We start from the raw sequence: 57,671 nt of genomic DNA, 5'->3' as shown, positions 1-57,671 counted from the left end.
CTAAATCTTGGTGCTCAAAAAGGGGTTATTCTCGTTGGGAATACCAGCTTGAGTATTGCCAATCAAGCTGCGACGCTGGCTCAATCATTAGGGTGGCCTATTGTCTTTGATCCTCAATCGGGGCAGGGCGGTGATTGGCAACACTATGATCTTTGGCTGCAAAACCAAAAGGCAAATCATCAGCTTTCACACGCCGATTTTGTTTTGCAAGTTGGTGCTAGGTTTGTATCTAAAAGACTTAACCAATGGTTAAGTGAACAAGTTACCCGCGGTACCCGCTGTGTTTTGCTCACCGAGCACTTGGATCGTCTTAACCCTGACCATATACCAATGACGCACTTGCTGGTGGACATTGAGCAATGGTTAAGGGAGGCGCTAGCGCTGTCAACGCCTTCTCAACATGCCCATTGGGGAGATGAGCTGAAGCGGTTTGCCATCGCGACTAAAGCGTTATCTGTTCCTGCAGAGACAATAAGCGAATTCGATGTGGCAAAGAGTATGCAAGTGTTGCCTAAAGGAATACCGGTATTCTTAGGCAATAGTCTTATAGTTCGGCTTGTTGATATGCTGTCCTCAATCAACGGGCATCGCACGTATAGTAATCGGGGCGCATCAGGAATAGATGGCTTAGTGGCAACGGCCAGTGGCGTTGCTCGCGCTGAAGACTTACCAATCGTGATGTACCTAGGCGATACCTCGCTGCTGTATGATTTGAACTCGTTAGCTTTGTTTAGCCGCGCGACAAAACCACATGTTATTGTCGTGACGAACAACGATGGCGGCGCTATTTTTGATTTGCTGCCAGTGCCTCTTGAACAAAAAGTGGCCTGTTATCAAATGCCTCACGGGTTCACTTTCCAGCATGCCGCGGCGCAGTTTGGTTTGGACTATTGCCAGCCTCAATCGAACGCGGAACTTGAGTCAATATTGCTCAGTCACTTAGCGAACGGTACAAAGACGCTTTTGGTGGAAGTCAATACGCCTAGCGAAGAAGTCGGCGGTCATATTCGCTCACTTGCTCAGCAAGTTAACGCGTTGGAACTCTGACATACGCATCATGCTAAATAATGCGAATTTACCAAACTCGAGCCTACTGAGCACTCGGTTTCTACCGGGATGCCAACCTCACATACGTCGACCTATATTGGTCTTTGTGCATGGCTTTCTTGGCTCGACTGACGATTGGTGTCATGTCACCGATGAGCTAACGGATTACCCACGTTTATTCTTAGACTTGCCGGGACATGGCCTAAGCGATCATGTCACTTGCTCGGGATTTGAAGAGGCAAGTGTGTTACTCGGTGCTGCGATTCAACATGCTTTTGATGCACACCACATTGACCCAATGACACCGGTGTGCCTAATTGGCTATTCATTGGGTGCACGATTACTGATGTATTGCTTAACGATGCATCCGACAAAGAGATGGTGCTCAAACCCAATTTTAGGGCTGGTCATTGAAGGCGGTAATTTTGGTCTGAAAAACCATGACGAGCGCCAGCAACGCCTAGTAGCGGATCAAGCTTGGGCAAGACGCTTTCAAATCGAAAAAATTGAAGATGTTTTAGCCGACTGGTACCGACAGCCTGTGTTTTCTTCATTAAATCATGAGCAAAGACAACTTTTGATTGCAAAGCGAAGTGTTAACCTAGGTCATAAATTAAGTACGATGCTGGATAGCACCTCATTGGGACGTCAGCCGTACTTACTAGAAGAAGTGCAACAATTGAGTTTTGACTCCGGTCATACGCCGTTATTCATCAGTGGTGAAAACGATACAAAGTTCACTGCATTGGCAAGGCTTAGCGGTTTAAATCATTACGTAGTTCCGCATGCGGGACATAACGTTCACAAAGAGCACCCTAAGGCGTTTACGTCTGCTCTGCTCAAGTATATAAACACACCGAACTAAACGGTGGCTAACATTGGAACATACCATGGCAAAAACAGTTGGATTAACCGAAGAAGAACTTTATGCACCCGTAAACTGGGCTGACGTCACGTGTGACTTTGAAGATATTCAATATCACAAATCTGAAGATGGAATTGCTAAAATTACCATTGCGCGACCACAAGTTCACAATGCATTCACGCCTCGTACCGTTCAAGAAATGATCCGTGCGTTGGCGGATGCACGCTATGACGAAAATGTTGGTGTGATTATCTTAACGGGTTTAGGAGAAAAGGCATTTTGTTCCGGTGGCGACCAATCAGTTCGTGGCGATTACGGCGGTTACCAAGATGATACGGGTACTCACCACTTAAACGTATTAGACTTTCAACGTCAGATCCGTACCTGCCCTAAACCAGTGATTGCGGCTGTAGCAGGCTGGGCTGTAGGTGGCGGTCACGTATTACATATGATGTGTGATTTAACTATCGCTGCAGACAACGCTCAGTTTGGCCAAACTGGCCCGAAAGTAGGTTCGTTCGATGGCGGTTGGGGTGCTTCTTACATGGCTCGCATTGTCGGTCAGAAAAAAGCGCGTGAAATTTGGTTCTTGTGCCGTTTTTATGATGCTCAAGAGGCGGTAGATATGGGGCTTGTGAACACCGTGGTTCCGGTTGCCGATCTAGAGAAGGAGTCTATCCGTTGGTCTCGTGAAGTGCTGCAACACAGCCCTATGGCTCTGCGTTGCCTTAAAGCGGCATTAAATGCCGATTGTGATGGCCAAGCTGGTCTACAAGAGCTTGCAGGTAATGCCACTATGATGTTCTACATGACAGAAGAAGGCCAAGAAGGACGTAATGCGTTTAACGAGAAACGTCGTCCTGATTTCAATAAATTCCCTCGCAATCCTTAAGCGACGACGGTCGTTATGCCGCTCTTCTTAACTGGAAGAGCGGCTAATAATATCTATCTTCATACGTCTAACCTCATACAAAAAAAATTTAAACGCGGAATGTCGACCATGAGACAAGCAAAGCTTTATCGTTACACGTTACCTATGGACAGTGGCGTGATCTTACGAGATACCAAACTCACTGCTCGTGAAGGGTGGGTTGTTGAACTGATTGAAAACGGTAAACATGCGTTGGGTGAGATCGCACCGCTACCGGGTTTTAGTCAAGAATCGTTACAAGAAGCGGGCAATCAAGCGCAGCATTATCTTGAATCATGGGTAAAAAAAGGCCAACTCGGCTCTGACCTTGACGAGTATTGTCCTTCCGTAGCGTTCGGCTTATCTTGCGCGGTGATGGAACTGGCCAGTCGCTTACCGAACCGTGGTAATTACCAGGCGGCGCCGTTGTGTTCCGGTGATCCAGATGACCTTCTTCCCATCCTCAACACTATGTCTGGTCGTAAAGTCGCAAAGATTAAAGTCGGTATGTACGAAGCAATTCGTGATGGCATGATCGTTAGCCTGTTCTTGGAGTCCATACCAGATCTGACCTTGAGATTGGATGCTAATCGATCATGGAGCCTTGAAAAAGCCAATAAGTTTGCTTCCTACATCGCGCCATCCCTACGCGAACGTATCGCTTTTATAGAAGAACCGTGCAAAACATCGCGCGATAGTCTTTCTTTTGCGGGTGATACGGGGATAGCGATAGCCTGGGATGAAACGTTACAAGAAGCGGTACGCGCATCCGATTTTGCCTTCGACTCGTTGACCGGAGTAAAAACGCTGATTATTAAACCGACATTAGTCGGCAGTCTAGAGAAGTGCATAACGCTGATTGAAGCGGCGCACCAGCAAGGCATTCAAGTGGTTATTAGCTCCAGTTTAGAAAGCAGCATTGGTCTTAATCACCTTGCTCGTTTTTCTCAATGGCAAGTTCCAAATGTAACGCCGGGGCTTGATACAATGCAGTTATTCGCCGCCCAACTTGAAGTGGCGTGGCCAAACTGTCGACTTCCGATCTCAACATTGGATGAGCAGACGCTGTACTGGCAGTCGTGACAAAGCAGGTGATAATGGAGGCCATGATCGCGTGAATTTATGGACAACATGGGCGCAGCATAAGCCCAATGATGCGGCGGTAGTGACGACAGACCGCACCTATACGTGGCAACAGATCCAGAAGACGGTACAGCAATATCAACAAGCCTTGATTGACGAAGGCGTGCAATCTCACAGCGTGGTGTGCTTGGTCGGGCGAGCTGAGATTGACCTTGTGTTCGCTTATTTAGCGTGTGTCGCACAGGGTGCGATACCAGCGATGGTATCGGCATCATCAGATATAAATGACCGATTAGAGACGCTATACAAAGCGAACGAGAAAGCCTACCTATGGGATTGTTCAGGCACTGGTATCGATTTCACTGCGCAGACTCGGACAAGAGAGATAGGTATCATCTGTCTGGATTTTCCAGAAGATAAATCACACAATAAGAAAATGACGTCGCTTGAGGAGAAAAACAGTGCTGATTTACACCAGTGCGCCTCGATTATTTTTACCTCAGGTTCGACAGGTAAACCAAAAGCGGTTGTGCATACGGTGGAGCAGCATCTGGCTTCCGCCAAAGGGTTGTTGGAACGGTTTTCGTATAGCGACAGCGACCGTTGGCTGCTCAGTTTGCCTATGTTTCATGTCTCTGGCTTGGCGATTATTTGGCGCTGGCTATCCGCTGGTGCACAGTTAAAAATTGCGGACGGTGTATTTAGCCAAGATATTGCGGATGTCAGTCATGCGTCTTTGGTTGTTACTCAGCTTAAGCGAATTATCGAACAACGTATTCCTAATCAGCTTCGGCGCGTGTTACTGGGCGGAAGTCATATCCCTAACGAACTGATTCAACAAGCCCAAGCCTCGGGCATTGCGATGTGGATGGGTTATGGCATGACAGAAACGGCGTCAACCGTAACCGCTAAGCTTGTTGACCAACATAGCTCTTCAGGTACCGCTTTACCTAATCGACAAGTTAGGTTGCAAGGTCAGCGCATACAAGTCAAAGGAGCGGTATTGTCACAAGGCTACTTCTATCAAGGACATCTTCGATCACTGGCATTAACAGATGGGTGGTTTGATACCGGCGACCTGGGGTGTTGGAGTGATAATCATGAGTTGATGGTCACTGGGCGAGCCGATAATCTGTTTATATCCGGGGGCGAAAATATCCACTGTGAAGAGGTAGAAGCGGTATTAAACCGACTTCCTAATGTGAGTCAGTCTATTATTATTCCCGTTGTTTGTGATGAATTTGGAGCGCGTCCCGTTGCCGTGATACAAAGCGTAGATAACAGCAGTGATGATTCAGAAATGCGTTCATGTGAATTGAGCTCGGATGAAAAGTTAATGATTAACCAACTGCTTAAAGGCTCGGGGTTAGAAAAGTTTAAGTATCCAATCGCGTATTTTCGTCTACCAGACTCACTGGCATCGTCGGGTATTAAAGTATCAAGAGCGCAAGTTAAGCGCTGGCTTTCAAGTGCGCAGTCCGATTATGTGGTTATTTCATAGTCCAAAACGGAATTTTCTCTTTCGTGAATGCTCACCATAATGTCCCTAGGATAATGACGTGAGTAAACGGAATGAATATAACGCTTGGAATCGCAATAGTGCTGCAGATTTTACTGGCACTCACTACAGAAGGGCTTCCACGAGCAATGGCGGAGCTCACCGCGTTCATACTCACCGTTGCATTGTTCGTTAGTGTGAGACGCCGTACAACATCGTCGACGAAATCCCCCCAATCAGTACTCAGCAGTAAATGATGAGGCAAAGTGTACTATCGTGCACATCTACATAAGTCGGTTATTTGGTTTCTATTCGCTGTTCGCCGTTCAAACGGCTTATGCATGCAGTATTTTCCCACCAGTCATTAGATACTTTTAACGCTGATGATCGCGTTTATCAAACCAAAGGTGAGACAAATTCATCAGACCGAGCGAATCGGTACTTTGTCCTCGCAGTGACTCATGGGTTGTGAATGAAACGGTTTTTCCCCATAGAGGAACAATGAAGTGCTTCTGCTTACATATTTCTTCAATGCCTAAAAATAGCTGGGGTAAGTCGCTAGCATTTGCAATGGCATCTTTCCATTGCTTATGAAGCACCGGAGGAAGTAAATGGTCTGTCATTTTATGCGCCAGTAACCAATAAAACTGATCAAGTAATATATCATGGCCAAACAAATAGTCGTTTAGCCAGACATCCGCGTTGCTTAATTCATTGCTAGGTTTTAGAACCACGCCAGTCGTTATAAGACTCTCTAGCACTGCAGGTAGGGCACTATTTCCGTTATTCCAGTAGGTTATTGTTTCCCCCTCTAACGCGGGGTGCTCATCTAAGTATTGATCACATGTTGCCAAATACGCTGATTTATCTAAGTCGTCGCCAAACAGAGTCTGACATGACCGTTGGGTTGATTGAGAGGTAGAACCGTGCTGATGTGAGGGACGCTTGAGCCTTGACGCCAATTGTTCTCGGACATCGTCTGGTACATGGTGAGCAATGCATACCGCTTGACACCCTTTTAGCCGGTAATGGGTGATGCGCTGTGAATGGGCTTGTAGTCCCTTTTTATTAGATGTGTTATTAGATGTGTTATTGGATGTGGCAACTTCGGTTTGAACGCTAATATTACTTTGTTCAAGCTGGTCGTTAATATCTGAATCCGTCACCCAGAAATCGGCTCGTTTTAGTATCCCGTGCACGCCAAAGTATTGCTCGTTCTTTATTAACGACCAGTGTTCAGGCAGTCGAGTATCCCAGCGATAGCATCCTGTGCCAAATGGAAACTCTGGGTCACGCTCATTATCCAAATATACCCCGCAATGAATATCAGCTAACGCATGCAAAAATATCGGGTCATCATGATGCAAGGTGACTTCAAGCCAACGTTTGTTAACGGATACCGATTTTACACTGGCAAATAAAGGCGTATGTTTGGTGAGCTTAATCATGTGGCTTTTCACATGTTCCGGTGTCAGTAACTCGCCATTATGGAAATAGACATCCGGACGAATTCGGAAAAAGTACGTGTTATTCGATTGGTAGAACTGGTGTGCTAAGTGAGGAGTGAAGGTATCGGTTACAGAGTCAAAGCGGATTAATGTATCAAAAAGAGCATTGACGTATATCCCAGACTGAAGCTCTGTCATCGTCATAGGGTGACAAGGAGGTAAGGCATAACCCACTAATCCAATGAGTTCATCAGAGCGCTCAAGGTCGTCAGAATAGATGGTCAACCACTCTGGCAGTTTTTGTTTGAAAATATGTTGATAATGAAAAATATTAGCGTAATTAAAGGCTTCGTTTAGCCCGCCATTTTGTATCATTATTTTTAATTGCTCAGTAAGTAAATCCTGAAATGAGCGCAGAATTAACAGCGTAGATTTATTGCCACGACCTTTTCCTGGGCTCCACGCTATCCAACCTAAAGACGTTAGGTTATTCATTATCTTAGTTACATTCCGCGTTGAACATACGAACACGTCTGAGAGCTCATTTTTATCTACAGTGGCGCGGGTGAGGTTAAACCGTTGCTCTAATTGCTTAAGGCGTTGTAATTGAATGAGGTTGCCAGACTTGTCCACAGAATACCTCGAATAATCCGGAATATTGGCAACAGTGTAGAGCAAAATATAAAAGGTGAATAGTCAGAAAGTAGATGGTCCTCTTTTAATCGTTCGCCCTGCGAAATACTAGCGGCAGCTAATCATATGAGGTAGGTAACATGATTAAAGCAACCGTTGCTTTTATATCACTCTCCGTTGTATCAACGCTTAGCCAGGCTGGCACGATACAAGATTTCTTTTCAGGCGTCACAGTAGGCGCTGGGTATGCAACCGACAGCAGCGATGGAAACACGCTACAAGGCTACTCGGTTTACTCTCAAGGGTATCTCGTCCCTTCACTAAAAGAGAGCCTATTTACTGACTTTCGTGTCACAACAACATCAGGAAATTTGGGCTCCACCTCCGACGATGAGAAAAAGTATGGTCACTCGGTTGATGTAGACCGATATCAAGCTGCTATCGGTTATGGGGTGCCGTATCACGTCTCAAGTTCCGTCGTGGTTAAGCCTTATGTTACAGCAGGATGGTCTTGGGATAAGGTAAAAGGAAGCAGACAAAATGGGAGTAATAATAGTTTTGTTGCTTCAGTCGGAGTGAAAGGGGAGTTCAACGATCACATTATGACTGGGGTTGGTTACTCTAAAGAAACGAGTGGATTCAAGTCTGGACAATGGTTGGTCGATGTTGGTTATCAATTTTAGAGATTTAGATAATGAGAGTGTAGAGATCTAGATAATGAAAGATAGGTAGCCGACGGCAATTGAAGAAAGACAAGTAGTACGAAAGAAAAGTAGTACGAAAGAAAATGTGGCGACTCTCAGTAATGGGAGTCGTTCAGATTTCAGTGATACCAATTGACTACAATTGTAATAAATGAATAGGTAACAAGAATGTACTTTAGAACCATTTTTACCCTAGCTGTGACCGTGATGATGATGACAGGCTGCGCAACCGCACCTCAGTTATCTCGTTCGGAGTGGCACCAAGTCACGACGCGTCATTATGACGGAGTGACAAAAAACCAAGCGCTTGATGCCGCCCGTTCTGTTTTAGAAAAGTCTGATCATGATTTTGTCTTTACGTACCCTGATGACCAATTGTCTGCGAGCCGAGAGTGGTGGAGGTATGTTATTTTGTCGACTCAAAAAGGGGCTGATAATTGGACCGTGAAGGCGTATGAATCCAATGGCGGAGTGGATGTAAAAGTGAGCATTGGACGTCAAGAAGGGGCCACCATGCCTACTATTACGTCGCAGGGCGATTTTGTTTCGACAGATTCAATGGTATTGGGTAAACCGGTCACTAATCCTCAAGTATATGCATTCTTTTTTAAGCGTTTAGACTCAGAATTGGATCACACGACACCTTGGTTATCGTGTGATGATTTCGATATAGATAACAAAGACGCGGGTTATCTTTGTGGTGTGACGTCTAATTAACCTCAGCTAATTCGGTCATTTTCACATTAAAGAAGCCATCGAAATCAACAGCCACAGAGTAATAGTGAAGATTACGGGTTTACTTCCGGAACACTAGAGTTTGTCGATAGAGATACTGCAGCCAATCAAAAACAAACAGACAACCAGTAAAGGTTTTGAAAGCGCAAAGATATTTGCATAGGCAGTGTCAAATAGTGGGGCGTAACAACTAACTAAAATTGCCGAGCGACAGGCCAATCCATTGGCAAGAATGACAAAGCCCTTTAATTAAAGGGCTTTGTTGTTTTATCAATAAAGTGACTATTTTTCTGTTAGTGAGAACTCATCGATACGGACTTCAGTTTGCTTGCCAATGTCTCCGTTCATATCGATTTTTGATGGGTCAGTAATGGCCATTTTCGTATAAATTACGGCAGTCGTATTACTACCACTATTGAATTCGACTGACGCTTGACGGAACGATGTTTTAACGGCGCCTTTAGGGCTATCATTGAGGTCATTGACGTGGATCGCTTTTTCCCCAAGGGTCTTTCCATCAGCCCCTTTCGCTCCCGCGATCAACTCGCTTACTGAGTATGCGCCTTTTTTATCGTTGTAATAGAACGATAAAATATAATCCGTATCGGTTTTTAGTCCGCTGACTTGTTGGCTTAAACCTGGCTGATAAGAAAAATCATCTGAGGCACTGATAAAACGAATTCGTGCAGAACCTTCGTCATCAAAAGCGGTATCTTTTGAGCTGCCTACATCGCCTTTACCATTTTTTTTGTCCGCATCTTTTCGCCAAAAATCGCTTTGGCCACTGTCGCTTCTAAACTGAGTAAGTTGAGGATCAGAAATGAGATCGTTAGCACCGGAAGTCATGACAACGATGGCCGCAGCTGGTGCTGCCGTTGTTGTTTCAGAAGCCGCAGGAGCCGTGTCATCTGTTGATGCGCAACCGGCCAGCAAACTTGCAATGGCTAAGCCTAGAAATACCTTTTTCATTACATTCGTCCTCACGTATTGGTCAAATTATCGTTATATGCTCACTTAAAATCATACAATCTTATTGTATGATTTTAAGTGACTGGTTAGACATATTTGCCATGAACAAGCGTGCGAACCAATGTTGAGCTGTAATTTTGTGAGCTGGAGTTTATTACCAACCCTTAGACTATACCGCTCATTAACCAAGCCAGAGAAATGGTTGAGATCAACAACCACAGCGTGACGCCAAATATCATCGGGCGACTGCCTGCTTTTTTGAGTTTGTCGACAGAGATGCTACAACCAATCAAAAATAAACAAACAACGAGTAGTTGCTTCGAGATGGAGAAAATACTGTGATAGACAAACTCAAATTGTGGTAAGTAGTCACTCACCACGATTGCTACACAGTAGAAAACGATGAAATATGGGATGGTGATTTTGTTTTGTTTGTTGCTAAAGATAACGGCGCTGATTAAGGCAACCGGTATTATCCATAGAGCTCGTGCCAGTTTTAGTGTTGTGGCTGTTGTGAGTGCTTCCTCACCATAGGCTGAAGCTGCACCGACGACTGACGATGTATCATGTATAGCAATGGCGGCCCAGGTGCCAAAGGTGTGCTGATCAAGTTGCAGTGCGTGGCCAATGACGGGAAACACAAATAATGCAACAGAATTGAGAACGAAAACGGTGGCTAAGGCGATAGCAATTTTTTCATCATCGGCATTGATCGCGGGCGCTACCGCAGCGATGGCGCTCCCTCCGCAAATCGCGGTGCCAGACGCAATCAAATAACCGGTTTGTTTCTCCACGCCCATACGTTTCGCAAGAAACCAACCGATAATCAATGTGCCAAATATTGTGGTAACAATGATACCGATTCCATTGCTAGTCGCGGCAATCGCTTGGTCTAATTGAATACCAAACCCCAGCCCGACGATAGAATAGGCAAGCAATTTCTTGGTGAACTTGGCGAGTGGCAATGACTGTGGCACTAAGCTGAACGTGGTGAGCAAAAAACCAAGAATTAATGCGATTGGCGATGATACCCAAGGGGTTAGGCAAACAAGTAAAGCTAGAAAAAACAGCGGAGACGATCGAAGCAAGGTCTGCATGGGTAACCGTAAATAAATAGGATGGCGATAATAAGTATCGCCATCCTATCCTTATTCATTGGATAGAAAAATCTAATATTAATGAACTAGCGTTCAATAATATTGAACAGGTGATGCGTTGATCAGCGATACTGACCGCGCAGCGTAGATACTTTTTCAAACATCACTTGACTGCTTGCTTCTTTAGCCTCAACCGGTTCGCCAGTTTCAACTTCCAGTTTAGCTCGGAATCGATTTGGTAGACCTTTGCAAGCACGACCTTTGTGACGACTGAAATAGCTCCCCCACAGCCCTTTAAGTGCCATTGGAATAACGGGCGCCGAAGAACGTTTCAAAATCAAACCAACGCCCCGCATAAATTCGTTCATTTCACCATCTGGTGTTAGGCGTCCTTCTGGGAAAATACACACGACTTCCCCTTGGCGTAATGCTTCTTCAATCTCACCGAAGGCTCGGCGGATTGAACCCTGTTTCGTCGCTGAAATAGGGATTACCTTCAACCCTTTAAAGAACCAACGGGCGGGCTTAAAATTGGCGTACTCTTCTTCCATAACAAAGCGCATAGGGCGTGGACAGGCCGCCGTCGCGACAACGGCATCCATATAGCTGACGTGGTTGCAAACGATCAACGCGCCGCCTTCTTTTGGTATGTGATGAAGGTTTTTAAGCGTCACTCGGTAAAGCAATGCCGTTAAGCCTCGTACGATAGAGCAAACGACAAAAATAGGCGCTTGGCGAAACAAGTAAACCGCCATCGCGAAGTTTAATAATGCGAGAACGAGAAACAGTTGTACGATGGTTAATTCGAGCACTGACAAGGTGACAATACCCAAAACAGCGCTGCCTACCATAAACAGTGAATTGTAGATATTAAGCGCAGCAATCACTCGAGCACGTTCTGTTTCTTTTGCTTGTTGTTGCATCAGAGCGTACAGCGGCACAATGAACAGGCCGCCAGAAATGCCCAGCAGCAGTAAGAAGCCAAAAACTGGCCACAATGCTGAATGTGAGACAAACATAGAAAAGCTATCAAACTGCGGTAAATCACTCGGGACAGCGTAAGCCATTAACGCCCCAAAAATGCTGATACCAAGGCTTCCAATTGGCACGATACCAATATCAATGCGGTTTCTAGACATCTTGTCACACAGCATTGAGCCCAGCGCGATGCCAACAGAAAATAGCGCCAGTAAAAAAGAGACCGCTGCTTCGTTGCCCATGAGGTGGTTTTTAGTGAAATTTGGGAATTGGGTTAGATAGGTTGCGCCCAAAAACCAGAACCAGCTGATTGCCATGATGCACTGAAATACCACGCGATCTTGATGAGCAATTTTCAGCGTTTCTTTGGTGTGTTTAATTGGCTGCCAACGAAATTTCAAGTTAGGGGCACTGGCTGCCGCTTTTGGAATGTAGCGACTTGAGAGGTAACCTGCGACAGCAAAAATGACCACACTCGCCGCAGCGACGTAGTTGGCATGCTCAGCCGAAGCAATCAGTCCGGCACCCAGTGTCCCCACAAGAATAGCGATAAACGTTCCCGTTTCAACGAGCGCATTGCCAGAAAGGAGTTCGTTAGGCTTTAACTGCTGGGGCAATAAGGCGTACTTTACGGGGCCAAAAAACGCAGATTGTGTCCCCATGAGGAACAGTAAAAAGAGCAAAATACCGTAGCTTTGTGTGATAAAGCCAATCGCACCTAAGCACATGATGGCGATTTCGATGAGCTTCACCTTGCGAATAAACCATGATTTTTCATATTTGTCAGCAAGGACACCAGCAGACGCAGAGAATAGGAAAAAGGGCAGGATAAATAGTCCCGCTGCTAGGTTAATAAATAAGTTACTCGAAACCGGCAGTACTTGTGGTCCGGCGAACGCAACAAACAACAACAATACATTTTTAAAAATGTTGTCATTGAAAGCGCCAAAAAATTGAGTAATAAAATAGGGTAAAAAGCGCCTTTGCGAGAGCAAAGAGCCTGATTTCGAGTGTGGCATTGCCGTTCCTTGTGGTGTTACCAACTTTGTAGGTATTTCGAGATCAGGTCTCGAATAAGCTCGTTGCCGTCGATTGGTTCGGCAGAGAAAAATTTATCATCCACACTCAGTAAGGTAATACCGTGTACGCCTGCCCATAGCACGCGACTGGCTTTCAGTACTTCAGAGTGAGATTTATCAGGTCTATGAACAGAGAGTAAACCTTCAAGCATAGCGGTCATTCCATCGATACGTTGTGCTTGCCATTCAGGTAGGCGGTCACCATTCATGTTGTGTTCAAAAATCAATTGCCAACGATAAGGCCATTGCTTTGCGAAATCGTGATAACACGCCGCTAACGCATAAAGCGAATCTTCCGGGTTTTGAGCATTTGCCACCACACCTTTTGCTTCGCTTGATAAGTCATCGATGGTCTCGGCAACGGCTCGCAAAAGGAGTAAGTTGTAGCTACCAAAAACATTGACCAAGGTGCTTGGAACATAGCCGATCAGCGTGGCGATTTTTCGCAGGCTAAGCGTATGATGTGAGTTTTCGCTAAGGTAGGCTTTAACCGTGCTAAGTGTTAGCTGGACAAGCTCTTCCCTTGTATGATCGTTTCTACGGGCCATGAGAGTGATAATCGAATTGAACACAGTTCACTATTTTAAAGTGAGGCATTAGCAGCGTCAACTGATGAAGCCTTGTATGAGGGCCGAGAACAGCGATTTCACTAGATGAAAGTCACGTTGTTTGCAACAAGCGTGCAATATCCTGAAACAAGTCGGAGCATATGATGCTTTCCTTTAGTGCTAAGCTCAGTATATGATTCATCAACCATCGTATTCACTACCGCAGAGTTTACGATATTACGTAACAATAAAAAAAGGTACAGAATGAAACGTTTATTCTCTTTCATCGCGTTACTCGTACTTGCAGTAACGGTGAACCCTGTTGCTGAAGCTAAGAAATTCGGTGGCGGTAAATCGTTTGGTAAAAGCTTTAAGACGGCGCCAGCGCCAAAGCAACAAAAGCAAAACACCAACACGGTAAGACAAGATCAAAATAAAGCGGGAAGTAAGAAAGGCCTGATGGGAGGACTATTAGGTGGTCTTCTTGCTGGTGGATTACTCGCAGCATTCTTTGGCGGCGCATTTGAAGGTATTCAGTTTATGGATATTTTGATTATGGGTCTGATTGCGTTCGTTATCTTTAAATTAATGAGGCATCTACTTGGCGCAAAGCAGGGCAGTATGAACCAGCAGCGTCAGCAGCCTGCCTTTGGCGGAAATGGCACGCGTAACCCGTTTGAGCAAAAGCAGCAAACTCAACAAAACTTCCAAAGCTTTGAGCAACCTCAGGGTGCAGCAGCAGGAAGTGGTTTCGGTGCGGCAGGTCATAGCGATATTCCTCACAATTACCCACCAGGCTTTGATTCTGCAGCGTTCTTAAATGGTGCTCGTGAGCATTACCGAATTTTGCAAGGTGCGTGGAACCACAATGAACTGCATACTATTGAAGAGTATGTATCGCCAAGTTTGCTACAAGACTTAATGGCAGAGCGCGCTAAGCTTGAAGGCGAACAACATACAGACGTTATGTACGTGGACGTAGAAATTGTACGTGGTGATTATGACGCGGATAAAGCGCAGCTAAGTCTGCAGTTCTCAGGTCGTTACCGTGATGCCGCTGAAGGCGTCGAGGAAGATATCGAAGATATCTGGCACCTAGAACGTGACCTAACGGTGCCGAATGCACCATGGTTGATCGTAGGTATTCAAGGCTAAAGTAAGAACGGCAATGATGAACAAGGCTTGGCTTACGAGCGCTGCGTTTTAGTTGTTGCTTTGCCAACTTACTCTTGCCAACCATTGCTCTTAGCAGCATAAAAACACCGTGGCTTTTGCTACGGTGTTTTTTTATGCCTCGTACCAATCGTTATATTATCGTTGCCGCAATTAACTGGATATTTGCACGCCGTGACACTTTTTCCAGTATAATTCGCCCCATCGTTTTGTCTCTATCCGTGATGAATTTAAGAACTCAATCTATGCGTAACCTATTTTCTACTTTTCTTTTTGGCTTCTCCTTTATCGGCATCAGTCAGGTCATCGCAGCGCCTAAAGAAGTCGTGCCGCTTTTTGAAGCGAAACCAAACGAGACGACAGATGCCCTCGATAAGGTATTGGATGTGTTTGGTGCCGAATCGGAATACGATTCATCGAAAGGCTTAAACTCAAGCTATATTCCAGCGGTATTTTATAAGCCAGAACAAGGGCTGGGGCTGGGGTTGTTGTATGTTGGGTTATATGGTGACGAAACCGATGGTACTGGTCAGCCGTCATCTTTAGTTGTGAATCCGTACGCCTCTTCTAATGGTTCAGCGGGGATTACATTAAGCAATAAGCACTTTTATAATGGCGGCGACAATCGCCTCTATACAGATTTGAAAATCTTTGATGATGCGGCCACCTATTACGGCCAAGGCTACGACAATGGGCAGCAAGACGGTAATTTGGTTAACTTCAAAGAGCAGGTGATAGACATTAAGCCGACTTGGCTTAATCGTGTCTCCGGTGACTACTTTATTGGCTTTGGCGGTAACATCAAATCGGTCAAACCACATGAAATTGAGTCTGATACCCCCACCCAAGAGGGCATTGCAGCTGATCTCACAGACAACACCAGTTATGGCGTGTTTGTGTCGAATGTGTATGACTCACGAGATAACGTCACCAATGCATCTAGCGGAACATTACTACAAGCTGATATTGGCTTATATCATGACACGACTAACTCAGAAAATTTTGGGAAATATTCATTAAAAGCATCGCAATACATGGCATTAGCCCCGATGCCCGGTTTGCTTGCATGGCAAGTTCAGGCCAACCTAACATCGGGTGATGTACCATGGAACCACCTCCCTGACTTGGGCGGATCAGATGCGATGCGAGGGTATATTCTAGGGCGCTATCGCGATAACCAAATGATGATGGGACAAGTGGAATATCGACTGCCCGTCTATTGGCGTGTTGGCGTCGTATTTTGGGGTGCAGCAGGCACCGTTTCCAATGATGTGTCAGGGTTGTGGGACAATACTCTCGCCAGTGCAGGTACCGGATTTCGTCTGAAAATTAAAGATACCGTGAACGTCCGTGCTGATATTGGGTACGGTGAGCATGGTGGTACGTTCTATTTTCACGTCAATGAAGTCTTTTAGTTCTTTTAGTTAGTCAGTTAGTCAGTTAGTCAGTTAGCTTAGTGCATTAGAGTAGTGTCGTGTTTAGCTATAGCTATTTGTTTACCCAAGCTATGTGTTTACCCAAAGCTATCCGCTTGCTTAAAAGGGTCATGTTTTTTAAGGCGGTACTGTAATGGCGAAATGGCATAGTAGGACTTGAAGCTGCGGACAAATGCGCTTGACTCACTATAATTTAGCGTCTCAGCGATGGTGCCTATATCTAATTCGGTATCAACCAATAGACGTGAGGCGACAGACATTCTTGCTCGCAACACCGTGTCACGTAAGCTGGCATGTGACTGGTGTAAATAGTAACGTAATTGCCGAGTAGTAATCGAAAACTCGTGGGCTATATCAGGTAAAGTCGTTTTGGTAAAATGAGAGCTAATCACCATTTTATAGATGCTTTGTTCAAGGTCGCTGAGCGTTTTATTATTGTTTTCTAGTTCAATAATAAGCGGTTTAGATAACAATAAATCTATTTTAGAGTGCTCAAGAGAAATGGGTTCGTTTAGCCAGCTAACAGGGAGTTTGATTCGAGTGATTGCTTGATTAAATCTCAGTGTACACCCCGCAAAGAAAGACTCGTAAAGAGCGTAGTAAGGTGGCGCTGGGTAGGTAAATTCTAATATTAGCCCATTCATATCTTCACGATGACCAATAATAATTTGTTTAAGTAACACCCAGTACCCAGCGGTAAAGTCTTCACTGAGTATTTGTGCGGATGGATGTTGGCTATCTATATTGGGCACTATGGTTAAGTGGTTTGCGTCTTCAACTAAAGACTCTTCATAATAGGTCGTTGTCATTGAAAGGAACTGCTGAGACAGAGCTAATCCAGCGCGCACGGTTGCTGTGGAAGCGATCGCATAGCCATATAGGCCAAAATCGGCCAAGTTGATTCTGTCATATATTTTTAAATATAAGCCATTGATATATTTGTTGTAATGGTTAACGAGTTGTTCCGCGCTTTCCAAATTTAATTGCGATTCATCAAAGGATATTTCAGTGAGTTGCCGTTTTAATATTGTCACTAATGAAGGTCGTTCGCTCTCTAGTACCGCCTGTAAACGCTTCACAAGAGTGACGGCAAAGTGGTGTTTTTCATCTGTTAAAATCATAGAAAGTTCTAATTTATCGACTCTGTCACGCAACCATTTGGCTAAAATGTCAATTATGGTTTTTATTGTCAATTATTAATCAATGTGAGCTGCCAATATTGAGACATTAACTCAACTAGGCATCAACATGAAAATCAATAAAGTACTCGACATCAAGAAAGGTAGTGCAAAAGTTATTGAACAACAGGTATCTGATCCTGTTGGTGGTTTTGTGCGAGTAAAACAAACTATTGCTCCCAACTGTATTGAACATAGAGCTTATAAAACAGGCTTTTATGAGTGGTATGAAACACCAACGACACTTGGCCATGAAGGTGTTGGCGTTATTGATGCGATAGGTCCAGGGGAAAATCGTTGGAAGGTCGGTGATCGCGTCGTGATCTTCCAAGGTTGGGCCTGTGGCGAGTGTTGGGTCTGTGATAACGGGATGGGCGCAACGCACTGCATCAATATTAAAGGTCCGATTCAGGTTCAAGAGTTTAATAATAACAGCGAATCTGGTGGTTCAGGCTTTTGTGAATATCGACTCGTTCCATCCAACATGATGTCGAAAATTCCTGATGAGCTATCCGATAAACATGCATCGGCGGCAAATTGCTTAATTGGCTGTACCTATACGCCAGTGCGAGAGCATCACATTACGCAAGAGCATGTCTGCGTGGTGGGAGGGGTTGGCTTTATTGGTCTCGCCACGATTGTAAACCTGAAATATCGCGGTGCAAAAGTCATTGCTATTGGTCGCGATACGAAGCGTATGGCACGCGCGGCAGAACTTGGCGCAGACGTCATTATTAACTCTGAAGATGAACACTGGTTAGAGCAAGTGAAAGAGCACACGATCGATGGGCGTGGTGCAGATTTCTCCTTCGAGTGTTCTGGCTACCCTTATTATCAGCAGAAGTGTCTAGACTCGTTACGTCATTACGGGACTATGATTCAACTTGGCTACGCGGCAGACCAAGGTCCGGAGCTGAAATGGGATCTTAATACCGAGTATGGTATTTGTTGGCCGAAGAAAACCATCACCGCATCCTTTGATGTCGATTTCCGTCACCGCCGTGAGATCCTAGAAACGCTTTGCGACCCGTGGATGCAAGACAAAATAGATAGGCTGGTTACTCATACGTTCCCAATGTCACGTGCGTCGGAAGCCTTCGAACTCCTAAATGACCGTAACGGCGTAGAAGAGTTTGTAGGCAAGATACACCTGATCCCAGGAGAATAGCCATGACGTTGCCAGCAACATCAAAAGCCATCCCTGTCACTCTTGTCATTGGGACTCTGGGCGCCGGAAAAACCACGTTGTTACAGCAACTGCTTTATAACAAGCCTACAAATCAATCTTGGGCGGTACTGGTCAATGATATTGGTGAAGGCAGGGTTGATGGTCGCGTCCTATCTCCTTTCTCTGATGGATTTCAAGCCATAGAGGGCAACTGTTTATGTTGCTCTGGCAAAGTGGAATCAGTGTCGGCGATTGATAGCTTATTAGATGATGTCGCGGGTCCATTTGAACGTTTGGTGATTGAGGCATCTGGGGTGTCGGATCCATTAAATTTAATCACACTGCTTGGCGATAATCATTTTGCTGAGCGATTAATCCTCGAACGAATTGTCGCCGTGGTCAATGTTCAGACTTCGGTTGTTCAAGCATTGAGAAACAGTGCGACCACTCGTGCGATTGCCTGCGCTGATATTATTGCTCTTTCACATACTGATATTGCAAAGCCTGAAGAGACTGCCCATTGGTTTGAAGCATTGCAGCATTTATCACCTCAGAAAGGCTTAGTGTGTACGAACTCTGAGCTCACTGTGGACAACCTCGCAACGCGAACTGCCCAGCTTTGGAAGCAACGAATGTTGGTAGGAGGGGACATAGGGTTGTCGGTTTCTCCACCAACACTGAATAAAGCACACTTAAAGCGAACGGACCGCATGGCGCTGTTTAACCCCAATTGGTCTCGTATTGATCAGTTTTATCAAAATATGTCCACAGCCTTATGGCGCTTTCATCCAGATAGCCAATTTAACTATGAGACCTTGAGTCTGATATTAAATGACAATGACTACCAGCGTATTAAGGGCATTCTGAAAACCGATCAAGGATGGTGTTTTGTTAACAGCACTCCTAAGAGTCAGACCTGCAACCTTATTCCCAAGCAACAAAGCGAAAATTGGACTGAAAGCCGCTTAGAGGGCATCGCAGAAGGCGATGTCGATTGGACGGAAATCGAGACGTTACTCATGAAAAGTCTCCTAATGAAACGTAACGACGGTTCTTTTCAAACGACGGCAGCTTAATAAGCGCGGCGGCTGCACACGACACGACTAAAATCGACACTATTACAGGTATGACTATGTCAGAGATGATTCCAAATTTTTACGCGCCACCACGTACTTTTATGGGGGCAGAGCGCATTAGTGACTTATCTGCTCAATCACTTGACTACGCAATGTTGGGTGTCCCTTATGCCGAAGGTACGTTTGCCCCCTACATTCAAGCGGGCCAATCAGAGATGCCCAATGCACTGCGTGACAATCCGGTGACCATTTTTTTTGATATTGGTGAAGTTGGCTTATTTGATGTCGACAAAGATCTGACCTTGCTCGAAGGGATTAAAATTGGTGATATCGGTGATGTGGTGATTAGCCCCGGAGAAGGCGAACTTAATCGCGCCCGTATGACCAACAGCGTTAAGGCGATCCTAAACGCTGGGGCAGTGCCTATCACTGTTGGTGGCGACCATTCAATCACTTATCCCTTAGTTCGAGGCTTTGAAGATAGTCACAATAAAATCGATTTTATCTATTTTGATGCGCACCTTGATTTTGCCGATATGCCTCTCGCATCCGAGTTTAATCACGGCACCCAAACCACTCATATCCACACTCTTCCTTTTGTGAGAAATATTACTGTTATTGGGGCAAGAAACTCGACGGCAGAAGAATTTAAGCGAGCCAAAGCCGCGGGTATTCGAATTGTCCCTGTCACGGAATTAGATGCGCGTGGTGAGGCCGCAATCATGCAAGAGGTGATTGATCCAACGGTCCCAACGTATGTGTCACTCGATATTGACGGTATGGACGCGATCTATGTGCCGGGCACGACGCATCCTGAGTCTGGCGGTATGACTTTCAAGCAGCAGAAGGAATTGCTTTTTCAACTCAACAAAGTCGCGCAAGGGAATATCTGTGGTTTCGATATCGTCGAGCTATGTCCAGCAAACGATGTTAACCATATTACCGCACTTACCGCGTCTAAACTGACCGCCCTGATGATGGGGTATCGCAGTCACTTTTTGAATCAATAGGTCTGAATTATGCCAATTATGAACGAAAATAATACGTACTTCCCAAAAAGTGGATACAGTAAAAATGAGGTATTAAATAAGCTAGATGAACTAAAAAAAGAAATGGTACCCGTTGATGGGGGGCGCTTTGGTATGTATTCCCTCAAAGGCAGCGAAGAGATCCAAGACGTTGTAGAGCAAGCGGCACTGAAGTTCTTCTCGTTTAATGCTTTATTCACTTTTATGAACAAGCCGGCAGGGCAAATAGAAGATGAGCTGATTGAAATGATTCGCGAGATCTTCCACGGCAGCGATGACATGCGTGCGAATTTCACGACCGGTGGTTCTGAATCTATCTATTGCGCGATGAAAGCAATGCGAGATTGGGCACGCGAAACGATGCCGCATATTAAAGAGCCAGAAATCATCATGCCTTATTCTGCTCATATTGCCTTTTCTCGCGGTGGTAAGTACTTTGGGATGAAAATTATTCGAACGCCAGTGGGTAAAGATAATCGTGTTGATCTTGCAGCAACGAGATCGGCGATAAACGAAAATACCATCGGATTGATTGGGTCGGCACCTTGTTGGCCATTTGGTGTCTATGATCGTATCGAAGAGTTGTCTGAACTTGCGATTGAAAAAAGCTTATGGCTTCACGTTGATGCGTGTGTCGGTGGCTACCTGGCACCATTTGTCAAAAAAGCGGGCTATGACTTGCCAAATTGGGACTTCACTGTGCCTGGGGTGCGTTCTATTTCAGCTGATATGCACAAATACGGTTATGCCCCTAAGCCGATGTCGACAGTACTGTATCGTGGTGGTGATGAGCAGTTCCATCATTACACCGTGGTAGATGATTGGCCATGTGGCCCTTATTTCACCCAATCTCTAGGTGGAAGCCGTACGTTTGCCTCCACGGCTGGCGCATGGGCGGTAATGAATTATATGGGCGAAGAGGGCTATGTGAAAAATGCGCAACGCATTATGACCATTAAGCAAATGCTTATTGATGGCCTAGCTGAATCACAAGATTTGCGCACCGCGAAAACAGACTTATCACTTGTTATTATTGACTCGCCGACTCTGGACATTACCAAGGTCGTTGGCGGCATGTCACAACGTGGCTGGAGCCTACTTGGCAATGCGCAGCCACCGGCAATACATTTGGCTATCGATCCCATTAGTGACGAGCAAGTGGAGTTTATGATCCGAGACTTTTACGACGTTGTTGAAGAAGTGAAGGCGGGTGAATCTGATGAGCAAGGTTCTTTAGCGTACTCGGGAGGCCAAGGTTCAGGGTATACACCTAAATGGGTTAGCCAGGTTTTAGCCATGCTGCCTAAGAAATTATCGAAATAGGAAATGGACGGTGTTGAGCATGGGCGCTCGTGGGTAAACGAGTGCCTTTTCAAGTAGCGCAGGTCGTGCACGGGACGTTGCAGTTTGATACGGTTAGAATAGTATCGTGATTTTACGGTGCTAATTCTAAGGAGAGTATTTATGACGGCTGTGCAGATTGCGTTAGTCCACCTTGATGACAGCGCCGCGCTCCTGCAATTTGAATCTGACAATCAGGCTTGGTTTGAGCAGCACGTTCCCCCTCGTGGTGATGACTTTTACAGCCTACAGGGCGTACGTGAACAAACGCAAGAGTTTCTCCTTTATCATCGTGCTGGCTTAATGTTCCCGATGTTAATTAAGACCACTACGGGGGAAATCTGCGGTCGCATGAATGTCAACGTGAAGGAGTGCACACCCACCGTCGCCGAGATTGGATACCGTGTTGGCCATCACTATACCCAAAAAGGCATCGCCTCATCAGCCTTAAAGCAGTTGCTGAGATGGTTACGAGAATCTAGCTCATTGGTGGAAGTGCGTGCGCATGCCGTCATCTCTAATCTTGGTTCTCGGAAAGTACTAGAGAGCAATGGGTTTTTGCCGATCAGACAAATTGATGCCTTTGCTAAGATCAATCACATTGATGTGGATGTGATTGAATACCGTCGATATTTATTTGATGACGGGAGAGAGGAATAATGTCGTTGTCCCTTTGCTGATAAATTACTTAATGTAATGGTATTTCCTTATTGAATGAAAGTCACCACTAGATATTACCTTAGTGCATTTCTTGTATCCGTTCATATCATTTGTGTATTCATCGTTGCTTGCTAATATTGTTTACAAGTTAAGCAATATTAGAGCTAACGAATTGAAATTATTTAGATGGACGGTGTTTTGGTTGATTAGCGTTATTGATTTTATTAGAGGCCAACGATGAAAAAATTAGCATTAGTAGTATTAGGGTTAAGCGCGGTTTCACTGTCTTGTTATGCTGAAGATGTGTCGACTTTAACGGCGTTTTTCAGTGACGACGGCAAAGTCACGACGGTTGATAATTACGCGGTCTATGAAACATCCCGTCAGTATCTTAAAAACCAAGAGTTAGTAGGCGTGAACAAATTTCTGCATAAGCGAGAACTCACACCAACGGATAAACAGTCCGTCGTGCGAATGAATCGCGATACCTTTTATTCAATGGCAGTGATTGATGTATCAAAAGGCGCAACGATTACATTACCCGAAATCCCAGAAGGCAAGTACATGTCGATGGAAGTGATTACGGAGGATCACCGAATTCAACCCATGAAGTATGGTTCGGGCACCTTCGACCTCTCTACGCATAGTGGTGATCATGTTTATGTCATTGTTCGTACCGATGCCACTTTTAGTAAAGAAGAGGTTCATAAAATCCAAGACAAGATGAGGATTGATGCAAATTCTGATCGTGAATTTACTGCGCCGCAAGTGGATGAGAAGTCATTTGCACAGGTTGAAGAAAATCTGAAAATGGAAATGCCGAAGTTACTGAAACGCGATGGCGCACAAGCAACGTTTGGGATGTTTACAAGCCCTGAAGATGATTCAAAAGAACTGTTTACTAAAGAGAAGTATGCGGTTGGTGCCGCAATTGGTTGGGGTGGTGCACAACTGGAAGATAACATCTATGAGGTTTCAGGCAATTTCCCTGCGGATACCTGCCATCAAGCCACATTTGAAGACCCACAAAATCAGGCATTCTGGTCGGTGACCGTATATAACAAGCAGGGTTTTATGTTTGGCGAAGTCGCAAATGTCAGTTCCAATACGGCTGAAAGAAATGCAGATGGTAGTTACACCGTCAGCTTTGGCTGTGGTGAGGATGCTGTGAACAACATTGAAACTGCTAATGACTCTGATGTCTTTAACTTAGCATTCCGTCATTATATTCCTAGCCAAAAGGTTCGAGATGGATTCCGCGTTCTTCCGTATGTGAAAGCGGTGAACTAGCTGACTCGGTGTTAAAGCCACAGTGACAACTCACAGCGAGAGCTAGTTAAAATATGCCTTAGAATAGCCCTAAATGGGGTGTTCTTATTCAATGCTCAGGGGATTGTTTGCTTTCATGTTTTTGTAGGGAGTAAGACAATTGCAGAGAATAAGAAAGTTCAGACGAAAAAAAACCGACTCAAAGAGTCGGTTTTTTTTATATGGTGGAGGGAGATGGATTCGAACCATCGAAGGCAGAGCCGTCAGATTTACAGTCTGATCCCTTTGGCCACTCGGGAACCCCTCCAGGGTGTTTTATACTTGTTTCACTGTTTTCCCAAAGCAGTAACTCAAGTGCGTTTATTTGGTCTTAGCCAACTAAACTAATATGGTGGAGGGAGATGGATTCGAACCATCGAAGGCAGAGCCGTCAGATTTACAGTCTGATCCCTTTGGCCACTCGGGAACCCCTCCAGGGTGTTTTATACTTGTTTCGCTGTTTTCCCAAAGCAGCAACTCAAGTTCGGAGCGAATCATAGCAAACTGCACAAAGCTGTAAAGTTTTTTCTTGGTATTTTGAACTGAATGATGCCTTTTTGGGCAGAGGTGTCTAAAAAGACAGGTTTATGCTCTATTTATTAACCACTTCGCTACAGGAAATGCTAATTATTTCTGCGATTGATCGTAATGAATAGGCTATGTTTACTTATTGTTCTCTTTCATCTTGCCATTTTTGTTTCATCTTCTTGCGGTATTTGTGAAGAAGCAATGTTTGTAAACAAAAACTCTGTTTAGGATTTACACTTCTTGACGTTATATCGCTCATAAGTCGATAGAATGTCTTTAGTTTCTATATTAAAAGACAAATACGATGAAAAATAAAACAATAATCGGTTTGCTAGCACTGTCTATTCTTGGTGCATCTTCTGCAAGCTACGCAAAAAGGCCTCAGGGGTCACAAGCTATTTCTGTTGTGACGGAGACAGTGGCCATTCACCAAGTTTCTCAATCTCTGTCTCTGGTCGGTAAATTAGAAGCTGATCAGTCGGTTGTGATTGCGTCTGAAGTATCTGGGATCGTTGACCAAATTCGCGTGTCGGCGAACGAAAAGGTGCCAAAAGGGCAGGTCTTGGTGTTACTTAATGATGACAAAGCCGTGGCCTCTGTCGCAGAAGCCAAAGCTTATCTACGAGACCAAAAACGTATTTTGGCTGAATTTCAACGCCTTGCGTCGAGTAATGCGATAACAAAAACAGAAATTGATGCCCAGAAGACTAATGTAGACATTGCCAACGCTCGTTTAGACGCTGCGAATGCGCAGCTCAATGATTTGCACATAGAAGCCCCGTTTTCAGGCACCGTTGGCTTGATTGATTTCAGCCGCGGTAAGTTAGTGAACGTAGGGACAGAACTGCTGACATTAGATGATTTGTCTACTATGCAATTGGACTTACAAGTTCCAGAGCACTACTTATCTTTGCTTGAAAAAGGCATGCTTGTGACGGCAAAAACGTCGGCGTGGGGCAATCGTTTATTTGAAGGTGCCGTTGTTGCCATCGATACGCGAGTGAATCAAGAAACCTTGAACCTTCGCGTGCGTATTCATTTTGAAAACCAAGAGAATCGATTAAAGCCCGGTATGTTAGCTCAGGCAAACATGGCGTTCCCTCCGATAGAAGCGCCTATCATCCCGGTACAAGCACTCGAGTATTCAGGTACTAAGCGCTTTGTTTATGTCATTGATGACAATAACAAGGCGCACCGTACTGAGGTCATTTTGGGCGCTCGTGTGGGCAACCAAGTGGTGATTGAAAAAGGGATCGAAATTGGCCAGAGAATCGTCGTGCAAGGTATCGTTAACATGCGTGATGGATCTGCCGTACAGGAAGTGAAAGCGGAACCGACGGCGCAGCGCGTTGACAAAAATGCTGAACTTCTCAGTGAGAAGGAAGTAAGTTAATGCTTTTATCTGATATTTCAGTAAAACGTCCCGTTGCCGCGATCGTATTTAGCTTGTTGTTGTGTGTCTTTGGCTTAGTGTCATTCAGCAAGCTCGCGGTACGCGAAATGCCAGACATCGAAAACCCAGTCGTGTCTATTTCTACTCGTTATGAAGGCGCCTCCGCGACGATTATCGAAAGCCAAATCACTTCTTCTATTGAGGACCAGCTTTCTGGCATTAGTGGTATTGACGAAATAGAGTCAGTGACTCGAAATGGTATGTCGCGCATTACGGTCACCTTCGAGCTTGGTTATGATCTGAACACCGGTGTGAGTGATATTCGTGATGCAGTGGCACGAGCGCAACGCTCACTGCCTGACGAAGCTGATGATCCGTTGGTGTTTAAAAACAATGGTAGTGGCGAAGCGTCGGTCTATATCAATCTTAGCTCGTCAGTGATGGATAGAACGCAGCTTACCGACTACACCAACCGAGTTCTTCTTGATAGATTTAGCCTGATTTCAGGTGTCAGTTCGGTCGATATCTCTGGCGGCCTATATCAAGTGATGTATATCAAGCTCAAGCCTGCTTACATGGCTGGACGCGGCGTCACGACGGCTGACATCACGGCATCGCTGCGATCAGAGAATATAGAACGTCCTGGTGGGGAAGTGCGAAATGACGCGACGGTGATGTCGGTTCGTACTGCCCGGTCATACAACTCCCCGGTAGATTTTGAATATTTGGTGGTGAAACGCGCCAGTGACAATACACCGATTTACCTGAAAGACGTCGCCGATGTGTATATCGGCGCAGAGAATGAGAATTCCACCTTTAAGAGTGATGGCGTGGTTAACGTCAGCATGGGTATCGTGCCACAGTCTGATGCAAACCCACTCGAAATGGCTGACCTAGTGCATAAAGAAGTGGAACGTATGCAGCAGTTCCTGCCTGAAGGGACTCGCTTAGCGATTGACTACGACTCAACTGTCTTTATCGACCGCTCCATTTCTGAAGTGTATAGCACCCTGTTTATCACCGGCTGTTTAGTCATATTGGTGTTATACATCTTTATTGGTCAAGCAAGAGCCACGCTGATACCGGCGGTGACCGTACCGGTGTCGTTGATCGCGTCGTTTATTGCTGCGTATTTCTTTGGCTTTTCGATCAACTTGATCACCCTGATGGCACTGATCCTTTCTATTGGCTTGGTGGTGGATGATGCCATCGTGGTGGTGGAAAACATCTTCCATCATATTGAAAAAGGAGAACCCCCATTACTCGCGGCCTATAAAGGGACACGTGAAGTAGGGTTTGCGGTTATCGCGACCACATTAGTCTTGGTGATGGTGTTTTTACCGATTTCATTCATGGATGGCATGATAGGGCTGCTGTTTACTGAGTTCTCGGTGTTGTTAGCAATGTCAGTGATCTTCTCATCATTAATTGCCCTCACTCTGACGCCAGTATTAGGCAGTTCGATTTTAAAAGCGAACGTGAAACCAAATCGCTTTACGCTATGGGTGGACTCAGGTTTTAGAAAACTCGAGCGCGGTTATAAGCGAGCACTTGGGCAAGCATTACGATTTCGTTGGTTAGCTCCGGTGGTTATCTTAGCGTGTGTTGGTGGCAGTTATCAGTTGATGCAACAGGTGCCTGCTCAATTAACGCCGCAAGAGGACAGGGGGGTTATCTTTGCCTTTGTACGAGGCGCAGATGCCACCAGTTATAACCGGATGGCAGCGAACATGGATATCGTCGAAGAGCGATTAATGCCGTTGTTGGGACAAGGTTTCTTAAAATCCTTTAGCATCCAGTCGCCAGCGTTTGGTGGTAATGCGGGTGACCAAACGGGTTTTGTTATCATGATCTTAGAAGATTGGAACGATCGTGATGTAACGGCTACGCAAGCGTTGGGAGAAGCTCGTAAAGCCCTCGCCGGGATCCCTGATGTTCGTGTGTTCCCTTTTATGCCGGGCTTTAGAGGTGGTTCAAGCGAGCCGGTACAATTTGTTATTGGTGGCTCTGATTACGCTGAACTGCAAAAATGGGCAGACTTACTAGAGCAACAAGCGGATGCGTCACCGATGATGGAAGGTGCGAGTACGGACTACTCTGAGAAAACGCCGGAACTGGTTGTGACCATTGACCGAGAGCGCGCTGCGGAGCTAGGGATCAGTGTTGAAGATATCTCCGATACGCTAGAAATCATGCTGGGTGGTAAAAGCGAGACCACCTATGTTGAGCGCGGTGAAGAATATGATGTCTACCTGCGTGGGGATGAAAATAACTTCAACAATGCTGCCGATCTGAGCCAAATTTACATGCGTACTCAGTCTGGCGAGTTGGTTACTCTAGATGCCGTGACCGATATTGAAGAAGTCGCCTCCTCAACTCGTTTATCGCACTACAATAAGCAAAAGGCTATCACCATTAAAGCCAACCTTAAGGATGGGTATACGTTGGGTGAAGCGCTAGACTTTATGGATCAACAGGCAATCGAGATGCTACCAGGTGATATTTCGATCAGTTACGCTGGCGAGTCTAAAGACTTTAAAGAGAACCAATCGAGTATTTTTGTCGTATTTGCATTGGCATTGTTAGTGGCTTATTTGGTACTAGCGGCTCAATTTGAGAGCTTTATTAACCCGTTGGTGGTGATGTTTACCGTCCCTATGGGCGTCTTTGGTGGCTTCCTAGGCTTACTGATTATGCAGCAGGGGCTCAATATATACAGCCAGATTGGCATGATCATGTTAATCGGTATGGTGACCAAGAACGGCATCCTTATTGTTGAGTTCACCAACCAACTAAGAGACAAAGGTATTGAGTTCGAACAGGCCATCGTCGATGCATCAGCAAGGCGACTGCGTCCTATCTTAATGACCGCGTTCACCACACTAGCAGGCGCAATACCATTGATTGTTTCAACAGGAGCTGGCTACGAAAGTCGCGTGGCTGTGGGTACGGTTATTTTCTTTGGGATGGCATTTGCGACCCTAGTGACGCTGTTCGTGATTCCAGCGATGTATCGCTTGATATCCGCGAAGACACAATCGCCTGGGCATGTCGAAGCTGAGTTGAATAAAGCGCTACAAAAAGATGTGAAAGCGCGCGCCAGTCATGGTTAAGTAATACGCTATAATCGGCCTATTGATAAAATAGGCCGATTTTTTTTGTCTACGGAAAGACACGGCATTCAATTAATACGCTAACGCTAAACATTCGTTAAGCATGATGCTTTATTTGTGACCTTATAAAGAATCATTCTGTTTCTAGTAAAGTGACCGTTTCGCCTTTTTCGGCGAGGTAAAAGACAATGATTTTTGCCGGCGTCGTTCCTGGGTTTATACCAAAGTGTGGCTTGTTCATCACTTCAATGAGCCCGTCGCCAGCATTAAGTGTTATTTCTTTTTCCTTAAGTTTGACGGTGAGTGTGCCTTCAAGCAATACACCAGCATTAATGACAGGGTGTATATGAAGCGGTAGGCGTTCTCCTGGTTCAATGATGATCTCTTTTATCGTCACTTCCGGTTGAGTGAGGTGATAAGTGGGCAGCGGCGTACCATCCCAAGATTGGGTGGATTTGACTAAATCAACGGATGTTGCTGCTAAAGAAGAATACGAAGCAAGAGTCATGAGAGTGAGTAGTAGTGGTTTTTTCATTGTCTATCTTCCAGTGATGATGAACAGTGCTTGACTGTATGTATCTAAATTGTAAACAATAATGGTATTGCAGAATATTTACCAATGCAATTGAGTGCATATCAGTGCGGTAAAGAAAATAAACCATAGTTTGTGGCGGATAGACTAAATAGTAGAATAAGGGAAATCGCGTGGCTGAATTTAAATACAAAAATCTTCCTCAAGAGCAGCAAGATAAACTAGACGCAGCGGTATTTCGTCGCTTACTTGCGCACCTTGATAATAATAAAGACGTGCAAAATATCGATCTGATGATTCAAGCGGGCTTTTGCCGTAATTGCTTCAGTAAATGGTACAAAGCAGAAGCAGAACAGGCATCGCTCGACTTAGACATCGACGATGCTCGCGAGCGTGTTTATGGCATGACCTATGATGAGTGGAAGCAAAATCATCAACCTAAAGCGACGCCAGAGCAACTGGCTGCTTTTGAAGCGAAGCAAAAATAATTCGCGCTAGCACTCCTATTACGCCTCTGCTTAGTCAGAGGTTTTTTCTGTCTATATATCAGTAAATTAGTGGTGTTCGATACGTTTGAATTCATGATGTGGTCTCATCAAGAGGTAGCACAATACGTTGCCCATACCCTAATTGGGGTATAGTGACTGGCAGTAATCACAACTTACTCTTCACGCTATTTATAATTCCTTACCGAGTGCTAGCGTAGCAAATATAGGAAATACAGCAGTAGAAGAAGTGACACTATGTTGGTATCAAAAAAACAACTAAAAGCAACGCAGCAGCAGGTAATCACGGAACAAGCGGTAAACGAGGCATTACAGCTACAAGTGGCCGAGTTAAAGCAGCAGCTCGCGGCGAAGCAAGATCAAGTATCGGCGTTAGAACACGCAGTGACGGAACATAAATCGCGTTCGCGTCGTTTCTTGGGGATGGTTGTTCCTCATCTTGTCAGTTCTGCTAGTACGATAGAAGCTGCGAATAATGATTTGATAGCGCAAAGTGACCAGTTACAGAGCAAACTAGGGGTATTTGAATCGACACAGTGCCAGCTTGAAGACATGTACCGCTCGTTAGATTTGGTCTCTCAATCTTCTGCAGAAAGTAAAGATACGGTTAATGCACTCCAAGTATTAACCAGCGATATTAGCCAGTTTATTAGTATTATCCATCAGATTTCCGAGCAAACAAATTTACTCGCCCTCAATGCAGCGATTGAAGCGGCGCGAGCGGGGGAGCATGGTCGTGGCTTTGCGGTGGTGGCGGATGAAGTGCGCTCTCTTGCGGGGCGGGCGAATGAAGCGGCCAGTGAGATTTCTGGCTTGGTAGAAAGAATTGAATCGAGCACCAATCTTGCTGGAGATAATATCGAAAAAGTCTCTTTGCAGGTCGCTGATGCGTCGAAGGGCGCGGCAGACATCGTTAAAGATACGCAATCTATATTATCTTTATCGTCAACAACCGTTGACGTTATTTACAAGAGTACCGTTGATATTTACGCTTCAAGTGGGATTGCTCAATATACCAATATGTGGACGACGGCACACTCAAAGCTAATCGGTGCCAACTGTGACCACTCGCTGCTACTTCTAGGTGAGCTTGAAACGACCTTTGGCACGGTAGTGGCAAACCATGAGGAAACGCGACAATTAGCTAGCGTCGGTGGACCGCTTGAGTACTTTTCAGTGAAAGCGAAAGCGTTCCATGAGGGATTGCAGCTGATCGCTAGCGACGCTGCCGATGCGCTGGTGGTGGAAGAGTTGGATAGATCTTATCAAGATTTAGTGTCGTACATTACGGCTGCGCAAATGCAGGTCAATCGTACTTATGATCGAAAGCTGTAAGTATGATCTAAAACTGTAATTATGATTGAAAGTAGGAACGGTGATAAAAGTAGTGACGGTGATAAAAATAGTAACGTTGATAAAAGTGGTCACTGTGATAAAAGTAGTCACCGTGATAAAAAGTAGTCGGTAACGCTCAACGACATGGCCAATGACATAGATAATACAAAGGAGTGATAACATCACTCCTTTTTTGCATGTTGTGCGTACTTTCAGGCTAAACGCTTACGTTTTCTACTGCATGTCGCTGCCTTTAGGTAAATGACTGTCGTTAACAATCTGCGCTGCATTCACCTGTGGCTTCAAATATTTCCAGCTTTTCGGCATAAGGCTGTAAGTCACCAATATTGTTTTTAACCCATTCAGGGTTGTAGTAAGTGTCGAGGTAGCGTTCGCCGCTATCACACAACAAGGTCACGATAGAGCCGGTCTCACCACGTTTTTTCATTTCACAGGCCAGCTGCAATGCACCGTATAAGTTGGTGCCCGTTGATGCCCCTACTTTTCTACCCAAAATCTTCTCAAGCCAATGAATCGTGGCAATGCTCGCCGCATCTGGAATGGTGCGCATTTCGTCAACAACACCAGGAATAAAACTTGGTTCTACGCGAGGTCGGCCAATACCTTCAATTTTGCTACCGCAATCGCCAGTGATGTGTTTGTTACCCGTTTTGAAGTAGTCATGGAATACCGAGTTTTCTGGGTCGACAACACACAGCTTAGTGTCGTGTTTTTGGTAGCGAATAAAACGACCTATTGTTGCCGATGTACCACCTGTACCTGGGCTCATCACGACCCACGTAGGAATCGGGTGATCTTCGAGTTCCATTTGGCTAAAGATAGAGTTAGCAATGTTGTTATTACCACGCCAGTCAGTGGCACGTTCAGCATAGGTAAACTGGTCCATGTAATGACCATTTAACTCATCGGCAAGGCGACGAGATTCCGCATAGATTTGGTCTGAGCGATCAACAAGGTGTGCCTTGCCGCCATAGAACTCAATTTGCTCTATTTTTTTGCTCGCGGTACTTTTTGGCATAACCGCAATGAAAGGAAGACCTAAGAGTCGAGAAAAATAAGCTTCTGATACCGCAGTGCTGCCTGAAGAAGACTCAATAACCGTGGTTTCTGGACCAATCCAGCCATTACAAATCGCGTACAAGAAAAGCGAACGCGCTAAGCGGTGTTTAAGTGAGCCTGTAGGGTGCGTACTTTCATCTTTCAGGTACAGATCGATGCCATCAATGCTTGGGAGATCGAGTTTGATGAGGTGAGTATCGGCAGAGCGTTGATAGTCAGCTTCAATTTTACGAATTGCGTTGTTTATCCATTGATGATCAGTACACATAGTTAGGTTTCCTACTTGGCTATCGTTATGGTGATAATTTACCTACAAACCAAGAGAAAAACTTTGCTATATTTACTGTATAAATGAGTTTTTAGAGAAAACTATTCTACTTTTGAGGTTTTTATGGAAATCGATAGTATAGATAAGAAGCTACTTGGTTTATTGCAACAAGACAGTACCTTGTCGCTGCATGATCTTGCTGAGGCGGTGAACTTAACCACGACGCCGTGTTGGAAACGATTAAAAAAGCTTGAAGATCATGGTGTGATTAATAAGCGAGTAGCGTTACTGAATCCAGAATCATTAGGATTGTGCTTTACCGCTTTTGTGCAGATAAAAACGACGAACCACTCCCATGAATGGTACAAAGCCTTTGTCGACACGGTATCGCTATTTCCCGAAGTGATGGAATTTTATCGAATGGCGGGGGAGTATGACTATATGATGAAAGTGCTGGTGAAAGACATGAAGTGCTTTGATGAGTTTTATAAGAAGTTGGTGAACAGTATTGATGAGTTATCGAACGTAACCTCAACGTTTGCCATGGAACCTTTGAAATACACCACGGCATTACCTATTCGTTAGCGGGTACGATTTAGCTGGCACTAGGTCGTAGGTATAAGACTCTCAACTCTTGGATGAGAATCTTGCTTATGTGGAGCAATCACTCTATAACTGAATGTCATTAAAAACAGAGTTGTTAGAACGTCATCGTGAAAATGAGACAGCGGAGTGATCTTACCTTGTCTTGTCAGCCATCTTGTCAGCCATCTTGTTAAAAGGAGCGCCATTATGCTGCACCAATGCCTGGTTTCCGTGAAGAAGCCGTTTATTAAAATGGTGCCCGTTCCACAGCCAATGTGCATTTCCGGGCGTGGTAAGGTGAATGATATTGCGAAAATATGCAAAGAACTGGGCGTGACCAAACCCTGTATCGTGACGGACCATGTTTTGATGAAGCTCGGCTTACTCCATAGCCTGCTGCAGACGCTGGATGAAGCAAATATCGGTTATTCAATTTTTGATGACATCACACCAGATCCCGATTACGGAACGGTGAGACGAGGCGTCACACACTACCAGAGTCATGGGTGCGACAGCGTTATTGCCTTTGGTGGGGGATCGCCTATGGATTGTGCAAAAGCGTTGGCGGCGAGTGTCAAAACCAATAAAGACGTGGCGAAGTTACCGGGACTGCTTAAGGTGCATCGCCGTCTTATGCCTATTATTGCCATCCCCACCACGGCAGGAACTGGCTCTGAGTGTACGGTTGCGGCGGTGGTAAGCGATGTTAAAGCGCGAAAGAAGCGCTCTATTACTGACCCGTTTTTGGTGCCCAAAGTTGCCATTCTCGATCCAAACTTGATGCTGGGTTTACCTGCTCAGGTAACAGCAGAAACGGGCGCTGACGCCTTAACGCATGCCATTGAATCTTATTTAAGCGGGTACGCGAATACACAAACTCGCCAATGGTCGGTGAGTGCGATTAAACGGATCTTTAGCGCGTTGCCAACAGCGTACCAAGATGGCAACAATAGCCACGCGAGAGAGCAAATGGCGCTGGCAAGTTTTGAGGCTGGACTTGCCTTTACACGTACCTATATTGGCTATGTGCATGCTATCGCTCATCAACTCGGCGCGTTTTATCATGTGCCTCACGGGCGAGCGAACGCGATTGTGTTGCCCCTTGTTCTAGAGGGGATCCAACAAAGAGATAACGCACGACTGACACAGCTAGCCGTTGAGCTGGGCTATAAAGACAGTGTGCAAGGGAGCGCATCCTCACAATTCACCGATGCGGTTAAAGCGCTATTAGAGCGTGTTGCAATCCCGAAAGTCGTCAAAGAGTTGCAAGTAGAAGACATTCCTCGTATTGCGCAGCAAGCGATAAAAGAAGCCTTTGGTGAGTACCCGGTTCCCGAGGTGATGTCATTAGAAGAGTGTCAGCGGTTATTGAAAAAACTGATCGAATTAGGAGTCGAATAATGAGCCAAGTCGAGCTTAGTGAATTAGAAATGCAAGCGTGTTTTAACCAGCAAAAACGAGCGTTTAAAGAGTCTCCTTTTCTTAGCCGTGAATTACGACTGAGTAACTTGTCCAAGGTAGAGCGTCTTATCCGTCAAAATCAGGCGGAGCTGTGCGAGGCCATTCGTAAGGATTTTGGTCATCGTTCCTCAACCGAAACCGCGTTGCTCGAGTTTTTCTCTTCGATTGATGGCCTTGTCGATGCACGTAAACAGCTGAAGAAATGGATGAAGCCGAAGTCGCGTCATACCGCGATATGGTTCCAACCCGCTAAAAACAGTGTGATTCCGCAACCCATCGGTGTTGTGGGCATTATTGTGCCATGGAATTATCCGTTGTTTCTTGCCATCGGGCCAATGACGGCAGCACTGGCTGCAGGTAATCGAGTGATGGTAAAAATGTCGGAAAATTCTCAGCATCTTTGCCGAGTCTTAGCTGAGATATTTTCAACGGCGTTTACCGAAGATGAAATTTGTTTTATTGCCGAAACAGGCGAGACAGGCCAAGCATTTTCTAAACTGGCGTTTGATCACCTGATTTTTACTGGCTCAGGGGCAACAGGTCGCAAAGTGATGGCGGCAGCAGCAGAGAACCTCACCCCGGTAACGCTAGAGCTAGGTGGTAAATCGCCGACTATTATTGCGCCAGATTACGACATTAAAAAAGCAATGAAGCGCATCCTAACCGGGAAACTGTATAACGCTGGGCAAACGTGTGTAGCGCCAGATTACCTCTTTGTACCAGAAGATAAGCTTGACTCGGTGATTAAGTCCGCGAAGTCTATTGTGAAGAAGCGCTTTAAAACCATTGAACACCCTGACTACACGTCAGTGATTGATGATGTGTCATTCCAGCGTTTAAACGAGACACTAGATCTCGCGAAAACGGGCAGCGGTGAGGTGATTAATCTTATCCCAGACAGTGAGCCTGATGCGGCAAGTCGACGTTTTCCTCTTCACTTAGTCGTGACGCCTGCAGCAGATGAGAATGTCATGACTCGTGAAATCTTTGGGCCTATTTTGCCTATTCTAACTTACAAGACGTTAGATGACGTTTATCACTTTATTAGCCAACGAGATCGTCCTCTAGCGCTGTATATTTTCACTAATGACAAAGCGTTACAAAAAACGGCCTTGGAAAACACCTTGTCGGGCGGTGTGACGGTCAATGATGTCATGTTGCATGTAGGTCAGCATGACTTACCGTTCGGTGGCGTAGGACCAAGTGGTATGGGGCATTATCATGGACGAGAAGGGTTTAATAGTTTGTCTAAGATGCGGCCAGTCATGGTTCAAGGAAAGTGGGCAGCGACAGCATTTCTTAGTGCACCATATACAGGCTTTTCACGCCGAATGGTGAATTACCTCATCAATAGGAAGTGGGGTAAATACCCAGAGTAACGCTTTGGGCTCTGCCGTTGATTAAGTGCCGCATAAGCGTATTAACTTATGAAAAAGTGCGTTAATTAATGTGTATTAAGTGACGCGTGTTAACTTAAAGCTTGTGAGTTAAAGCGCGTGAATTAAAGTTCGTGAATATAACGAAAGCCAGCCGTATTTTTGGCTGGCTTTGTTCATTATTGACGGCTCATCGCTTATGACAAAGTGACATTATTCACTAAATCGCATTACGCCTTCTTGGATAGTTGAAGCAACAAGCTCGCCTTGTCTATTGAAAATCTCCCCACGGACTAAGCCGCGCGAGTTGCTCGCATTCGGGCTGTCGATGGCATAGAGCAACCACTCGTCAATTTTAACTGGGCGATGGAACCACATAGAGTGATCAATGGTCGCCAATTGAAATTTCGGCGACATAATAGAAACACCGTGTGGGTGTAACGCCGTGGTTAGGAATCGCCAATCCGAAGCGTAACCCAGTAGGTATTGATGGATAAGAGCGTTGTCTGGCACCTCTCCATTTGCGCGGATCCACAAATACTGCTTAGGCTCTGCCTTCTCCGGGTTTAGCGGATTAATCACAGTGACAGGGCGCACTTCAATGGCTTCTTCACTGCAAAATACTTCGCGAATTTTTGGCGGTAAAAAGTCAGCAATACGTGCTGCTAGCTCTGATTCTGAAACATAATTTTCAGGTCCATCAACAACAGGCATTTCTGTTTGATGCTCAAACCCTGGCGCGTGCCCATGGTAACTTGCTGTGAGGTAAAAAATGGGGCGACCATTTTGGATTGCCTTCACGCGTCTTGTGCTAAAACTCTTACCGTCACGCAGGTTTTCAACATCATAAATAATGGGCTTTTCTGCATCTCCTGGGTAGAGGAAATAGCTGTGAAACGAATGTACTGTTCGATCATCTGGTACCGTATATCGAGCCGCTGACAGCGCTTGCCCTATCACTTGTCCCCCATAGACCTGCGGTAAGCCTAAGTGTTGGCTTTGACCACGAAATAACCCTTCTTCTAACTTTTCTAGTTGAAGTAATTCCAGCAATTCACGTAATGGTTTACTCATAAATTCACTTATACTCAAGTTCAATACTGCAAGTGTGGGTTTTGTCAGTTTGTTCGTCAAGCGGCCCGTCAGTTTCATGACGTAACAAGTCATGTAGGAATGGTATGAGATTCATGCATTCTGGTGCTATTTCTAGAATGGATGGATAAATTTCTGATATCTTTAATGTAATAGAGATGGGCACTGACTCACGTAAGTGCACAAATAAAATAGAGAGGCTTTATGAAGAAGGTAGTTTCAGGTTTATTGGCGGCCGTATTAGGCTTAGCACTTGTTGGGTGCCAAACTGCGCCAGCGACAGACTCTAAAGTAGCGGTGGAGAGTGAAATGACCTCAGTGAAAGGCAGTATTGCGTATCGTGAGAGAATTGCACTGCCACCAAACGCCGTTGTCACGGTGAAACTGCAAGATGTCTCGCTAGCGGATGCGCCAGCAACGGTCATTTCTGAGCAGACCTTTGAAACAGAGGGTGCTCAAGTCCCATTTGATTTTGAATTGAGCTACAACAGCGCGGATATTGAAGCTCGCCATACTTACAGTGTGAGCGCGCGTATTGAAGTTGACGGAAAACTGCGTTTTATCAGCGATACCTCTTACCCTGTGATTACCGACCAAAATAAGACAGAAGAAGTGAATCTACTTCTTATTGGCGTACACGCAAAGTAAAGCCAATTGTCGCTATCTGGCTGATTGCTTAGCCAGATAGCGGTCTCGCTAAGCAGCAAATCATCGAACCCAATCTTTTATCTATAACTGCCAGCCATAAGTTCGTAAACTGACCTTACCGCTTGCGGTGAAGATAATCCCTTCCTCCAATAGCTTTGCTCTTTGGACGCTGAAACGTTCGCCAGTTAATGAAATCTCGCCTTTACCATTGATAACCCTATGCCAAGGAAGGGTACTGCTTTTTGGTAGGTCACTCAGTGCCTTGCCAACATGTCGAGCGTAGCCAGGATAGCCAGCCATTTTTGCAATCTGTCCGTACGTTGTCACAGTTCCATGTGGAATTTGGTGAATCACTGCAAAGATTTGTGTTCGAAACTGTTCCATACTGAAAGTAGTCCTAGTTCAATGTGCCATGGATCGGTATAGGGAGGAGCAATGGTATTTTCGGTGTTTCAGTTCGTAATCACAAGTATTCTTGCTATGGTTTGTGCCAGAGCAATCAGCGTAACAGAAGGTGATATTCCCGTTTTAGCACTGATGATTCCCGCGTTATGGGTGCTTCCACAAGGAGGGGTAGCGGGTTTGGCCTTGCTCGCAGCAATGGTGGTGTATGGAATCACATTACCAATGCAAAGCATCGCCATGTCGATTGCGGTATGGATTCTACTTCCGGTATTTATGGTTGCCTCTTCACGACGTAGCAATATTTGGATTGTTTGTTTAGTCGGCCTTATTGTCGTCACGTTGAATGTGGGAATCATGGTGACCCAATTGTCCGGTAAACTGGGGGGCACCCCGATGGTCACATTAATCCAAGGCTTTTCTGTATTTGTTGCCTGGTATGCGGCAAGTCATTGGAAGGGGAGCAATAAGCACAGCTGGTGGTCATTGGCGCTGATTGTTCCTATTTGGGCAGCAGGTTTACCCCATGCCGCGCTTATCGCATTGTGTTTTACTGGCATGCTCGCGTCAATGGAGAGCCTAGGAAAGCTTAAAACCTTCCGCTGGAACAAACTGCTTTGCTGGACATTGCCGAGTGTAGGGTTTGCCGCCTTAGTGATCACCCCTGGTATTGACGTTCCCAAACCCGTTTTTGTGGTTTGGATATGTTTACTTGGGACAGCTTGGATGACGGATTACATTTTGCGAAGTGATTCCGAAAATCAAGAACATTGATCTATCGTTGATACAGTGAACCCAACAGAGGCGTCGAAGTTTGCTTTTACGCCTTTTTGTTTAATCTCTAATCACTTAACGCGAACTTGCACTAAAAAGTTCGCTTAGCTATTGCATTCAATACGCCTATACCTGATAATCCATTCCACGATTTAGCCTTAGCGCAAAATCAACAGAATCTATGGAGGCCCTGGTCCTCCCGCAACAATAGTTCGTGAACTCGGTCAGATCCGGAAGGAAGCAGCCGCAGCGGATGACTTGTGTGCCGGGATGTGGCTGGGGCTTCCACCCTTCTACTGCTTTATTCTTATTTATCAAGTAATTACCCCTTAAATATAGCTCAGAAAGCCAATTGGTACTAAATAGTGGTACTAAACATGCGCTATCTTACTCAACGTTCTTCTTCAGGTATCTGGTACTTCCGCTATCAAGTTCCCGTCCGATTTCGATCGGCTTTGTTGAAGCGCTCAGTTAGTGACCAGTATTGACTGGCGCGTACCTTCCTTTATGCTTGTTAGACTTCATCGATTATTGTTCTAAAATCATGCCCCACAAACTCAATTTATCCAAACGACACCACTTCAAAAAACACACCTATCGACAATCTGATTATGCTAAATACAACCAAAGTCTACGTGATCGTGGCCGTATTGACATCTGGTTATCCGATGAAATCATGGATAATTGGCAGATCGAACAACGCACTTATGATGGAACTGGCTCATCGCCAAAATTCCCAGATAGCACAATCATGACCTGCCATTATTTGAGGCTGATTTTCAAGCAACCTCTCCGCCAAACTCAAGGTTTTATCGATAGTTTCTTAAAAGAAATGGGCCACACGGAGCTCGTCTGCCCAGATTATTCGTCTCTTTCAAAACGATTGTCTCAACTCGGTGTTAAGACGCCAGCATTCAAATTTACGGATAAACCAGATGAGGGGTTAGCGGCCATCGCCATTGACTCTACGGGTCTCAAAGAGTTTTGTAAGGGAGAGTGGCACCAAGAAAAACACCGCATTAACGCGAAGCGGAGTTGGAAAAAAGCCCACTTTGGTGTGGGAGAGAATCATATTATCCATGCCGCAGCTCTGACAGAGAAGAGCACCATGGACTTTCAGGTTTTGGACGAGCTTTGTGAGCAAATTGACATTGAAGTTGAGCACATTTCAGCGGATAAAATGTACGACACTGATGCTGTTTATGAAACGTTATCGAACGCATTTCCAGAAGCGGATATCGTCATTCCTCCCAAAGATAATTTGTATGCTGATGAAGCTCACCACGGAAAAAGGATGAGCAATTTGGTGGCATATTCGGCACTAGGGCCCATGCGATGGCAGAAAGAAAAACGGTATGGGAAGAGGAATGTGTCGGAAAACGCGATGCACCGTTACCAATGCATCATTGGACCCAAATTACACAGTCGAGAGTTTAATAACCAACAACAGGAAATGATGCTAGGCGCATCGATATTAAACCGATTTACGCAGCTTGGGATGCCCGACAGCTACCGGGTGGCTTAATGGCGTCAAAAGACAGAGTGCGTTGAGTACTGCAACAAAGCCCTTATGAGGTGATGATATCACCTCTAACTAAGTGACCAAATTCACCGTACCACTACAGTTTCATGATCAATCTAATCGTAGTCATCAATAGTTGTTGGTGGCTCATCGCCACCAACGTATAGCGTCCCCGTAAAAAGTGGGTTTGCTCGACGCTATTCTACGGCGCTCTCCCTGCTAGCCTATATGAAACTTTCTTTAAATCTTCGTCCCAACCTATTGAATGGTTCGATAAAGCCAACAGTTTGAATAGCCACCACGTCACTAGTGGCAATTGTAATATCTACTAACAGTTTCCATTGCAAAGAAGTCAATCAATACATTAATGATTTACGTATACTGTCGACTCTTCAGCAGATTATCTATATTTCGTCTATCTATATATGAGGTAAGTTTGGTTAAGTCTTGGTATCGGTTATTCATCGTTCTTGTTTTGGCAGTGTGTTCATACACTGCTGGTGCATACGAGTACCTGTCGCCTAAGCAAATTAGCCAAAGTAGTGATATCCATCAAATGTTGGATATCACACACGCGTATAGTTTTGATGCAGAAGAAGACATTGCTGGCTCAGATAGCGATTCTGCAAAGAACGATTACTCGGAGCTAAGCTACTACTCCCTTCCTAGGCGTGCATTTAGTGATAATCAAGACTCAAAGCGCGATTTATTGCCCGAGTACCATCTATTAATCGTATTTTTGAAGCCGTCGCTTCTTGAAGTATCGAAGCAAAACTTGTTGCTAACGTCACCACAGCTCCATTGGACAAGTCGAGCGAGTTCGTCTCGTTCACGCGTGTCTGGTTGGAAAGATACAAACACACTCTACTCACAACGTCTTCCGCACATCAGTTAACTCTTTAACTCAGAGATATATCTGAGTAACCTCATGCGCTAATCGATTCAAACAGTACAGTTACAAAATGCATATCTTGTTTGTATTTAGCTGAACGATGCCAGTCATTTCGCGTACGGCTTAGACAATTCAAGAGAGTTTGAAGTGATACGGCCATGTGGGGCAATAACCCCTCCTCGACGCATTTTATGTTAGAAGTAGCATAACGAGATAACTTCTAAGCAGGAGCCAGTATTAGTCTTTGCTTTCGTGGTGGGCCTATTCTTAAAAATGGGAGGAGGTAGGTGACGACAGACGCAGGTTACTTTAGCTTCGGGCATAGTGCCTACCATCGTCTAGTTTACCGTTGTCATGGCGGCGATATTCGCGGTTGTGAAACAGTAAGGTATATTCGCAAGTAAGCTTGGTGGTGTTTACAGTACCTTGATGTTTATGTTGATGTGATGTTGTCAGCTCTACTGTTTGAAGTGCTTATGATTTGCGTCTGTGATGCTTACAGGGGAAGGCTAGCTTGGAGCCTGCGCGTAATAGGAGGTTTACTGTCGTAATGACTGTGCTCAATGGATGGTTCGTATCACATTGCTGATATGGGTGCTCTTCGTCAGTAATTGAGGCGCTTTTTCTCTTCTTCAAAGACAAGCCCCGCGCTTTGCCTATATTTTATAGGTTATCCTTATTTTTGTTTAAATAGACTTTGGACTTATTCTTTAGTTTTTAATTAAACAGGTCTCTACCTCTATAGTTAATTGTATTAAGTCAATTAAGGCGTGAGTCTTTGTTGGGGTATAATTATTTTCAATTTAATGATGATGTGTATATTCAATTATGCCTTAAGGTTCCTAGAAGTTTTTAAATTATTTTAAGTGAAAGTTTAAAAATATTTATTTGTGCTGGATTTACTTTATTTTATCATTAAATGTATGATTTTTAAGGTTTTTTATGATTGTAAAAGGGGTGATCTACATCTCACGCAAGGTATTAAATACTACAATTTAACTGTATTTATGCGTAACCTTCTCATCGTTAATTATTCTTGATGTGAAAGGTTAGATAATAATGAATATTGATACTATCGTGGTACTTGCTTACTTTATATTCTTAATAGCAATAGGGTGGATGTTTCGTAAGTTCACCACCTCCACCAGTGATTACTTTAGAGGTGGTGGTAAAATGCTTTGGTGGATGGTAGGTGCAACCGCCTTCATGACCCAATTTTCGGCATGGACGTTTACGGGGGCGGCAGGACGTGCATTCAGCGACGGTTTCGTTGTTGTGATACTTTTCTTGGCCAATGCATTTGGTTATTTCTGCAACTATATGTACTTTGCACCAAAGTTCAGACAGCTTCGTGTTGTCACCGCAATTGATGCTATTCGCATGCGTTTCGGTCGTACTTCCGAGCAATTCTTTACGTGGGCGGGTTTGCCAGACAGTCTGATTTCATCGGGTATTTGGTTAAATGGCCTTGCAATCTTTGTTGCGGCAGTCTTCGACATTCCAATGGAAGCCACAATCGTTGTTACTGGACTTGTTTTAATGTTGATGGCGGTAACGGGCGGCTCTTGGGCTGTTGTTGCCTCTGACTTTATGCAAATGCTCGTGATCATGGCTGTGACCATAACTTGTGCTATCGCTGCATACTTCTATGGTGGTGGTATTGGTAACATTGTTTCAAACTTCGAAGGCAACTTCTTTGTTGGTAACAACTTAAATTACATGAGCATCTTTATCCTCTGGGTTGTTTTCATCTTCATCAAACAATTTGGTGTAATGAACAACAGTATCAATGCCTACCGTTACCTTTGCGCAAAAGACAGTGAAAATGCTCGCAAAGCAGCCGGTCTTGCATGTGCGCTTATGATTATTGGCCCAATTATCTGGTTCTTACCCGCATGGTACGTTGCTGCATTCATGCCTGATTTCGCTTCAAGTTATGATGTAGGTGCTGATGCTGCATACCTTGCCTTTGTAGAGAAATTAATGCCTGCTGGTATGGTAGGACTACTCATGTCAGCGATGTTTGCGGCAACGATGTCTTCTATGGACTCGGGGTTAAACCGTAACGCCGGCATCTTTGTCATTAACTTTTATAATCCAATCTTGCGAAAAAATGCTTCACAAAAAGAATTGATGATCGTAAGTAAACTGACAACCGTATTGATGAGTTTTTTCATCATAGCTATCGGTCTATTTATCAATTCGCTGCGAGATCTGAGCTTGTTTGACGTAGTTCTTAACGTGGGTGCATTGATAGGGTTCCCAATGTTGATTCCAGTACTGTTGGGTATGTGGATTCGCAATACGCCTGATTGGGCTGCTTGGGTAACTTTGATAGTTGGTGGTTTCGTTTCTTACTTCTTTGGTATTTCTTTAGAAGCACATCACATTGAAAGCTGGTTTGGTCTTGAGCAAACACTTAGCGCGCGTGAATGGTCTGATTTAAAGGTGACATTGAGTCTAGCGGCGCACGTTGTGCTTACCGGTGGCTTCTTCTTAACGATTGGCTTGATATACAAAGATCGAACATGTCGTACTCCTGAACGTGAAGCTGAAGTGGACGAGTTATTCGAAAATTGGAATACACCGATTGTGGCAGATTCAGAAGATCAGCAAGACTTAGATACTAAGCAACGCAGTATGCTAGGTAATCTGATTTGTGTGGCAGGTTTCGGCATCTTAGCGATGGCATTGATTCCCAATGAGCCAACAGGCAGAGGGCTGTTCTTATTGTGTGGCTCTATTGTTCTAACAGTGGGTGTGCTGTTGGTGACAGCAGCGAATAAAGGTCGTTCCCAAGAGGTGGCGTCACAGTAATCCTGATTCATTAGATTAAGTCCTGTTGATTAAAAGCTTCTGCTTCGGTGGAAGCTTTCTTCGCGCTTAATACAATGATTGTCACGAATCGATCTATCTATAATCTAAACGGTTTGCTCTCAAGTCAGGTCCGATAATGACGATTGTTGTTCGGGTAAATTAGCAGCAAAGATAATAAACATGAATAAAATCAATAGAATACCATTGTCAGATAAAACATTTCAGGAGTGGCTAGTGACGAAGCGAGAACTAGAAAAGATTCAAGCTGAACTCGAGGTTCAACATAGGGAAAACACTAAGCTCACTCCACTTGAAAACTTCTTAAAAGAATGGAAAAAGAAGCCGAATGCCAACGCATTATAGGTGATCAGTATTATATTAAATTACATTCTTGGAGAGTTACCCGATGAGAAAAAAACTACCAGTATAGGCACTATGCAACTTAATAATTGTTCCTGTCTTTGGCGTGCAATCACAACCATTCGATTCTGACCTAAACCAGTGAAAGATCACGAGCTCAGACAGCCAATTGGATTTCTATGGCAGGGGAAAAGCGTCGTCGGCAGCAGACTTACTCCCCTATCTGCAACGATTCTCCTGATGGGATGCCTCAAAGCCAACTCCGCTGTTTGCTCTGGTAATGACATATGTTTTGCCTTTAAGCGACTTAATGCGCTTTGGATTCTAATCGCTCTGGACTCCAACCTTTTTTCCCAAATCGTTGAGTCGTCATGATGTGAATTTCTCTAATTGTTTGAGTTGATTGATAACGATGTAAATTAATTTGCATGCCACTATTCGTGGGAGTATTGTTTAGTAGAGTTAACTATATATCTCAATTTAATGTAAAAGTGGGCGTATTTACCTTTAAAAGATGCCTATTTGTATCGGTTTGGTTGTTTGGATAAAAATATGAAGCAGAGAATTAGGCAATTAGTTGACAGCCGAATCACTGATGACGGTATGGTCGCAACAGGAATAAAAGGCGTTAGCTTGTTCAGAGTGACTCACTCGATGCCCTGTGCTCCAGCGGTTTATGAACCTACCGTAATAGTGATATTGAGCGGTAAGAAAGAAGCGATCCTTGACGGCGAACATTACGTCTATGACAGCAGCCAATATATGTGCTGCACAGTGCCTTTGCCCGTTGAAGCGGGGACTCCAGAAGCTTCGCCAGAAGACCCGTTGTTAGGCGTCTATATCTCCCTGGATACTAAGGTGATGACTGAATTGGCTATTGAAATGGAAAGTACAGCAGGTGCGATAAAGCTACCAAATAAAAGCTCACAGCCACCGGGTATGTCACTGGCTAACTGGGACGACACCTTTTCTGACGCGTTACTAAGATTGCTTCAACTTGACGAGAACCTAGCAGATACGGCTATCTTGGGTGAAAACCGCTTGCGCGAGTTGTACTACGCAGTATTAAAGGGTGATGCGGGTATCTCAGCAAGAAGAGCCTTTGGTATCGGAAACGAAATCGCCAAGTCAATTGAGTACCTATCACTTAACCTTAGCAAAAACGTTACCATCGATGAGCTCGCTTCTTTAGTTGGCATGAGTCGTGCGGTTTTTCATCGTAAATTTAAACAAGCTACGCGGATGTCCCCTATGCAGTTTATGAAGTCGATGCGCTTAAACAAAGCTGCTATGAAGATAGCAACGGGTATGACCGTGAACGAGGCGGCGATGGAGGTAGGGTATGTCAGTTCATCTCAGTTTAGCCGTGAATTTAAACGTATGTACGGCCAATCACCAAAGCAATGGAGTCAATCAAAGGACTTGTTAGAGAGGATTGCTTAGTTATCGAACTATATGATGGCATATCCTAAAATATACAATTGATACAAATAGGCATTTTTTAAAGACTATTTCGCCTAGTTTATATACTGGTTGATAGATATAGTAATCTCATGACGTCAACGAAGGGTGACTTGTCGTGAAAAAAATTATTTTATCTATGGGAGTCAGTATGGTGCTTACTGCTACAACCTCTGCTAATGACATCAACAACGCGCTTTACCAGCTAGAAGACTCGGTGCAGGACAAGGAAGGTAATCGTTATCGAACTGTGACTATCGGTGATCAGGTTTGGTTAGCGGAAGGATTAAGAAGCACCAAATTTCAAGATGGTTCAGCTGTTAGCTCAGGCGTAATTCCGAAAGATGAAGAAGCTAATTTGTTGAAATATGGCCGATTGTACAGCTGGCATGACGTCGCAGATGAAAGAAAATTATGTCCAGAAGGCTGGAGAGTGGCGACCGATGAGGATTGGAAGACGCTTGAGCGAACCATTGGGATGCCCGAAGAGGAACTTCATCAAGAAGGCTGGCGCGGGAAGGACCAAGAACTTGGTTTGCAACTGAAAGAAGCACAAGCTGATGGTCCATTTAAGAAAGTGGATCAGTCTTTGGTCAACAAACATAACTTTTTTGCAAGGCCTGCAGGTGTGAAGTGGAATGGCTGGTATATCACTGAGGGGGCTTATACCGAGTTTTGGACAGCAAGCAGTGCGTCCGAAAGCAAAGGTATTATTCGCACATTAGCCTACGCTTGGTGGAATACACATACGGGTGAAATTCGTCGTGCAACCAGCTCAAAAGGCTACATGTTTAGTGTTCGCTGCGTAAGAATTTAAATTCAAATCAGCCACCTTCTTTAATATATCAACGACTCTTTCACTTCTGTTCTTCTATTGCTAAAACTAGGTATTCAATATGACTTATTCATCAATTTTAATTACTGGCGCTAATTCTGGACTCGGATTTGAGGCTGCTAGACAGTTCGCTCAAAGCAAAGGTATTTCCAAAATTATTTTGGCATGCCGAAGTGAAGCGCGAGCTGAAGAGGCGCTTCATCAATTAGAAGAGCTAACGGGCAAGAAAATTTTCGAAACGTTAATAGTCGATGTGAGTGACTTAGAGTCATGTCGAAAGGCGGCGGAAAATCTTGATAGCAGAGTTGATGGCATTGTACTGAATGCGGGCGGGGCAGGCGGCTCTGAGCCCACACAGCTTACAAAAGATGGTGTCATTTTTACCTTTGCAGTTAATGTGTTAGGAAATATCCATTTAGCTGAGCGTTTAATGGATAACGGTAAGCTAAGCAAAGGGGGCTCGGTCATGTATGTCGCCAGTTTTGCTGCAAGAGGTGCCCCTGAGATTGGCGCTGCGAAACCACCCATTACAGAAGGTTCTTTAGAAGAGTGGACATCGGTTGTAAACGGAGAAAAATTTGCCAATAACAAGGCGTATACTGACCACTATGGATCGGTAAAACTTATGGGTGCCCTATGGACTATGAGTATGGCGCGCAAACATACTAACTTTAGGTTCGTCACTGTTGATCCAGGAATGGCTGCGGGTACATCGGGGGCTGATGCTTTCCCTTGGTATCAAAAGTGGGTGACCAATGCCACAATGCGAGTTATGCAGTTCCTTGGTCGAGCACATTCTGTTGAAGTGGGCGCTAAACGTTACGTCGATGTGATGCTAAATAAAGAGGACTTTGAATCTGGTATTTGGTGGGGCAGTGAAAAAGGACTCACAGGTAAGTTGGCAAACCAAGTAACACATTGGCCGGAGATTATTGGCAAGGAGTCAGTTCAAGATAATGCTGATATTGTCATTCATGAGTTTATAAAGTAAAAATTCACCCACGACTCGAATGTGATGGGGTAGTGCTTTTTTAAGGGCCTCATCCCATTTCTACCCGTTCAATCTAACTAACAGACGTCTATTAATCGGTCGGTGGCTATTTAGGTTGATAAACAAAAGGCGGCCAGTAAATTGGCTACCTTTTGCTTTTCACTCAGTATTCAGGTTTCACTTACATGATTTTGCGACGAATCATACCGGAAACGCGTTCAACACCAATCACGACGACTAAGATTGCCAGGATGACAGTAAGCGCTTGGTCATAGCGGAATAGGTTCATTGAAGCTGATAGTTCAACACCAATACCACCAGCACCCACTAAGCCGAGTACTACTGCACTGCGCACCGCTTTTTCAACAGAGAATAAGCTTGTGGCAACAAATGACGGCAGACACTCTGGGATCACCGCTCCCATGACAATGCCGCTTCGCTTCGCGCCAATCGCGTTCAACGCGTGACTCGGCCCTGGGTCAATCTCTTCAATGCGTTCAGCAAAAAAACGCGCACAGAAGCCGATGGTATCCATGACAATGGCTAGGATGCCAGCGAGGGGACCAAGACCAACCGAGATAACAAACACTAGAGCCCAGACAAGATCAGGGATAGTACGAAATGCTGAAACTAGGTTAATGGCGATCATGCGAACGAGCGGATGTGGCGCGGTATTACGTGCACATAGTAGTGCCATAGGCAGACTTAAAATAACACCAAAAACCACACCAACAATCGCCATCTGGAAGGTTTCTAGCATCGCTTTAGCGATCACATCCACTCGACTAAAGTTTGGTGGGAATGCATCGCCGAGGAAAATGCTGAGGTTTGATGCGCCGTTGACCAGACGATCACCTGTGATGTTTGCTGAAGCGAAACCGTTGACAAAGAATGCCAGCAGAATGATAGCAATCAACCAGGTTGAGATCGACGGTGACTCAAGCCTAGGCGGTAACGATTTGAGGTTTGATGATTGGTTCATTGTTCTCTGCCACAGTTGGGTTTTTAGTTTGGTACAGGTCTTCGATGTCAGCGTCTGAAATGGACGCCGATGGCGCGTCAAAAAGCAGCTCACCTGAATTTAAGCCAACAAAACGTTCGCCAAATTGGCGAGCAAACTCTATCTGGTGAAGGACGCAAGTGACGGACATGTTGCGCTCTTTGATCACTGACCACAGCAGCTCCATGACTTCTTGACCAGCTTTCGGGTCAAGGCTGGCCACAGGCTCATCGGCGAATACGACCTCAGCATCTTGCATCAACATACGTGCGATGGCGACGCGCTGCTGTTGACCACCCGATAGGGTATCAGTACGGCGTCCAGCGAGGTGGGCGAGCCCGACTCGGTCTAGGGCGTCCATAGCGTGAAAACGGTCGGCTTTTGTAGCGGTCAAGGTATTACAGGCCCAATAACTCTTGCGACCCATCATGCCAAATAGCACGTTTTGCAGTACGCTTAAGTTACCGACCATGTTGAACTTCTGGAACACACAACCGATGCGCTGACGCAAAGCACGCAACTCACGACTCGGCGCGTTAGCCAGGTTAGTACCATCAAGGACAATCTTACCGGAGGTGATAGGTTCAATACCGGTCAGGCACTTCATCAAAGTGGATTTCCCACAACCATTGTGACCCAGAATGATAACGCCTTCACCGGGCTCAACACTAAAGCTGAGCCCGTTGAGTGCACGCGTACCATCGCTGTAAGTCTTTTTTAAATCAACTACATCTAGACGCATAGAAACCACTTAATCAAGAAGAGCGTATGATTCACGAACAATGTCGTAGACCGTGTCATTAACCGTGATCATCTCTGCGCCCACGTACTTTTTACGTTTGCCTGGAGCAAGAATCGCTTGTAGTAACCCATCGGCGTCATCCATGAACTTTTCTTGGATAAAATCAGCACACTGCTGAGAGATATGTGGACCGGCCACAAATGGGTCACCAGGCATGGTTTGGCTTTCGGCTACGATCTTGTATTTACCCTCACCTTGCTGCTCGACAAAAGGGGCAAAGTCACGAATACCGGTACCAACCGCATCCACTTCACCGGAGGCAAGGGCTTGCATACGAGCACCATCAAGTAGACTGATACTCACATCGCGGTCTAGGTCGATGCCTTCTTTGTGTAGCATGTACATTGGCATAATATGGCCAGTAGTCGAGCCATGGTCCTTCATCGCAATGTGTTTGCCTTTTAAGTCCTCAAGGGAGTTAATATCACTGTCTGTAGGCGCAATAAACACGGAATAATATTCTGGGCGTACCACCGCACTGATAGGTTTGATGCCTTCTACGTGCTCACTCATCAGCACATACTCTGACGGACCGGCCAAAACGATATCAACCTGATTAAAGCGAAGGGCGTTAATAGCTGTGGTGCGGTTACCTACAGGGAAAAACTCGACGTTCACCCCAAGGCGTGATTGGACTTCTTCGACGAACTGCTGATAGGTCAGCTGCAGTTCTTCTGTCCCCTCGATTCCAGTGTCGGCAAAACGTAATGTGTCTGGGCAGGCCGCAATGGCTGATGTTGCTGAGATAGCCGCAGTCAGCGCGGCGATTTTGATCATCGTGTTTTTCATAACTTAATTTCCGTATTCAAGATGCAAACTAAGATAAATCTGCTTTGTGACAAAAATAATGAAATGCATTACATTTTGATTAAGTGGTCAGACCAATTGTAAGTGGTTATTACATGGGTCAATGGGGTATCGGCATTTTGTTTTTTTTAGAAGTAGCTTTATGAAATAATTAATAAAAGTATCAATATTTGACGATGGAAGCATAATATTTGATGAGCCACCTGAATTTGATGAGGCATCTGAAGCTAACGGCCAAGGGGTATTGGTGACTTACTTTTCCCTATTTATAGCGCTAACTATGTGGCCATCTTTACTCAATCGTTACAGCCCCATGATGTGAGACTTCCAAGTAATGCTATAAATACTTTGCATTTGAAGCAGCTAAAGTGCCCAATAGCGCTTAACCAATGCCGACCGATAACTTTGTTCAAGATGTTAAATAGGAAGTTTGCTTCATGCGTAAATCAGACAAGAAGATCGAAAATCAAATTAGAGACGTGTTAACCGACGTTTGTGAAGATACGTTAAAAGGTTACGAGGGTTTTCTTTGGGTCACTCATACGGTCAAATTCTGTTCTTTTCCACAGAGCTTAAAAATTGTTTGCGTATTTGAAACGAATCAAGATAGAGCAAACTTTTTAATGGGAGAAGGTCAGCTTCATGTTTCAAGCACTATCCAAAAGGCGTTTGGTAAGGTTGGAGTCCAATTGAAGAACGCAGACAAACAAATCAGTTACGATACACGCAGCTAAACCGCGAGTTTGGTCATCAAAGAAAGTGAATTGACTTTGTAATGGGAATCTAAGGCTTTATATGACGAATTTGATATAAAGCCTAACCTCTGACTCAGAGCGATGAAAAGTTTTTAGTCCATTCGGGTTATAAAGGTTTGCTCGTCATCCACAAAAGCCACGAAGCCGCCGTGATAGATAAACACGCGACCACGCCCCTCAACAAGGCAGGCAAGCTGTGGGTTTAAATCTTCCTCGTTATCTTTGCTTTGAAAAGTGCCGGTATCGGTAATTACGCCGCTGAGCGTAGGTAAATATCCATAAGCACGCTTGGCTTGACCAATTAGGTCTAATTCGCTGGTGGTAGAAAAACAAGAGGGGATCGCACCGGCTTCTTCGACAAATAGAGTTTTCAGCTCTTCAAAAGCTGTAATCACCAGCCAGTCGATGCCATTAACATGATGGATAAACATTTTTATATATACCTAGTTTCTCGGTCATACTGATACGGAGATTCTACCACTATCAGAGGGAGAGCGTAGTGGAGATTTAGTTGCTCCTAGTCGACTAGCCTTTTAATGTGGAATAACTAACGTGAAATAAAAAATGCCCATTAGTTCATACAACTAATGGGCATCGAATATGACAACGTAGCGAATGAGTAAATTACTCGTAATCAGTCGCGTAAGTATCTTCGTATGTGTGTGAGTAGAATTCGAATAGGTTACCAAACGGGTCTTCTAGGTATACCATTTGTGCTTGTTTTAGTTCGTCTTCTGGGTGGTAACGCATGATGTCCATACGAACCTTACCGCCATACTCTTCAACGCGCTTGATTGCTGAATGAAACTGCTCTTTTGGAAGCTGTAGACAGAAATGGAAGATACCTAGACGAGAGAAGTCAACGTCGTGACGCTCTTGACGGTCTTTCATTTCGAATAACTCAACACCGATACCATCGCTAGTCACTAGGTGAGCAATGTTGAAGCCCTTAAAGCCTTCGCCAAATACAGCAATACACATGCGGCCGATTGCCGATTCGCGCTCTTCCATCACTTTAGTGTTGTTCATTACAATGCGAAGGCCTAGTGCTTTCGTGTAGAACTCTACCGCTTTGTCCATATCGCCAACCATGATACCAACGTGATTCATTTTCATAACTTTCTCCAACTTATAGGAATTTTTTCGTGTTTTGTTTCGATGAGGAGAGTATATGGAAACCCCTCTATTTATAAAAATTATCATAAATTATCAATATAATAATTTTATGTAATTAAATGATGGACACGTTTGATGGGATTGCCATTAATTCTTATGACGATCTAACATGATCGATGTGGAGACGGTTATTATGTTGGCAAAATGCAATATACCGGTTGCTAGGAAGTGGGCGGCTAAACAGAAATCCTTGCCCCCAACGGCAACCGTGTTTAAGTAGAAAGCGCATTTGTTCCTTAGTCTGTACGCCTTCGGCTATGACGTTTAGACCTAACTCATTAGCCATCTGTAATGTTGACGAGACAATCGTCATATCATCAGCGTTAAGTTGATTAATAAAGATGCGATCTATTTTTAAGCTATCAACGGGTAACTGCTTTAAGTAGCCTAATGATGAGTAACCAGTACCATAATCATCAATGGCGATTTTAACTCCAATTTTCTTCAATTCCGTAATTAGCGTAATGGCATGGTGTATATTTTTCATTAGCACGCTTTCAGTCACTTCAAGTTCTAGCAACTCTGCAGCGATACCATATCGTTGCAGTGACGTGGTGACATCTTGAATGAGCCTTCCAGACATGAGTTGTACAACCGACACATTGACGGATACTTTTTGGTGATAGATACCTTGGTCACACCACTTTGCTATTTGCTTACAAGCTTCTTCAATCACCCAAGCGCCAATTGGGATAATTTCCCCTGATAACTCTGCAATAGGGATGAATGAATCCGGCTGAATAACGCCATAAACAGGATGATTCCAACGCAGTAAACATTCACATCCAATGTGTTGACCAGATGCAAGTTCAATCATAGGTTGGTAATACAACTCGAACTGGTTGTTGTCTAACGCTTGAGGCAGTTCCGATTCTATAAATAACTTCGCTCTTGCTTGTTTCCTCAATATATTGGCATAGCAAAAATAGCCTGCTGATGTCTCTTTGGCTTTATACATCGCGGTGTCGGCGGCACGAATCAAATCGTGAACATTGTCACCATCTTTAGGGTAGGCTGCGATGCCGATACTGGTGGAGATAATCAGCGACTCATTGTCAATTTTAATCGGTGTTCTTAAACCAAGAATCAGTTTTTTTGAGATGTCGATGGCTTGTTCAATATTGGTCAAGTTTTCTAACAGGATAGTGAATTCATCACCACCGAAACGGGCCAATACATCACTTTTCCTAAGGTTTTTGGCGAAGTTATTCGCCACTTCTATTAGTAACTGATCACCAAAATCATGCCCCAAGCTGTCATTCACATGTTTAAAGCGATTCAGATCTAAAAATAGTATGGCGACTATCTTGTTAGAGCGCTCAGCTAAGGTCAGTGCATGGGTGGTTTGTTCTATAAACATACGCCGATTAGGTAAATTGGTGAGTGAGTCGTTGAATGCATACTTTTTGAGTTGATCTCTCGACGCCTCCAATTCTTTTGTGCGTTGCTTGACCTGTGTAGAGAGCACCTTGTGGTTACTGAATAACGTAATAATGAGCAGAACACATAAGGCTCCAAATGCGGATTTAAAAACAAGAAACATGACAGAATCATGGGTCTGAAATTGGGTGAGTACTTCAGGCGAAACGGAGAGTATTACCTTCCAATTTCGAGTCGCAACATGCTGAATAAAGGAAAACTCAATGGCGTTGTTAGCCTCGACCCCATTGAAAAGAGCGGAGTGGTAAATCACTTCATCGTTAGCATCGGTATCGAGTATTTTTACATTCATGAAATGCGCTGAGGTATTGTCTAGGCTCTCGCTAACAATATCACCAACGACAAAAACGCCCACAGCAAACCCTGATAAATTAAAAGAGCGAGTTAGGTGTTCATTGTTAAGTGATGGCCCCTGGTTGATAGGAGCAAAAATTAAAAAACCGGACTCCTTTTTATTAAGTTGAACCAGTTGGATTATTTCGGTTGCGATGGGGGAGTTTTGGTTTTGTGCTTTAATCATCGCTTCTCGTCGTGCAGCGTTAGAGAAAACGTTAAAGCCAAACGCCTTTTCATTGGTTGCAAAGGGCTCAATCCATTTAACCACAACGAAAGGGTCTTCCGGGTGCAGTGGGTTACCTCGGACCGTAAAGGTTTCAGTAATCTGCTTAGTGACGCTATCTTTAAATCCGGCAATTTGATGTTGCTCGACGATAGGGTTCCAAGAAAACGCCCTAATTCCTTGCATTTGATTAATGAGTGGCAAAGCGATACGTTGAAATTCGTCACGGGTGATGTTGCTGTTGCCTGAGAGATTTCGTGCAAGTAAGGCAAGGGAGTGTAGATAGTTCTCTACTTGGTGGTTGAGATCTTTTTCAATGAGCTCTGAATGAATTTGGAGTTTATTGATACTGTTGTTTCGTATTGATTCATCGGTGTATTTTTGAATACTAACAAGAGCAATCAATACCAATAGTAAAGGGAACGCCAAAGCTTTATAGCGAGTTAATGTTTGGGCAAACGGGTATCGAGAACGCGAGAATATCAAAACAACGGGCGTTACGATGATCACACCCAAAAAATCACCTAACCACCAAATTACCATGTTTGTCCAATAGGGGCCTTGAATGCTTTCCAATAGAGGGGGGTCGATCAATATACTCCCAATCGAGCTGGCAATCAGGCAGCACAGTAATGCGAACCCAATAAATTTCGCGACTTTACCAAGGTTGGGAGCATCAAGAATATCGATGGAAAGGTAATTTAATAGACGATAGTTAATCCAAGCTTGAAGGGCTGAGCCCATACCCATAGCAATCGATAATGGTAGGCTCGCGAACACGGAACCGTTATCGCTGAAGAGGTGAATACCAAGGTTAAAAATAATAGAGCCTGCGATAATCACAGGTACAAAGCGAGTCTGCCATAGTATGCAACCCGCTAGCGCAATACCTGCTGGTGGCCATAGTGACACCACTTGGCTTTGCGGGCTAAACGAAGAAAATAAATACGCCGATAAAACGTAAAGAGCAAACATACTCAGATAGGCGAAACCCAGTACGGGAGCATTGTATTCAAGTCGTGTTGGTGAGTCTGATGTCGTCTCTTTTTTATTATAAATATACTTATCAGCAATGTTCATTAAAAGTACCGAATTATTGTTGTAAAGCCAAGTTAGTGCCATGAGAAAAACACGATTAACATAGTTACAAAGTAGACGAATTTTTAAAGGTATCTCTTTCAGTTTAGAAGAGGTTTATTTGTTTCGCCCCGTGAATCAAGCATATTATTTATGAGACTTCGACTTCCCTGCTTTGTCTTTACTCATTTACACGTTTCCCGATGAGTAAAGCAGTGTAAATGTACTGTTTAAGAGAAGTATCTTAGCTAAACTAATTAAGTCAGTTGGTTACCGTTAATAGGGCTTATAGGATGGGCATTTTTCAGTTGGTTTTAGCAATAACATTATTGGCGTCTTCATCCATAGCGATGGCTGAAGATAATGGAATGATCCGTGATATTACTCAGGAGCATGTCGATGAAAAAGCGTTGACTGATGCAATGGCTTCACGAACGTTGTCTTGACTAACCGGAAGCTCATCGAATAATGACTATATGTCGGTTGGCCGTATGGCGAATTATTTTGGTTTCGTTGGCTTGCGTGTTGCTAGTGGGCATAGTTTATCTAGGAGTCAAGTTGCCAAGCAAACCTTATCTGTTCTTGACGTACAGCAGCGCCATGCTTTGATATCGTTGCTCGAGCATCAAAAAGCACCCTTTGATCAAGTCGTCGAAAGTCGTTTTGCTATGAACAGAGCATTAGACGGGCTATTAATTGGAGAGCGTGTTTCTGAAGAACATTTTCTTACGTTAGGGCAGCGTTATGGTCAGCATGAAGCGCAACTTGGTGAAGTCATCGCTGAGGCCTTTGGAAAAATTATCCAAACGTTAACGACAGAACAGAAGCAACAGCTCGATGCTATACGACATGCTCATCTCAATGGGAAAGGGCAAGAGTTGGCATTAGGTCACCCTAAACCAAAGATTAAACTCAATAAAGATGACAAGAAAGAGCTTACCAATCTTGCGGCTCGTTTATTAAGTTGGTCTACGGGTAATGAGGCGTTTAATGATTTTGAGGTGGTGGGAAAGCCAAGCCAACACTTTGGCTTTGTTAGTTTGAGAATTTCGTCTAACCACGGAATTAAACGAGGTCAAGTTTCTAAGGAGGTCATGTCATTACTCACAGAAGATCAACGGAAAATCTTAAAGGATGCTGCGCAAAGTAATATTGCTGAGTTTAATCATTTTCTTGAACAACGTGGAAGCCTAATGCGCACGTTAGAAGTCGCACAAAAAGGCCAAGCGATTGAAAGCGAAAACGTCATTAGATATGGTCGTGACGTTGGCGAGCTTGAAGCTAACATGACTTGGCAGCAAGCAATGGCGATGTTAACCGTGAGATCGTCATTAACGGATGAACAATCACAATCTCTACTCAGGATTCGCAATAAATACACCGCATCAGGTGGTAAAAATTTGCCGAAAAATAGCGTAGAGAGAGGCCGACAACTTTACTCACAATGTAGCTTATGCCACTCAAGTCGCTCTATTTCTGCACCCAACTTAGACGCTATTGTCGGTCGAAAAGTGGCGTCAGATGAAAGCTTTAACAACTACTCTACGGCAATAGTCGATTTCTCTGATAAGCATGATACTTGGACAGAGTCATTGCTGAAGCAATTCATTGCGTCACCTAAGGCACTGATACCAGGAACATATATGGGGTTCACGGGCCTACAGGATACGAAGGATCAACAAGCGTTGGTCGACTACTTAAATTCATTGAAGTAGTGCTTACCATTATCCATGGCTTGCGAATGCAGCCAAGTCATGGATTTATTTGGGCTCAGAACCGACTTCGCTCAGTTAGCCTTTTCTTTATATATGGCAGGTCTAATATCAATTAAAGGCGTATTATCCAAGCAATCGAGTCCCCGGACGGTAATGACACCATTGTCGATGGCGTCTATCGGTAATACTGCCGCCCCGATAGGGTTAGGGCGGTGGGGGGACCGAAGTGCAAATGTCCCTTTGCTATCACCATTTCTTGCTACTTGAAGTATTGGGTTACGCTGTGCATCTGATAGCCAATAGAGCACAAGAATATTATCGCTTATGGCTAGCCCTTTTAAACCTTGTTTGAACTCATCAAAAAGCGTGATCTGACACGTGACTCCCTGAGCCTGAATATTGTTTGG

The 57,671-nt window shown here is 44.6% G+C and carries 52 protein-coding genes, 2 tRNA genes and 1 other RNA gene (1 of these 55 running past the window's edge); 36 read left to right on the top strand and 19 right to left on the bottom strand.

Annotation, left to right across the window (positions count from 1 at the left end; genetic code table 11):
* From menD to M9196_RS15470, 6 genes are all read left to right on the top strand, one after another.
* Window positions 1-1,047, top strand: partial view of a 2-succinyl-5-enolpyruvyl-6-hydroxy-3-cyclohexene-1-carboxylic-acid synthase gene (menD, locus tag M9196_RS15495; protein WP_250618438.1) — the 3' portion only. It extends 663 nt beyond the left edge of the window; 1,047 of the gene's 1,710 nt are visible here — the last part of the coding sequence; the start codon falls outside the window, past its left edge; it ends in the stop codon at window positions 1,045-1,047.
* 10 nt (window positions 1,048-1,057) lie between these two features.
* Window positions 1,058-1,912, top strand: coding sequence for a 2-succinyl-6-hydroxy-2,4-cyclohexadiene-1-carboxylate synthase (gene menH, locus M9196_RS15490; RefSeq protein ID WP_406707691.1), 855 nt, complete (start codon window positions 1,058-1,060; stop codon window positions 1,910-1,912).
* Window positions 1,913-1,937: 25 nt separating this feature from the next.
* On the top strand, window positions 1,938-2,804 hold the full coding sequence (gene menB / locus M9196_RS15485; RefSeq protein WP_250618437.1) for a 1,4-dihydroxy-2-naphthoyl-CoA synthase: 867 nt from the start codon (window positions 1,938-1,940) through the stop codon (window positions 2,802-2,804).
* Between the two features lie 108 nt (window positions 2,805-2,912).
* Complete coding sequence (gene menC / locus M9196_RS15480) at window positions 2,913-3,905, top strand: o-succinylbenzoate synthase (protein WP_250618436.1); 993 nt, start codon at window positions 2,913-2,915, stop codon at window positions 3,903-3,905.
* A 31-nt stretch (window positions 3,906-3,936) separates the two neighbouring features.
* Window positions 3,937-5,406, top strand: a complete 1,470-nt coding sequence (menE, locus tag M9196_RS15475) for an o-succinylbenzoate--CoA ligase (RefSeq protein ID WP_250618435.1) — start codon at window positions 3,937-3,939, stop codon at window positions 5,404-5,406.
* A gap of 71 nt (window positions 5,407-5,477) precedes the next feature.
* The gene (locus M9196_RS15470; protein ID WP_250618434.1) at window positions 5,478-5,660 is read left to right on the top strand and encodes a hypothetical protein; all 183 of its coding nucleotides are present in this window, start codon (window positions 5,478-5,480) and stop codon (window positions 5,658-5,660) included.
* Between the two features lie 117 nt (window positions 5,661-5,777).
* Here M9196_RS15470 and M9196_RS15465 read toward each other — a convergent pair whose 3' ends face one another.
* Window positions 5,778-7,484: an SgrR family transcriptional regulator gene (locus M9196_RS15465; protein ID WP_250618433.1), complete on the bottom strand. Its 1,707-nt coding sequence runs from the start codon at window positions 7,482-7,484 to the stop codon at window positions 5,778-5,780.
* Between the two features lie 140 nt (window positions 7,485-7,624).
* Between M9196_RS15465 and M9196_RS15460 the strand changes: the two genes are divergently transcribed.
* On the top strand, window positions 7,625-8,167 hold the full coding sequence (locus tag M9196_RS15460; protein WP_250618432.1) for an outer membrane beta-barrel protein: 543 nt from the start codon (window positions 7,625-7,627) through the stop codon (window positions 8,165-8,167).
* A 189-nt stretch (window positions 8,168-8,356) separates the two neighbouring features.
* On the top strand, window positions 8,357-8,905 hold the full coding sequence (locus M9196_RS15455; protein ID WP_250618431.1) for a hypothetical protein: 549 nt from the start codon (window positions 8,357-8,359) through the stop codon (window positions 8,903-8,905).
* A 300-nt stretch (window positions 8,906-9,205) separates the two neighbouring features.
* Here the strand turns inward: M9196_RS15455 and M9196_RS15450 are convergent, their stop codons facing one another.
* From M9196_RS15450 to M9196_RS15435, 4 genes are all read right to left on the bottom strand, one after another.
* On the bottom strand, window positions 9,206-9,892 hold the full coding sequence (locus M9196_RS15450; protein WP_250618430.1) for a hypothetical protein: 687 nt from the start codon (window positions 9,890-9,892) through the stop codon (window positions 9,206-9,208).
* Window positions 9,893-10,056: 164 nt separating this feature from the next.
* Complete coding sequence (locus M9196_RS15445) at window positions 10,057-10,989, bottom strand: YeiH family protein (protein ID WP_250618429.1); 933 nt, start codon at window positions 10,987-10,989, stop codon at window positions 10,057-10,059.
* A gap of 122 nt (window positions 10,990-11,111) precedes the next feature.
* Window positions 11,112-12,986, bottom strand: coding sequence for an MFS transporter (locus tag M9196_RS15440; protein WP_250618428.1), 1,875 nt, complete (start codon window positions 12,984-12,986; stop codon window positions 11,112-11,114).
* Between the two features lie 17 nt (window positions 12,987-13,003).
* Complete coding sequence (locus M9196_RS15435) at window positions 13,004-13,594, bottom strand: TetR/AcrR family transcriptional regulator (RefSeq protein WP_250618427.1); 591 nt, start codon at window positions 13,592-13,594, stop codon at window positions 13,004-13,006.
* A 264-nt stretch (window positions 13,595-13,858) separates the two neighbouring features.
* Between M9196_RS15435 and M9196_RS15430 the strand changes: the two genes are divergently transcribed.
* Entirely contained in the window at window positions 13,859-14,749 is an 891-nt protein-coding gene (locus M9196_RS15430; RefSeq protein ID WP_250618426.1) for a Tim44 domain-containing protein, read from the top strand.
* A 134-nt stretch (window positions 14,750-14,883) separates the two neighbouring features.
* Window positions 14,884-16,182, top strand: a complete 1,299-nt coding sequence (locus M9196_RS15425) for a BamA/TamA family outer membrane protein (RefSeq protein ID WP_250618425.1) — start codon at window positions 14,884-14,886, stop codon at window positions 16,180-16,182.
* Window positions 16,183-16,280: 98 nt separating this feature from the next.
* Here the strand turns inward: M9196_RS15425 and M9196_RS15420 are convergent, their stop codons facing one another.
* Complete coding sequence (locus M9196_RS15420) at window positions 16,281-17,324, bottom strand: AraC family transcriptional regulator (RefSeq protein WP_250618424.1); 1,044 nt, start codon at window positions 17,322-17,324, stop codon at window positions 16,281-16,283.
* Window positions 17,325-17,451: 127 nt separating this feature from the next.
* On the opposite strand from M9196_RS15420, the gene M9196_RS15415 reads away from it, so the two are divergent.
* The 6 genes from M9196_RS15415 (at window position 17,452) to M9196_RS15390 (ending at window position 23,944) form a co-directional block, all read left to right on the top strand.
* Window positions 17,452-18,549, top strand: a complete 1,098-nt coding sequence (locus tag M9196_RS15415; RefSeq protein WP_250618423.1) for a zinc-dependent alcohol dehydrogenase — start codon at window positions 17,452-17,454, stop codon at window positions 18,547-18,549.
* Between the two features lie 2 nt (window positions 18,550-18,551).
* The gene (locus tag M9196_RS15410; RefSeq protein ID WP_250618422.1) at window positions 18,552-19,625 is read left to right on the top strand and encodes a GTP-binding protein; all 1,074 of its coding nucleotides are present in this window, start codon (window positions 18,552-18,554) and stop codon (window positions 19,623-19,625) included.
* Window positions 19,626-19,681: 56 nt separating this feature from the next.
* The gene (locus tag M9196_RS15405) at window positions 19,682-20,635 is read left to right on the top strand and encodes an arginase family protein (protein ID WP_250618421.1); all 954 of its coding nucleotides are present in this window, start codon (window positions 19,682-19,684) and stop codon (window positions 20,633-20,635) included.
* Window positions 20,636-20,644: 9 nt separating this feature from the next.
* Window positions 20,645-21,976, top strand: coding sequence for a pyridoxal phosphate-dependent decarboxylase family protein (locus M9196_RS15400; protein ID WP_250618420.1), 1,332 nt, complete (start codon window positions 20,645-20,647; stop codon window positions 21,974-21,976).
* A 141-nt stretch (window positions 21,977-22,117) separates the two neighbouring features.
* Window positions 22,118-22,654, top strand: coding sequence for a GNAT family N-acetyltransferase (locus tag M9196_RS15395; protein WP_250618419.1), 537 nt, complete (start codon window positions 22,118-22,120; stop codon window positions 22,652-22,654).
* Window positions 22,655-22,891: 237 nt separating this feature from the next.
* Window positions 22,892-23,944, top strand: a complete 1,053-nt coding sequence (locus tag M9196_RS15390) for a DUF1254 domain-containing protein (RefSeq protein WP_250618418.1) — start codon at window positions 22,892-22,894, stop codon at window positions 23,942-23,944.
* A 201-nt stretch (window positions 23,945-24,145) separates the two neighbouring features.
* Here M9196_RS15390 and M9196_RS15385 read toward each other — a convergent pair.
* Window positions 24,146-24,230: transfer RNA gene (locus M9196_RS15385), tRNA-Tyr, on the bottom strand.
* Window positions 24,231-24,312: 82 nt separating this feature from the next.
* Window positions 24,313-24,397, bottom strand: a tRNA-Tyr gene (locus M9196_RS15380).
* Window positions 24,398-24,794: 397 nt separating this feature from the next.
* On the opposite strand from M9196_RS15380, the gene M9196_RS15375 reads away from it, so the two are divergent.
* Both M9196_RS15375 and vexH read left to right on the top strand, forming a co-directional pair.
* Window positions 24,795-25,883, top strand: a complete 1,089-nt coding sequence (locus M9196_RS15375) for an efflux RND transporter periplasmic adaptor subunit (protein WP_250618417.1) — start codon at window positions 24,795-24,797, stop codon at window positions 25,881-25,883.
* A complete protein-coding gene (vexH, locus tag M9196_RS15370; protein ID WP_250618416.1) occupies window positions 25,883-28,996 on the top strand; it encodes a vibriobactin export RND transporter permease subunit VexH in 3,114 nt (1,037 codons plus the stop codon). The genes M9196_RS15375 and vexH overlap by 1 nt, the downstream gene beginning before the upstream one ends.
* Window positions 28,997-29,129: 133 nt before the next feature.
* On the opposite strand, the gene M9196_RS15365 is transcribed toward vexH, so the two are convergent.
* Window positions 29,130-29,531 (bottom strand): cupin domain-containing protein, encoded by a 402-nt coding sequence (locus tag M9196_RS15365; RefSeq protein WP_250618415.1) that lies wholly within the window; start codon window positions 29,529-29,531, stop codon window positions 29,130-29,132.
* Window positions 29,532-29,701: 170 nt separating this feature from the next.
* Here M9196_RS15365 and M9196_RS15360 point away from each other — a divergent pair, with 170 nt between their 5' ends.
* Entirely contained in the window at window positions 29,702-30,016 is a 315-nt protein-coding gene (locus tag M9196_RS15360) for a DUF1244 domain-containing protein (RefSeq protein WP_250618414.1), read from the top strand.
* Window positions 30,017-30,271: 255 nt separating this feature from the next.
* Window positions 30,272-31,369 (top strand): methyl-accepting chemotaxis protein, encoded by a 1,098-nt coding sequence (locus tag M9196_RS23570; protein ID WP_284677193.1) that lies wholly within the window; start codon window positions 30,272-30,274, stop codon window positions 31,367-31,369.
* Window positions 31,370-31,640: 271 nt separating this feature from the next.
* Here M9196_RS23570 and M9196_RS15350 read toward each other — a convergent pair whose 3' ends face one another.
* Window positions 31,641-32,717, bottom strand: coding sequence for a PLP-dependent cysteine synthase family protein (locus M9196_RS15350; protein WP_250618413.1), 1,077 nt, complete (start codon window positions 32,715-32,717; stop codon window positions 31,641-31,643).
* Between the two features lie 123 nt (window positions 32,718-32,840).
* On the opposite strand from M9196_RS15350, the gene M9196_RS15345 reads away from it, so the two are divergent.
* From M9196_RS15345 to M9196_RS15335, 3 genes are all read left to right on the top strand, one after another.
* Window positions 32,841-33,302: an Lrp/AsnC family transcriptional regulator gene (locus tag M9196_RS15345; RefSeq protein ID WP_250618412.1), complete on the top strand. Its 462-nt coding sequence runs from the start codon at window positions 32,841-32,843 to the stop codon at window positions 33,300-33,302.
* A 207-nt stretch (window positions 33,303-33,509) separates the two neighbouring features.
* Window positions 33,510-34,703: an iron-containing alcohol dehydrogenase gene (locus M9196_RS15340; RefSeq protein WP_250618411.1), complete on the top strand. Its 1,194-nt coding sequence runs from the start codon at window positions 33,510-33,512 to the stop codon at window positions 34,701-34,703.
* A complete protein-coding gene (locus M9196_RS15335; RefSeq protein WP_250618410.1) occupies window positions 34,703-36,142 on the top strand; it encodes a coniferyl aldehyde dehydrogenase in 1,440 nt (479 codons plus the stop codon). The genes M9196_RS15340 and M9196_RS15335 overlap by 1 nt, the downstream gene beginning before the upstream one ends.
* 210 nt (window positions 36,143-36,352) lie before the next feature.
* Here the strand turns inward: M9196_RS15335 and tesB are convergent, their stop codons facing one another.
* A complete protein-coding gene (gene tesB / locus M9196_RS15330) occupies window positions 36,353-37,213 on the bottom strand; it encodes an acyl-CoA thioesterase II (protein ID WP_250618409.1) in 861 nt (286 codons plus the stop codon).
* A gap of 222 nt (window positions 37,214-37,435) precedes the next feature.
* Between tesB and M9196_RS15325 the strand changes: the two genes are divergently transcribed.
* Window positions 37,436-37,879, top strand: a complete 444-nt coding sequence (locus M9196_RS15325) for a YbaY family lipoprotein (RefSeq protein WP_250618408.1) — start codon at window positions 37,436-37,438, stop codon at window positions 37,877-37,879.
* Window positions 37,880-37,960: 81 nt separating this feature from the next.
* Here M9196_RS15325 and M9196_RS15320 read toward each other — a convergent pair whose 3' ends face one another.
* A complete protein-coding gene (locus M9196_RS15320; protein ID WP_250618407.1) occupies window positions 37,961-38,263 on the bottom strand; it encodes an MGMT family protein in 303 nt (100 codons plus the stop codon).
* 51 nt (window positions 38,264-38,314) lie between these two features.
* On the opposite strand from M9196_RS15320, the gene M9196_RS15315 reads away from it, so the two are divergent.
* The 9 genes from M9196_RS15315 to M9196_RS15275 all read left to right on the top strand — a co-directional run bounded on the left by M9196_RS15315 (window position 38,315) and on the right by M9196_RS15275 (window position 47,933).
* Window positions 38,315-39,055: a VP0952 family biofilm-associated protein gene (locus M9196_RS15315; protein WP_250618406.1), complete on the top strand. Its 741-nt coding sequence runs from the start codon at window positions 38,315-38,317 to the stop codon at window positions 39,053-39,055.
* 188 nt (window positions 39,056-39,243) lie between these two features.
* An RNA gene (ffs, locus tag M9196_RS15310) (signal recognition particle sRNA small type) lies at window positions 39,244-39,340 on the top strand.
* Window positions 39,341-39,599: 259 nt separating this feature from the next.
* Entirely contained in the window at window positions 39,600-40,580 is a 981-nt protein-coding gene (locus M9196_RS15305) for an IS5 family transposase (RefSeq protein ID WP_250618405.1), read from the top strand.
* Between the two features lie 433 nt (window positions 40,581-41,013).
* A complete protein-coding gene (locus M9196_RS15300) occupies window positions 41,014-41,472 on the top strand; it encodes a hypothetical protein (protein ID WP_250618404.1) in 459 nt (152 codons plus the stop codon).
* 1,056 nt (window positions 41,473-42,528) lie between these two features.
* Window positions 42,529-44,286, top strand: a complete 1,758-nt coding sequence (locus M9196_RS15295) for a sodium:solute symporter family transporter (RefSeq protein WP_250618403.1) — start codon at window positions 42,529-42,531, stop codon at window positions 44,284-44,286.
* A 180-nt stretch (window positions 44,287-44,466) separates the two neighbouring features.
* A complete protein-coding gene (locus M9196_RS15290; protein WP_250618402.1) occupies window positions 44,467-44,649 on the top strand; it encodes a hypothetical protein in 183 nt (60 codons plus the stop codon).
* A 549-nt stretch (window positions 44,650-45,198) separates the two neighbouring features.
* Window positions 45,199-46,089, top strand: coding sequence for an AraC family transcriptional regulator (locus M9196_RS15285; RefSeq protein WP_250618401.1), 891 nt, complete (start codon window positions 45,199-45,201; stop codon window positions 46,087-46,089).
* A gap of 136 nt (window positions 46,090-46,225) precedes the next feature.
* Window positions 46,226-46,924, top strand: coding sequence for a fibrobacter succinogenes major paralogous domain-containing protein (locus M9196_RS15280; RefSeq protein ID WP_250618400.1), 699 nt, complete (start codon window positions 46,226-46,228; stop codon window positions 46,922-46,924).
* 79 nt (window positions 46,925-47,003) lie between these two features.
* Window positions 47,004-47,933, top strand: coding sequence for an SDR family NAD(P)-dependent oxidoreductase (locus M9196_RS15275; protein ID WP_250618399.1), 930 nt, complete (start codon window positions 47,004-47,006; stop codon window positions 47,931-47,933).
* A 181-nt stretch (window positions 47,934-48,114) separates the two neighbouring features.
* Here M9196_RS15275 and phnE read toward each other — a convergent pair whose 3' ends face one another.
* From phnE to M9196_RS15260, 3 genes are read right to left on the bottom strand one after another with little or no spacing between them, the layout of a single operon-like run.
* The gene (gene phnE, locus M9196_RS15270) at window positions 48,115-48,915 is read right to left on the bottom strand and encodes a phosphonate ABC transporter, permease protein PhnE (RefSeq protein WP_250618398.1); all 801 of its coding nucleotides are present in this window, start codon (window positions 48,913-48,915) and stop codon (window positions 48,115-48,117) included.
* Window positions 48,878-49,675, bottom strand: a complete 798-nt coding sequence (gene phnC, locus M9196_RS15265) for a phosphonate ABC transporter ATP-binding protein (RefSeq protein ID WP_250618397.1) — start codon at window positions 49,673-49,675, stop codon at window positions 48,878-48,880. The genes phnE and phnC overlap by 38 nt, the downstream gene beginning before the upstream one ends.
* Before the next feature lie 9 nt (window positions 49,676-49,684).
* Window positions 49,685-50,524 carry a phosphate/phosphite/phosphonate ABC transporter substrate-binding protein gene (locus M9196_RS15260; RefSeq protein ID WP_250618396.1) on the bottom strand — a complete coding sequence of 280 codons (840 nt, stop codon included), beginning with the start codon at window positions 50,522-50,524 and terminating at the stop codon, window positions 49,685-49,687.
* A 455-nt stretch (window positions 50,525-50,979) separates the two neighbouring features.
* Between M9196_RS15260 and M9196_RS15255 the strand changes: the two genes are divergently transcribed.
* The gene (locus tag M9196_RS15255; RefSeq protein ID WP_250618395.1) at window positions 50,980-51,276 is read left to right on the top strand and encodes a Fis family transcriptional regulator; all 297 of its coding nucleotides are present in this window, start codon (window positions 50,980-50,982) and stop codon (window positions 51,274-51,276) included.
* Between the two features lie 113 nt (window positions 51,277-51,389).
* Here M9196_RS15255 and M9196_RS15250 read toward each other — a convergent pair whose 3' ends face one another.
* From M9196_RS15250 to M9196_RS15240, 3 genes are all read right to left on the bottom strand, one after another.
* Complete coding sequence (locus tag M9196_RS15250) at window positions 51,390-51,728, bottom strand: cytosolic protein (protein WP_250618394.1); 339 nt, start codon at window positions 51,726-51,728, stop codon at window positions 51,390-51,392.
* 193 nt (window positions 51,729-51,921) lie between these two features.
* Window positions 51,922-52,413, bottom strand: coding sequence for a VOC family protein (locus M9196_RS15245; RefSeq protein WP_135456698.1), 492 nt, complete (start codon window positions 52,411-52,413; stop codon window positions 51,922-51,924).
* A 154-nt stretch (window positions 52,414-52,567) separates the two neighbouring features.
* Window positions 52,568-55,552 (bottom strand): EAL domain-containing protein, encoded by a 2,985-nt coding sequence (locus M9196_RS15240; RefSeq protein WP_250618393.1) that lies wholly within the window; start codon window positions 55,550-55,552, stop codon window positions 52,568-52,570.
* Window positions 55,553-55,842: 290 nt separating this feature from the next.
* Between M9196_RS15240 and M9196_RS15235 the strand changes: the two genes are divergently transcribed.
* Both M9196_RS15235 and M9196_RS15230 read left to right on the top strand, forming a co-directional pair.
* Complete coding sequence (locus M9196_RS15235) at window positions 55,843-55,995, top strand: hypothetical protein (RefSeq protein WP_250618392.1); 153 nt, start codon at window positions 55,843-55,845, stop codon at window positions 55,993-55,995.
* Window positions 55,996-56,040: 45 nt separating this feature from the next.
* Complete coding sequence (locus M9196_RS15230; RefSeq protein ID WP_250618391.1) at window positions 56,041-57,264, top strand: hypothetical protein; 1,224 nt, start codon at window positions 56,041-56,043, stop codon at window positions 57,262-57,264.
* A gap of 71 nt (window positions 57,265-57,335) precedes the next feature.
* Here M9196_RS15230 and M9196_RS15225 read toward each other — a convergent pair.
* On the bottom strand, window positions 57,336-57,671 hold a 336-nt coding region (locus tag M9196_RS15225; RefSeq protein WP_250618390.1), incomplete at its 5' end, for a TrmO family methyltransferase domain-containing protein.

Origin of the sequence: Vibrio methylphosphonaticus (assembly GCF_023634655.1) — a bacterium.
Lineage (GTDB): Bacteria > Pseudomonadota > Gammaproteobacteria > Enterobacterales > Vibrionaceae > Vibrio > Vibrio methylphosphonaticus.
Note: the sequence above shows the minus strand (reverse complement) of the source record. Positions and strands in the feature narration are given on the sequence as shown.

Coding starts and splice junctions, on each gene's coding strand:
- menH (WP_406707691.1), top strand. CDS start 1,058: ATGCTAAATAATGCGAATTTACCAAACTCGAGCCTACTGAGCACTCGG.
- menB (WP_250618437.1), top strand. CDS start 1,938: ATGGCAAAAACAGTTGGATTAACCGAAGAAGAACTTTATGCACCCGTA.
- menC (WP_250618436.1), top strand. CDS start 2,913: ATGAGACAAGCAAAGCTTTATCGTTACACGTTACCTATGGACAGTGGC.
- M9196_RS15470 (WP_250618434.1), top strand. CDS start 5,478: ATGAATATAACGCTTGGAATCGCAATAGTGCTGCAGATTTTACTGGCA.
- M9196_RS15460 (WP_250618432.1), top strand. CDS start 7,625: ATGATTAAAGCAACCGTTGCTTTTATATCACTCTCCGTTGTATCAACG.
- M9196_RS15455 (WP_250618431.1), top strand. CDS start 8,357: ATGTACTTTAGAACCATTTTTACCCTAGCTGTGACCGTGATGATGATG.
- M9196_RS15450 (WP_250618430.1), bottom strand. CDS start 9,892: ATGAAAAAGGTATTTCTAGGCTTAGCCATTGCAAGTTTGCTGGCCGGT.
- M9196_RS15445 (WP_250618429.1), bottom strand. CDS start 10,989: ATGCAGACCTTGCTTCGATCGTCTCCGCTGTTTTTTCTAGCTTTACTT.
- M9196_RS15440 (WP_250618428.1), bottom strand. CDS start 12,986: ATGCCACACTCGAAATCAGGCTCTTTGCTCTCGCAAAGGCGCTTTTTA.
- M9196_RS15435 (WP_250618427.1), bottom strand. CDS start 13,594: ATGGCCCGTAGAAACGATCATACAAGGGAAGAGCTTGTCCAGCTAACA.
- M9196_RS15430 (WP_250618426.1), top strand. CDS start 13,859: ATGAAACGTTTATTCTCTTTCATCGCGTTACTCGTACTTGCAGTAACG.
- M9196_RS15425 (WP_250618425.1), top strand. CDS start 14,884: ATGCCTCGTACCAATCGTTATATTATCGTTGCCGCAATTAACTGGATA.
- M9196_RS15420 (WP_250618424.1), bottom strand. CDS start 17,324: ATGATTTTAACAGATGAAAAACACCACTTTGCCGTCACTCTTGTGAAG.
- M9196_RS15415 (WP_250618423.1), top strand. CDS start 17,452: ATGAAAATCAATAAAGTACTCGACATCAAGAAAGGTAGTGCAAAAGTT.
- M9196_RS15410 (WP_250618422.1), top strand. CDS start 18,552: ATGACGTTGCCAGCAACATCAAAAGCCATCCCTGTCACTCTTGTCATT.
- M9196_RS15405 (WP_250618421.1), top strand. CDS start 19,682: ATGTCAGAGATGATTCCAAATTTTTACGCGCCACCACGTACTTTTATG.
- M9196_RS15400 (WP_250618420.1), top strand. CDS start 20,645: ATGCCAATTATGAACGAAAATAATACGTACTTCCCAAAAAGTGGATAC.
- M9196_RS15395 (WP_250618419.1), top strand. CDS start 22,118: ATGACGGCTGTGCAGATTGCGTTAGTCCACCTTGATGACAGCGCCGCG.
- M9196_RS15390 (WP_250618418.1), top strand. CDS start 22,892: ATGAAAAAATTAGCATTAGTAGTATTAGGGTTAAGCGCGGTTTCACTG.
- M9196_RS15375 (WP_250618417.1), top strand. CDS start 24,795: ATGAAAAATAAAACAATAATCGGTTTGCTAGCACTGTCTATTCTTGGT.
- vexH (WP_250618416.1), top strand. CDS start 25,883: ATGCTTTTATCTGATATTTCAGTAAAACGTCCCGTTGCCGCGATCGTA.
- M9196_RS15365 (WP_250618415.1), bottom strand. CDS start 29,531: ATGAAAAAACCACTACTACTCACTCTCATGACTCTTGCTTCGTATTCT.
- M9196_RS23570 (WP_284677193.1), top strand. CDS start 30,272: ATGTTGGTATCAAAAAAACAACTAAAAGCAACGCAGCAGCAGGTAATC.
- M9196_RS15350 (WP_250618413.1), bottom strand. CDS start 32,717: ATGTGTACTGATCATCAATGGATAAACAACGCAATTCGTAAAATTGAA.
- M9196_RS15345 (WP_250618412.1), top strand. CDS start 32,841: ATGGAAATCGATAGTATAGATAAGAAGCTACTTGGTTTATTGCAACAA.
- M9196_RS15340 (WP_250618411.1), top strand. CDS start 33,510: ATGCTGCACCAATGCCTGGTTTCCGTGAAGAAGCCGTTTATTAAAATG.
- M9196_RS15335 (WP_250618410.1), top strand. CDS start 34,703: ATGAGCCAAGTCGAGCTTAGTGAATTAGAAATGCAAGCGTGTTTTAAC.
- tesB (WP_250618409.1), bottom strand. CDS start 37,213: ATGAGTAAACCATTACGTGAATTGCTGGAATTACTTCAACTAGAAAAG.
- M9196_RS15325 (WP_250618408.1), top strand. CDS start 37,436: ATGAAGAAGGTAGTTTCAGGTTTATTGGCGGCCGTATTAGGCTTAGCA.
- M9196_RS15320 (WP_250618407.1), bottom strand. CDS start 38,263: ATGGAACAGTTTCGAACACAAATCTTTGCAGTGATTCACCAAATTCCA.
- M9196_RS15315 (WP_250618406.1), top strand. CDS start 38,315: ATGGTATTTTCGGTGTTTCAGTTCGTAATCACAAGTATTCTTGCTATG.
- M9196_RS15305 (WP_250618405.1), top strand. CDS start 39,600: ATGCCCCACAAACTCAATTTATCCAAACGACACCACTTCAAAAAACAC.
- M9196_RS15295 (WP_250618403.1), top strand. CDS start 42,529: ATGAATATTGATACTATCGTGGTACTTGCTTACTTTATATTCTTAATA.
- M9196_RS15290 (WP_250618402.1), top strand. CDS start 44,467: ATGAATAAAATCAATAGAATACCATTGTCAGATAAAACATTTCAGGAG.
- M9196_RS15285 (WP_250618401.1), top strand. CDS start 45,199: ATGAAGCAGAGAATTAGGCAATTAGTTGACAGCCGAATCACTGATGAC.
- M9196_RS15275 (WP_250618399.1), top strand. CDS start 47,004: ATGACTTATTCATCAATTTTAATTACTGGCGCTAATTCTGGACTCGGA.
- phnE (WP_250618398.1), bottom strand. CDS start 48,915: ATGAACCAATCATCAAACCTCAAATCGTTACCGCCTAGGCTTGAGTCA.
- phnC (WP_250618397.1), bottom strand. CDS start 49,675: ATGCGTCTAGATGTAGTTGATTTAAAAAAGACTTACAGCGATGGTACG.
- M9196_RS15260 (WP_250618396.1), bottom strand. CDS start 50,524: ATGAAAAACACGATGATCAAAATCGCCGCGCTGACTGCGGCTATCTCA.
- M9196_RS15255 (WP_250618395.1), top strand. CDS start 50,980: ATGCGTAAATCAGACAAGAAGATCGAAAATCAAATTAGAGACGTGTTA.
- M9196_RS15250 (WP_250618394.1), bottom strand. CDS start 51,728: ATGTTTATCCATCATGTTAATGGCATCGACTGGCTGGTGATTACAGCT.
- M9196_RS15245 (WP_135456698.1), bottom strand. CDS start 52,413: ATGAAAATGAATCACGTTGGTATCATGGTTGGCGATATGGACAAAGCG.
- M9196_RS15240 (WP_250618393.1), bottom strand. CDS start 55,552: ATGAACATTGCTGATAAGTATATTTATAATAAAAAAGAGACGACATCA.
- M9196_RS15235 (WP_250618392.1), top strand. CDS start 55,843: ATGGGCATTTTTCAGTTGGTTTTAGCAATAACATTATTGGCGTCTTCA.
- M9196_RS15230 (WP_250618391.1), top strand. CDS start 56,041: ATGGCGAATTATTTTGGTTTCGTTGGCTTGCGTGTTGCTAGTGGGCAT.